General features: G+C 70.1%; 49 protein-coding genes and 1 tRNA gene (1 of these 50 running past the window's edge). 34 read left to right on the top strand and 16 right to left on the bottom strand.

From position 1 onward, the window contains the following. Window positions 1–55, bottom strand: the 5' portion of a protein-coding gene (locus ACIRVF_RS37800) for a hypothetical protein (protein ID WP_402828681.1). The gene continues 854 nt to the left of window position 1, outside the view; the window shows 55 of its 909 coding nt (coding positions 1–55); it begins with the start codon at window positions 53–55; its stop codon lies beyond the left edge, outside the window. A gap of 594 nt (window positions 56–649) precedes the next feature. Between ACIRVF_RS37800 and ACIRVF_RS37795 the strand changes: the two genes are divergently transcribed. Both ACIRVF_RS37795 and ACIRVF_RS37790 read left to right on the top strand, forming a co-directional pair. Then, window positions 650–1432, top strand: coding sequence for a transglycosylase family protein (locus ACIRVF_RS37795; RefSeq protein WP_402828678.1), 783 nt, complete (start codon window positions 650–652; stop codon window positions 1430–1432). 160 nt (window positions 1433–1592) lie between these two features. After that, window positions 1593–2012, top strand: a complete 420-nt coding sequence (locus ACIRVF_RS37790; protein WP_402828675.1) for a transglycosylase family protein — start codon at window positions 1593–1595, stop codon at window positions 2010–2012. A 124-nt stretch (window positions 2013–2136) separates the two neighbouring features. Here ACIRVF_RS37790 and ACIRVF_RS37785 read toward each other — a convergent pair whose 3' ends face one another. Then, a complete protein-coding gene (locus ACIRVF_RS37785) occupies window positions 2137–2748 on the bottom strand; it encodes an alpha-ketoglutarate-dependent dioxygenase AlkB (RefSeq protein WP_402828717.1) in 612 nt (203 codons plus the stop codon). A gap of 346 nt (window positions 2749–3094) precedes the next feature. Between ACIRVF_RS37785 and ACIRVF_RS37780 the strand changes: the two genes are divergently transcribed. The 5 genes from ACIRVF_RS37780 (at window position 3095) to ACIRVF_RS37760 (ending at window position 8325) form a co-directional block, all read left to right on the top strand. Next, window positions 3095–3979, top strand: coding sequence for an acyl-CoA thioesterase (locus tag ACIRVF_RS37780; protein ID WP_402828672.1), 885 nt, complete (start codon window positions 3095–3097; stop codon window positions 3977–3979). 271 nt (window positions 3980–4250) lie between these two features. Then, a complete protein-coding gene (locus ACIRVF_RS37775) occupies window positions 4251–5039 on the top strand; it encodes a DUF1684 domain-containing protein (RefSeq protein WP_402828669.1) in 789 nt (262 codons plus the stop codon). Window positions 5040–5148: 109 nt separating this feature from the next. Beyond that, on the top strand, window positions 5149–6492 hold the full coding sequence (locus ACIRVF_RS37770) for an MFS transporter (RefSeq protein WP_402828666.1): 1344 nt from the start codon (window positions 5149–5151) through the stop codon (window positions 6490–6492). A gap of 138 nt (window positions 6493–6630) precedes the next feature. Continuing rightward, window positions 6631–6704 (top strand) — tRNA-Pro (locus ACIRVF_RS37765). Between the two features lie 529 nt (window positions 6705–7233). Then, a complete protein-coding gene (locus tag ACIRVF_RS37760) occupies window positions 7234–8325 on the top strand; it encodes a hypothetical protein (protein ID WP_402828663.1) in 1092 nt (363 codons plus the stop codon). A 91-nt stretch (window positions 8326–8416) separates the two neighbouring features. Here the strand turns inward: ACIRVF_RS37760 and ACIRVF_RS37755 are convergent, their stop codons facing one another. Both ACIRVF_RS37755 and ACIRVF_RS37750 read right to left on the bottom strand, forming a co-directional pair. Beyond that, on the bottom strand, window positions 8417–9661 hold the full coding sequence (locus ACIRVF_RS37755) for a tyrosine-type recombinase/integrase (protein ID WP_402828660.1): 1245 nt from the start codon (window positions 9659–9661) through the stop codon (window positions 8417–8419). Window positions 9662–10665: 1004 nt separating this feature from the next. Next, on the bottom strand, window positions 10666–11742 hold the full coding sequence (locus tag ACIRVF_RS37750; RefSeq protein ID WP_402828657.1) for a pyridoxal phosphate-dependent decarboxylase family protein: 1077 nt from the start codon (window positions 11740–11742) through the stop codon (window positions 10666–10668). Window positions 11743–12340: 598 nt separating this feature from the next. On the opposite strand from ACIRVF_RS37750, the gene ACIRVF_RS37745 reads away from it, so the two are divergent. After that, window positions 12341–13081, top strand: coding sequence for an aspartate/glutamate racemase family protein (locus tag ACIRVF_RS37745; protein ID WP_402828654.1), 741 nt, complete (start codon window positions 12341–12343; stop codon window positions 13079–13081). Window positions 13082–13145: 64 nt separating this feature from the next. Beyond that, window positions 13146–14825, top strand: coding sequence for a PucR family transcriptional regulator (locus tag ACIRVF_RS37740; RefSeq protein ID WP_402828651.1), 1680 nt, complete (start codon window positions 13146–13148; stop codon window positions 14823–14825). A 22-nt stretch (window positions 14826–14847) separates the two neighbouring features. Here the strand turns inward: ACIRVF_RS37740 and ACIRVF_RS37735 are convergent, their stop codons facing one another. Then, the gene (locus ACIRVF_RS37735; protein WP_402828649.1) at window positions 14848–15435 is read right to left on the bottom strand and encodes an isochorismatase family protein; all 588 of its coding nucleotides are present in this window, start codon (window positions 15433–15435) and stop codon (window positions 14848–14850) included. 172 nt (window positions 15436–15607) lie between these two features. Between ACIRVF_RS37735 and ACIRVF_RS37730 the strand changes: the two genes are divergently transcribed. From ACIRVF_RS37730 to menC, 11 genes are all read left to right on the top strand, one after another. Beyond that, entirely contained in the window at window positions 15608–16930 is a 1323-nt protein-coding gene (locus ACIRVF_RS37730) for a serine hydrolase domain-containing protein (protein WP_402828647.1), read from the top strand. A gap of 25 nt (window positions 16931–16955) precedes the next feature. Continuing rightward, window positions 16956–17882, top strand: coding sequence for a serine hydrolase (locus tag ACIRVF_RS37725; RefSeq protein WP_402828644.1), 927 nt, complete (start codon window positions 16956–16958; stop codon window positions 17880–17882). Continuing rightward, window positions 17879–18784, top strand: coding sequence for a serine hydrolase (locus ACIRVF_RS37720; RefSeq protein ID WP_402828641.1), 906 nt, complete (start codon window positions 17879–17881; stop codon window positions 18782–18784). The genes ACIRVF_RS37725 and ACIRVF_RS37720 overlap by 4 nt, the downstream gene beginning before the upstream one ends. 283 nt (window positions 18785–19067) lie before the next feature. Then, window positions 19068–20645, top strand: a complete 1578-nt coding sequence (locus ACIRVF_RS37715) for an ABC transporter substrate-binding protein (protein ID WP_402828639.1) — start codon at window positions 19068–19070, stop codon at window positions 20643–20645. Next, window positions 20642–21640, top strand: a complete 999-nt coding sequence (locus ACIRVF_RS37710) for an ABC transporter permease (protein ID WP_402828637.1) — start codon at window positions 20642–20644, stop codon at window positions 21638–21640. Before ACIRVF_RS37715 ends, ACIRVF_RS37710 begins: the two co-directional genes overlap by 4 nt. Next, window positions 21640–23454: a dipeptide/oligopeptide/nickel ABC transporter permease/ATP-binding protein gene (locus ACIRVF_RS37705; protein ID WP_402828634.1), complete on the top strand. Its 1815-nt coding sequence runs from the start codon at window positions 21640–21642 to the stop codon at window positions 23452–23454. Before ACIRVF_RS37710 ends, ACIRVF_RS37705 begins: the two co-directional genes overlap by 1 nt. Continuing rightward, the gene (locus ACIRVF_RS37700; protein ID WP_402828632.1) at window positions 23454–24146 is read left to right on the top strand and encodes an ABC transporter ATP-binding protein; all 693 of its coding nucleotides are present in this window, start codon (window positions 23454–23456) and stop codon (window positions 24144–24146) included. The genes ACIRVF_RS37705 and ACIRVF_RS37700 overlap by 1 nt, the downstream gene beginning before the upstream one ends. 57 nt (window positions 24147–24203) lie before the next feature. After that, on the top strand, window positions 24204–25229 hold the full coding sequence (locus ACIRVF_RS37695; RefSeq protein ID WP_402828629.1) for a dipeptidase: 1026 nt from the start codon (window positions 24204–24206) through the stop codon (window positions 25227–25229). A 246-nt stretch (window positions 25230–25475) separates the two neighbouring features. After that, a complete protein-coding gene (locus ACIRVF_RS37690) occupies window positions 25476–26546 on the top strand; it encodes a M20 family metallopeptidase (RefSeq protein WP_402828715.1) in 1071 nt (356 codons plus the stop codon). Then, on the top strand, window positions 26543–27361 hold the full coding sequence (locus tag ACIRVF_RS37685; protein WP_402828626.1) for a GNAT family N-acetyltransferase: 819 nt from the start codon (window positions 26543–26545) through the stop codon (window positions 27359–27361). Before ACIRVF_RS37690 ends, ACIRVF_RS37685 begins: the two co-directional genes overlap by 4 nt. Continuing rightward, window positions 27358–28461, top strand: a complete 1104-nt coding sequence (gene menC, locus ACIRVF_RS37680) for an o-succinylbenzoate synthase (protein WP_402828623.1) — start codon at window positions 27358–27360, stop codon at window positions 28459–28461. Before ACIRVF_RS37685 ends, menC begins: the two co-directional genes overlap by 4 nt. Window positions 28462–29113: 652 nt before the next feature. On the opposite strand, the gene ACIRVF_RS37675 is transcribed toward menC, so the two are convergent. The 3 genes from ACIRVF_RS37675 to ACIRVF_RS37665 form a co-directional block, all read right to left on the bottom strand. Next, window positions 29114–30247, bottom strand: a complete 1134-nt coding sequence (locus ACIRVF_RS37675; RefSeq protein ID WP_402828620.1) for a hypothetical protein — start codon at window positions 30245–30247, stop codon at window positions 29114–29116. 143 nt (window positions 30248–30390) lie between these two features. After that, the gene (locus ACIRVF_RS37670; RefSeq protein WP_402828618.1) at window positions 30391–31584 is read right to left on the bottom strand and encodes a restriction endonuclease; all 1194 of its coding nucleotides are present in this window, start codon (window positions 31582–31584) and stop codon (window positions 30391–30393) included. 137 nt (window positions 31585–31721) lie between these two features. Continuing rightward, complete coding sequence (locus tag ACIRVF_RS37665; RefSeq protein ID WP_402828615.1) at window positions 31722–32024, bottom strand: tyrosine-type recombinase/integrase; 303 nt, start codon at window positions 32022–32024, stop codon at window positions 31722–31724. A gap of 142 nt (window positions 32025–32166) precedes the next feature. Here ACIRVF_RS37665 and ACIRVF_RS37660 point away from each other — a divergent pair, with 142 nt between their 5' ends. Beyond that, window positions 32167–32922, top strand: coding sequence for a DUF5131 family protein (locus tag ACIRVF_RS37660; protein WP_402828612.1), 756 nt, complete (start codon window positions 32167–32169; stop codon window positions 32920–32922). A gap of 90 nt (window positions 32923–33012) precedes the next feature. Then, a complete protein-coding gene (locus ACIRVF_RS37655) occupies window positions 33013–34107 on the top strand; it encodes a three-Cys-motif partner protein TcmP (RefSeq protein WP_402828609.1) in 1095 nt (364 codons plus the stop codon). Between the two features lie 326 nt (window positions 34108–34433). On the opposite strand, the gene ACIRVF_RS37650 is transcribed toward ACIRVF_RS37655, so the two are convergent. Continuing rightward, window positions 34434–35687 (bottom strand): tyrosine-type recombinase/integrase, encoded by a 1254-nt coding sequence (locus tag ACIRVF_RS37650; RefSeq protein ID WP_402828606.1) that lies wholly within the window; start codon window positions 35685–35687, stop codon window positions 34434–34436. 1042 nt (window positions 35688–36729) lie between these two features. On the opposite strand from ACIRVF_RS37650, the gene ACIRVF_RS37645 reads away from it, so the two are divergent. Continuing rightward, window positions 36730–37119 carry a hypothetical protein gene (locus ACIRVF_RS37645; RefSeq protein WP_402828603.1) on the top strand — a complete coding sequence of 130 codons (390 nt, stop codon included), beginning with the start codon at window positions 36730–36732 and terminating at the stop codon, window positions 37117–37119. A gap of 98 nt (window positions 37120–37217) precedes the next feature. Here the strand turns inward: ACIRVF_RS37645 and ACIRVF_RS37640 are convergent, their stop codons facing one another. Together ACIRVF_RS37640 and ACIRVF_RS37635 are read right to left on the bottom strand one after the other, a co-directional pair. Further along, the gene (locus ACIRVF_RS37640) at window positions 37218–38315 is read right to left on the bottom strand and encodes an integrase core domain-containing protein (RefSeq protein ID WP_402828600.1); all 1098 of its coding nucleotides are present in this window, start codon (window positions 38313–38315) and stop codon (window positions 37218–37220) included. A 261-nt stretch (window positions 38316–38576) separates the two neighbouring features. Beyond that, window positions 38577–39206, bottom strand: a complete 630-nt coding sequence (locus tag ACIRVF_RS37635; RefSeq protein WP_402828597.1) for a winged helix-turn-helix transcriptional regulator — start codon at window positions 39204–39206, stop codon at window positions 38577–38579. An 81-nt stretch (window positions 39207–39287) separates the two neighbouring features. Between ACIRVF_RS37635 and ACIRVF_RS37630 the strand changes: the two genes are divergently transcribed. The 7 genes from ACIRVF_RS37630 (at window position 39288) to ACIRVF_RS37600 (ending at window position 44875) form a co-directional block, all read left to right on the top strand. Then, window positions 39288–40040 (top strand): MBL fold metallo-hydrolase, encoded by a 753-nt coding sequence (locus ACIRVF_RS37630; RefSeq protein ID WP_402828594.1) that lies wholly within the window; start codon window positions 39288–39290, stop codon window positions 40038–40040. Window positions 40041–40062: 22 nt separating this feature from the next. Continuing rightward, window positions 40063–40707, top strand: coding sequence for an NAD(P)-dependent oxidoreductase (locus tag ACIRVF_RS37625; protein WP_402828592.1), 645 nt, complete (start codon window positions 40063–40065; stop codon window positions 40705–40707). 3 nt (window positions 40708–40710) lie between these two features. Next, window positions 40711–41976, top strand: coding sequence for a multidrug effflux MFS transporter (locus ACIRVF_RS37620; protein WP_402828589.1), 1266 nt, complete (start codon window positions 40711–40713; stop codon window positions 41974–41976). A 318-nt stretch (window positions 41977–42294) separates the two neighbouring features. Then, on the top strand, window positions 42295–42603 hold the full coding sequence (locus ACIRVF_RS37615; RefSeq protein WP_402828586.1) for a hypothetical protein: 309 nt from the start codon (window positions 42295–42297) through the stop codon (window positions 42601–42603). A gap of 171 nt (window positions 42604–42774) precedes the next feature. After that, on the top strand, window positions 42775–44133 hold the full coding sequence (locus ACIRVF_RS37610; RefSeq protein ID WP_402828583.1) for an AAA family ATPase: 1359 nt from the start codon (window positions 42775–42777) through the stop codon (window positions 44131–44133). A gap of 44 nt (window positions 44134–44177) precedes the next feature. After that, entirely contained in the window at window positions 44178–44621 is a 444-nt protein-coding gene (locus ACIRVF_RS37605; protein ID WP_402828580.1) for an HNH endonuclease, read from the top strand. Continuing rightward, entirely contained in the window at window positions 44594–44875 is a 282-nt protein-coding gene (locus ACIRVF_RS37600) for a hypothetical protein (RefSeq protein ID WP_402828577.1), read from the top strand. Before ACIRVF_RS37605 ends, ACIRVF_RS37600 begins: the two co-directional genes overlap by 28 nt. Before the next feature lie 59 nt (window positions 44876–44934). Here the strand turns inward: ACIRVF_RS37600 and ACIRVF_RS37595 are convergent, their stop codons facing one another. Continuing rightward, window positions 44935–46434, bottom strand: coding sequence for a restriction endonuclease (locus ACIRVF_RS37595; protein WP_402828574.1), 1500 nt, complete (start codon window positions 46432–46434; stop codon window positions 44935–44937). 238 nt (window positions 46435–46672) lie between these two features. Between ACIRVF_RS37595 and ACIRVF_RS37590 the strand changes: the two genes are divergently transcribed. After that, window positions 46673–48793, top strand: coding sequence for a P-loop NTPase fold protein (locus ACIRVF_RS37590; RefSeq protein WP_402828571.1), 2121 nt, complete (start codon window positions 46673–46675; stop codon window positions 48791–48793). Between the two features lie 109 nt (window positions 48794–48902). On the opposite strand, the gene xerC (ACIRVF_RS37585) is transcribed toward ACIRVF_RS37590, so the two are convergent. Then, the gene (xerC, locus tag ACIRVF_RS37585) at window positions 48903–50030 is read right to left on the bottom strand and encodes a tyrosine recombinase XerC (protein ID WP_402828568.1); all 1128 of its coding nucleotides are present in this window, start codon (window positions 50028–50030) and stop codon (window positions 48903–48905) included. Window positions 50031–51397: 1367 nt separating this feature from the next. Here xerC (ACIRVF_RS37585) and ACIRVF_RS37580 point away from each other — a divergent pair. Next, the gene (locus ACIRVF_RS37580) at window positions 51398–52285 is read left to right on the top strand and encodes a hypothetical protein (protein ID WP_402828565.1); all 888 of its coding nucleotides are present in this window, start codon (window positions 51398–51400) and stop codon (window positions 52283–52285) included. 118 nt (window positions 52286–52403) lie between these two features. On the opposite strand, the gene xerC (ACIRVF_RS37575) is transcribed toward ACIRVF_RS37580, so the two are convergent. From xerC (ACIRVF_RS37575) to ACIRVF_RS37565, 3 genes are all read right to left on the bottom strand, one after another. Beyond that, window positions 52404–53519, bottom strand: a complete 1116-nt coding sequence (xerC, locus tag ACIRVF_RS37575) for a tyrosine recombinase XerC (protein ID WP_402828562.1) — start codon at window positions 53517–53519, stop codon at window positions 52404–52406. A gap of 604 nt (window positions 53520–54123) precedes the next feature. Further along, entirely contained in the window at window positions 54124–54945 is an 822-nt protein-coding gene (locus tag ACIRVF_RS37570) for an ABC transporter permease subunit (RefSeq protein WP_402828559.1), read from the bottom strand. Further along, complete coding sequence (locus ACIRVF_RS37565; protein ID WP_402828556.1) at window positions 54942–55871, bottom strand: ABC transporter ATP-binding protein; 930 nt, start codon at window positions 55869–55871, stop codon at window positions 54942–54944. Before ACIRVF_RS37565 ends, ACIRVF_RS37570 begins: the two co-directional genes overlap by 4 nt. A gap of 246 nt (window positions 55872–56117) precedes the next feature. Here ACIRVF_RS37565 and ACIRVF_RS37560 point away from each other — a divergent pair, with 246 nt between their 5' ends. Then, a complete protein-coding gene (locus ACIRVF_RS37560) occupies window positions 56118–56381 on the top strand; it encodes a hypothetical protein (RefSeq protein WP_402828553.1) in 264 nt (87 codons plus the stop codon). A 141-nt stretch (window positions 56382–56522) separates the two neighbouring features. Beyond that, window positions 56523–57539 (top strand): alcohol dehydrogenase AdhP, encoded by a 1017-nt coding sequence (gene adhP, locus ACIRVF_RS37555; protein ID WP_402828550.1) that lies wholly within the window; start codon window positions 56523–56525, stop codon window positions 57537–57539. The last annotated feature ends 132 nt before the right edge of the window (window positions 57540–57671 follow it).

Here is a 57671-nt window from a genome sequence, read left to right as displayed (position 1 = left end):
CGTCGTCGCCGATCTCGGACCGGACCTCGTCGCTGACGTCGAGCATGCGCGGCACAGGGTCTCCTCGGATGGGTGCGGTTGGGGTCACGGGGGGCGGACTCGGGGAGGTCGCCATGCCCAACGGGCCCTTGTGTCAGGCGTCACGGGTGCCCGTCGAGGCTGACGGGAATTGCCCCTGATCCGATCGCGCCACGTGTTCTCGTTGTCGCAATCTGTCGATGTCGAGGGCGGGACTGCCGGAATGGAACTGTGAGGTGGGCCACGGCTCATCGGTGTTTGATCTAGGAATCAATGGCCAAACCGGACATTTCGGTCATGAATCGATGGTCGTTACCGCCGGTAACCCGCTCCTGAGCTGGGCAGACCGGTGGAGTTTTGGTTTCCCCGGTGACCGGCTCGTAGCTTCTTTGGCGGCGCAACGAGCGCCACCCGGGCTCACCCCCGACGCACCGCCCCCCGGTCCCGCCGGGCGCGGCAGGTGCCCGCCGACGCGATCGCTCGAACAGGTCGCCGGCGAGCGGCTGGGTGGCCGGGGCGGCAGCGGCACGTCCGACACGTGCACGGCCGTCCGACGGACGCGGCAAGCGAAACGCGGCCCTCTCCAGGGTCTGGTTCCGCATGCCCGCCCGGGGCTGTCGAGAGGAACCCCATGACCTTCCGTCACGAGAACGCCGCTGCCACCACCACCGCCGCCACCAAGCGCAACCGCGTTCGGATGGCCGTCGTGGCGGGCGCCGCTGTCGCGGCCCTGCCGGTGGCCGGCCTCGTCACGGCCACCTCGGCCTCCGCCGCGCCCGTCTCCACCTGGGACGCCGTCGCCCAGTGCGAGAGCGGCGGCAACTGGGCCATCAACACCGGCAACGGTTTCTACGGCGGTCTGCAGTTCACCTCCAGCACCTGGGCCGCGTACGGTGGCACCGCCTACGCCGCGCAGGCCAACCTCGCCACCAAGGCGCAGCAGATCGCGGTCGCCGAGAAGGTCCTCGCCTCGCAGGGCCCCGGCGCCTGGCCGGTCTGCTCCGTCAAGGCGGGCCTGACCAAGGGCGGCGCCCCGGCCGCCGTCGACACCACGGCCGGCTCCTCCGCCGCCAAGCCGGCGCAGGCCCCCGCGCCGAAGGCCGCCACCCCCAAGGCCGCGGCCGCCCCGAAGGCCGCTGCCGCGCCGAAGGCTGACGCGCCGAAGGCCGCTGCGCCGAAGGCCGACGCCGCGCCGAAGGCGGACGCCGCCAAGTCCTGGAACGGCGCCCAGTCCTGGAAGGGCTCCAACGATGCCAAGCCGGCCAAGGGCGACTACACCGTCAAGTCCGGTGACACGCTGAGCTCCATCGCCGCCGCGAAGGGCCTGGACTGGCACGACCTGTACAAGAACAACGCCAAGGTCATCGGTGGCAACCCCGACCTGATCTTTCCGGGCCAGACCCTGAGCATCTGAGACCCGATGAGCTGACCGTCGCTCGGCTCGGCTCGGCTCGGCTCGCTCGGCTCGTGCCACGGCCGCTCCTCCGCCACGCGGGGGAGCGGCCGGCGGCGTTCCCGGCGTGTCGGGGCGGATGGGGGCCCGGTCGGAGGCGAGCTGCCTAGGGTCGGCTGCCGTGCCGAATGCGAGTGAGGAACGGACGACCCGGGCCGTGATCCGGGAGGGTGCTTCCACGGTGGCGGTGGCGACGGCTGCCGTGGTGGTGATCGCCGTGGCGATGACCGTGGTGGTGGCGGCAGTCGTGGTCTCGGGCGGTGTCCGGGCCGGCGCGGCGCCGCGGGTCGCGGACCTGGTCTGGGACGAGCTCGCCGACTGCGAGAGCGGCGGCGACTGGCGGGCGGACACCGGCAACGGCTTCTACGGCGGCCTGCAGATCCAGCCGCCCACCTGGGCGGAGTCCGGTGGCCTCCACTTCGCCGACCGGCCCGACCACGCGAACCGGCGGGAGCAGACGACGGTCGGGGAGGAGATCGTACGGCAGCAGGGGTGGGAGGCCTGGCCGTCCTGCGCGCGGCAGCTGGGGCTGCTGGGGTAGGCGTTCCTCTCCTCAGGTCCTGTGCTCCTCGGGTCCTGGGCCCCGCGGGCCCCTTGTCTCCTGCGCTGCTCGGCTCCTGGCCGCCTTATCTCTTGGGTCGCTCGGTTACTGCGCTCCTCGCCTCCTATGCGCTCAGGCCGGACTGCCGGACCGTGACATTGAGCCGTCCCACCAGCCCGAGTGACGGATCCGCCGTCCCCGGCAGCGTCCGGACCACCCCGTGGTACGCGAACCGGGCCGGTCCGCCGAAGACCAGCAGGTCCCCGCTGCGCAGCTCCAGGTCGGTCCACGGCCGGGTCCTGGTCGCGGTGTTCCCGAGCCGGAAGACGCAGTCGTCGCCCAGCGAGAGCGAGACCACCGGGGCGTTCGCGCGCTCGTCGCGGTCCTGGTGCAGGCCCATCTTCGCGCCGTGCGGGTAGTGGTTGACGATCGCGGTGTCCGGTTCGTACGCCGTCGCGCCCGCGATCTCCCCGACCCGGTCACCGTAGGACTCCGCCACCGCCCGTCGGGCCAGCTCCCCGAGCAGCGCCGGGAACGGCTTGACCGGGGCACCGTCCTCGGCGACGCGGGCGTAGCCGTACGGGTACCAGTGCCAGCCGAGGCTGACCATCCGTACCGACATGACCCCGCCGGTGGGCATCCGCACGCTGTGCAGCCCGGCGGGCGGCCGGGCCCACTCCCGGCAGGCGGCGACCAGCCGGAGCTGCGCGGCGGGGTCCAGCCAGCCGGGGAGCAGGACGGCTCCGGGGGCGGGTTCGGACCGTACCCGCTCGGCCCGGCCGCCCGCGCCCGGGAGACCGCCGGGCCGGTTGTCGGGCTGGCCGTCGGGCCGGTCGTCGGGTTGATCGTCGAACAAGTCACCCTGGATCACCTCCCCATCCTCCTGCTTCCTGCTTCTCGCTTCCTGCTCTGCCCTGCCCCAGGGGCGATTCGAGGGTGCTCGGCCGTTCGTCGACCTGTCCACTCGTTTTCACGTTCGAGTGAATCGGTCGCTCGGGGCCGGTGAGCGGGAATGACCCGGGTCGCCGGAGAATTCGAATGAGCTGGAGAACTCGATCGGAATCACGAGAGGGAGCGCGCGCATGGGTACCCCCGTCGACGACCTCGTCGATCTGCTGGACCTGGAGCAGATCGAACTCAACATCTTCCGGGGGCGCAGCCCCGAGGAGGCGCTGCAGCGCACCTTCGGCGGGCAGGTCGCCGGGCAGGCGCTGGTCGCGGCGGGGCGCACGGTCGAGGGCGAGCGCCCCGTCCACTCGCTGCACGCGTACTTCCTGCGGCCCGGGGTGCCCGGCGTGCCGATCGTCTACCAGGTCGACCGGATCCGCGACGGCCGCACCTTCACCACCCGCCGGGTGCTCGCCATCCAGGGCGGCCGGTCGATCTTCTCGCTGACCGCCGACTTCCACAGACCGGAAGAGGGCAGCATCGAGCACCAGTACCCGATGCCGTCGGTCCCGGCGCCCGAGGGCCTGCCCAGCGCGCTGGACGAGGTCGGGTCCCGGCTCGGCGAGCTGCCGCCCTTCATCAGCCGCCGCCAGCCCTTCGACATCCGCTACGTCGAGCGGCTGCGCTGGAACAAGGAGGAACTGGTGGACGTGGAGGCGCGCAGCGGTGTCTGGCTGCGCACCAACGGTCCGCTGCCCGACGACCCGCTGATCCACGTCTGCGCCCTGACGTACGCCAGCGACATGACGCTGCTGGACGCCGTCCGCGCCCCCGTCGAGCCGCTCTGGGGCACCCGCCACTTCGACATGGCCTCGCTGGACCACGCGATGTGGTTCCACCGTCCGTTCCGGACCGACGACTGGCTGCTCTACCAGCAGGAGTCCCCGATCGCCCACGGCGCTCGCGGCCTGGCGCGCGGGCAGATCTTCGACCGTAACGGGCAGCTGGTGGTGTCGGTGGTGCAGGAGGGCCTGTTCCGGCCACTGAAGGGCTCAGGGGCTGAGGGGCCGACGAACTGAGGGGCCGAGGAACTGAGGGCCGATGTCCCGGCCGCCGTGTTGCTTGCCGCCGCACTGCCGCCGTGTTGCGGTCTGCTTGCGGCTCCTTGCCGTGTGCTGCGGTGTCTTACGGGCTCCTTGCAGTCTCCTTGCGGAATCGGCGGCTTGCCGAGGCCGGGGAATGATCCGTACCGGCGCACGGCGTTGTGCAGGATGACCGAGTGTGCAGGATGACCGAGACGGACGGCTCGAACGGCGGGCCGTCCGCGGACCGGACCGGGAGGGTTGACCGATGACGGCGACGGCCGCGGAGGACTGGAAGCACTGGAGTGACCGGCGGGCGGCGTCGGTGAGCGCGCCGCACGGCCAGCTCGCCCTCACCGGCACGCACTGGCTGGAGCCCGAACCGGTCGAGGTCCCGGGACTGCCCGGCCGGTGGTGGGCCGACGCCGAGGGCGTCCGGGTGCGGGCCGCGGCGGCCGACGGCATCACCGTCGACGGCACCGACGGCCTGGTGGACGGCGAGGTGCTGCTGCGCCCGGACACCGACCCGGCCGCCGACACCGCCACCCTGGGCGAGCTGCTGCTCGTCCCGATCGAGCGGGAGGGCGAGCTCGCCCTGCGGGTCTTCGACCCCTCCTCGCCCGGCCGGGCGCGCTTCGCGGGCATCGCCGCCTATCCGTACGCGCCCGAGTGGGCCGTACCCGCCGTCTACACCCCCTTCGAGGAGGAAGGGCAGTCGGTGCTGGTCGCGAACGCGGACGGCAAGGACCGCCCGCTGGCGGTCACCGGGACGATCGAGTTCACCGTGGCCGGGGAGCACCGCACGCTGACCGTCAGCCGTGCCGGGCAGCGCCTCACCGGCGTCATCGCGGACGCCACCAGCGGGATCGACACCTACCGGTTCCGCTTCATCACCCTGCCGGCACCCGACGGGGACGGCCGGACCGTCCTCGACTTCAACCGGGCGTACCTGCCGCCCTGCGCCTTCGCGGACCACTTCATCTGCCCGTTCCCGCCGCCGGGCAACCGGCTGGACTTCGCGGTGGAGGCAGGGGAGAAGCAGGTGCTGAGCAGGTAGGGCGCGGGAGCGGCGTCGTCGGCCGATCGGGCGCGGAGCCCGGTCGGCGGGCGGGCAGAGCCGGACCCGGTGTCGGTACCGGCGGAGGCCGGAGCAACCATGGACCGTTGTGACGACCAACCAACCCCCTGAAGCCCCGGCCCCCGCCCTCGCCCCTTCCTCTGCCACCTCTCCGGCCCCTTCCCCCTCCCCGGCCGCTTCCCCCGGCCCGGCGGACCTTCCCTGGTACCGGAGGGCCTTCGCCGACCTCAGCCCGCTGCGCGAGCACCCCGACTACCGCCGGGTCTGGTCCGGCCAGGCGGTGTCCTCCATAGGCCAGCAGATGACCGCGGTGGCCGTCTCCGTCCAGGTCTACGACCTGACCGGCTCCGCCTTCGCGACCGGCCTGGTGGGCCTGTTCTCGCTCTTCCCGCTGGTCGCCTTCGGCCTGTACGGCGGCGCCATCGCCGACACCGTCGACCGCCGCAAGCTCGGTCTGATCGGCTCGGCCGGCCTGGCCGCGGTCTCCGCCCTGCTCGCCGCCCAGGCCCTGGCCGGGCTCGGCCTGGTGGCCGTCCTCTATGCGGCGGTCGCCCTCCAGGCCGGGTTCTTCGCACTCAGCTCGCCCGCCCGCTCGGCGATGATCCCCCGGCTGGTCCCCGCCCACCAGCTCCCGGCGGCGAACGCCCTGAACACCGTCAGCATGAACCTCGGCCTCACCGTCGGCCCGATGCTCGGCGGAGTCCTGATCGGCGCCTTCGGCGCCCAGGCCGCCTACCTCGTCGACACCGTCGCCTTCGCCGGCACCCTCTACGCCATGTGGCGCCTGCCCGCCATGCGGCCCCAGGGCGAACGCAAGGGCCGCGCCTCCGTCCTCGACGGCCTGCGTTTCCTGCGCGAGCAGCCCAACCTGCGCACCAGCTTCCTCGCCGACCTGGCCGCGATGATCTTCGGCATGCCGCGCGCCCTCTTCCCGGCCATCGCCGTCACGTTCTACGCGGGCGACGCCCGCACCGTCGGCCTGCTCGTCTCCGCCCCGGCCGTCGGCGCCCTGATCGGCGCCCTCTTCTCCGGCTGGGTCGGCCGGGTCCACCGCCAGGGCGTCGCGATCCTCGCCGCCGTCTCCGCCTGGGGCCTCGCCATCGCCGCCTTCGGCGCGCTCCACAACCTCTGGCTCGGCCTGCTGCTGCTCGCGGTGGCCGGCTGCGCCGACACCGTCAGCATGATCTTCCGCAACACGATGATGCAGGTCGCGGCCCCCGACGAGATGCGCGGCCGACTCCAGGGCATCTTCATCGTCGTCGTGGCCGGCGGCCCCCGCCTCGGCGACTTCGAGTCCGGCGCCGTCGCCGCCCTCAGCAACCCCGCCACCTCCGTGATCACCGGCGGCCTCGCCTGCGTCGCCTGCGTCCTCCTCCTCGCCGCCCGCCGCCCCGCCTTCCTCACCTACGACGCCCGCCACCCCACCCCCTGACCACCCCCACCCCGATACCTGGCAGCGAGCACCCCCCGACGTGCTGTATTGTTTTCCACGTCGCCGGGACAACCGGAGACAAGGTCGAGAAGCCACCCGGCAGAGCCCCCCAGGCCCCGCCGCACGGCGCCGAGACCACGGGACGTGGCGCAGCTTGGTAGCGCACTTGACTGGGGGTCAAGGGGTCGCAGGTTCAAATCCTGTCGTCCCGACCGCGAGTTTTCGCAGGTCGGAGGGCGCTTCCATCGAAATGATGGGAGCGCCTTTTTGTGCGTGTCGCGGGGTGGTGGTCGCATGGTGGTCGCGCCCTGACCGGCCTGGGAACGCAGCCTGGTGGCAGGTGGCGGTGGACAACTCGCCGTAGCCAGGCTGGAGTTGTGGCCGGATGGTCAAGCGTGGTGCTTCGGAGCCGGAGGAGCTCGGCCCTCCTGGACGGGTGACCTGCTGTCGTCGGCTTGACGCGCTCCATAGGCGATCTTACTCAGTGGCGACTGATTCGCGCAGGTTTGTCCCTATTGCTGGACAGGGATCCTCGCCTGAAGCCTGCCGAGTGATCGTTCCGGTGCGACCACCACGCGATCCCCAGGGGTCGGGCGTGGTTGCTGAGCTGCTGCTACCCCTTGAGAATGCGACAAGGGCCCCGCTGCGCCCGTCCGTGCGCCGCGGGCTGCTGATAAGCGCTCAGGCCGCGGCGGATGAGGACCGATACGCGCTTCGGCTTCGTGGCCTTCGGTTGGCGTCGTGATGCTGAGCTCGGAGTTGCGCGGGCTTCGACTGGGTCAGATTTTCGCGGCTGGTATTCCGTTGGGTCCGTTTCAGGCCCTGCCGCTGTCCTGTTTCCGGTCGTCGTCCGGTCTGGGAAGGTTTCATGGCGGGGCGGATTGCGGGCAGCTGCGATCCGCGCCAGCGGTTGAGCGTGCAGAAGTACCGCTGACGCTCGCAGTCGAGGAGTTGTGCCCGCATTGCGCGTGGCCGATTCCGGGTGACCATCCGCTCGTTGCCTTCGCGGAAGCGGTGTCGTCTCTGACGTCGTTGACGGCCTGGGTGGATGCCGCAGGCGATGAGGCGGAGTTCCCGGCGGGCTCCGTCATGCTGCCGGTAGGGCGGGCGGAGTCGGATGTTGCGCGTGATGGGCAGCGTCGAAGGTGGCTGCGCTTGCAGGCGCAGCTGCTGGAGAGCCACACGGTCGCTGCGGCCTACCCGTGGCTGGCGTCGTGGGCCGAGCCGATGCGGGCAGCTCTCGAGGAGGCCGTCGACTGCGCGCGCCGGAGCCTGGCCTCACTGCTGGACGAGGCCGCTCTGCTGGAGGCGGCCTGCGCCGCGACCTTGTCGTCTCCAGGGGTCCATGAAGGGCCGGCCGTGGTCGGGCCGGGGCCCAGCGGTTCGTTGCTGGTGCAGGATGCGTGGGCTCGCTGGCGGCACGAGTGCGCGGCCGGCTGGGACGGGCTCGAGGTGGGCAGGGCTGCGGCGATGGCGGTGGTCTACGGAGCGTTCGGGTCCCGTCGGCGGGGTCGCACAGGGGCTCTCGACGCGCTCGACCACCTTGTTGACGACTGGAATGCCCGGGCGCGTGCTCTGGCCGCGCAGCACGCGGAGGTTCCTTGCCGTTCGGTCGCGGTGGATCTCCCGCCGCTCGACCGCGTCCATGGCGACGAGGGGTCGGAGGACGGGCTGACCCGGTGGGAGGCCGGTGTCCTCGCCGTGTATCAGGTGGTTGTGCACTGGTCCGCCGGGACCGTCGACCTGCTGGTGCCTGGCCCTGTTGCTGATCAACTTCTCCGCAGCGCTTCCCTCGCTGTGGAGGACGAAGACGGTGACCGCTCGGGCGTGTGACCACCGGATCGCGAGCCCGAGCGAATGGCCCATGGTGCGGCTCAAGCGGTATGTGAGGTGCGATGGCGCCTGGAGACCGGCACTCCGATTATTAGGCAGCGCGTCCGAGACGGTGAGGGCGGCCGGAATCGAGGTCGGCCTCGGCGTGTGCGAGGGCGTCGGCCAGAGCGTTGACCGCCTCGTCCGCGGCGTGCTTGAGCAGGTGTCCATAGATGTTGATGGTCGTGGCCAGGGTGGAGTGCCGCAGGGTCTTGGAGACCACCGCCATGGGCACACCGGAAGTGATCATGATGGTGGCGGCGGTGTGCCTCAGGTCGTGCACCCCGATCCGCGGCAGCCCGATCTCGGCAGTGCGCCGCCGCAGCTCATTGAGGACGTGCTGGGGCCGCAGCGGCGCGCCGTCCACCCCGGCGAAGACGAGTCCCTCCAGTGGCGCGCCCGGCGGGAGCAGCGACTGCTGGTGGTCGGCTTGTCGGCGCAGGGCATCCATGGCCCGGGTGTTGAGGCTGACCCAGTTCAGGCTCGCCTTGGTCTTCGGTGGCCCCAGGTGCAGTTCGTTGTTGTTGACCGCGGACAGGGTCCAGCGGACGTACACCTTGCGCTCCATGAAGTGCACGTCCGTCCAGTGCAGGCCCAGTGCCTCGCCTCGCCGCAGACCGGTTGCCAGGATCACCTCGAACAGGTCCCCGAGCTGGTCCGCGTACGTCTGGGCGTTGTGGCGAAGGAACGCGGCGGCCTGCAGCGGGGTCCAGCACAGGCGCTCGGGAGAGGCCGGCCGTTGCCTGATGGCGCGCCGGGCCGGGTTGTAGGTCAGGCGTTTGCCGCGCACGGCCTGGCCGAGCGCGCTGCGCAGGACGGCGCCGGCGCGGTAGACGGCGACCGGTCCGCGTCCGGCGGCGCGCTGGTCGGTGCTCCACTTCTCGATGTGTTGGGCTTTCAGGTCGACCAACCGGATCCGCCCGAAGGTGGGCAGCAGGTCCTTGTGGACGTACGCGTGGTAGTTCGCGTAGGTGGAGGCCTTGAGGGTCTTCTCCTTCAACGCGAGCCACTCGAGCAGGTAGCTGCCCACGGTGATCTTCGGGTCCTCGAAGACCCCGATCCGCTCCGCGGCCAGCACGAGCTCCAGCGCGTACCTCGCGTCCTGTTCCGAGCGGTAGCCGCTGCGGCGGCGGGTCTTGCGTCCCACCTCCGGGGACGGCAGGTCCACCGCGTACGCCCAACTCCCGTGCGCTGCCTCGGCGCGCAGCGTCGGACACGAGGCTCCCAACTGCCGGTGGCTCTTGTCGCGGCAGCCGCAGCGGCGGTAGACGCGGCCACGGGTGGGACAGGTGCTCATCAAGTTCTCCCTGTGTCAGGTGATCGTGGTGAGACAGGTGCCCACCAGCCACCTGCTCATGAGCAGAGGAGCACCGGCGTGCGAAGCACTGGGCGCCTCGCGGCGCGCAGCCGGCGATCGTGTCGGGGGAGCGACCCGGCTGCCTGCTCCAGAGCGCCGGTTTGATCCCTCGGGACGTCTGAGTCCGCCCCGTTGTGGTCCACCGGGCGGCGACCCCGGACCCGGTCGGACTGCCCTTCCCACGCCCCGGATGGTCGGTCGTCTCGGCCTTGGACAGGTTTCATGTCCGGGTGATCGGATGCAACCACCGTGCGATCACCAATGCAGAGTTGGGGCTCTGACCTGCGGCTTACGGTGAGGAGCCGCAGGGTTGCCGCTGTGTCCGGGCAGAGGGGGGAAGGGGGGCCGATCGTGGTGGGCGGCGGCGGTTTCGCGGACGAGCTGGGCGTGCACGGCCGCGCTGCTATTGCTGCTCAGTCTGCTTGTCGTCCCAGTCCTCGGCATCGGCGTCTGGGTCGTCCTCGTCGTCGAGGTCGTCGTGACTCGATGTGGAGGAGCCAGCAGCTGTGGATTCCGGTCGGGGGTCTTCTGGAGGTCGCGGTCGGGGCCGTGGGGTCGAGCGGGGTCAGGCGCACCTCGATGTCGGCGAGGTCGGGTGCGTCGTCGCCGAGCTTGGCGAGGGTCTGGTGCGCGTCGTCGATCTGGTCGCGCAGGGTGTCGGGGCGGACAGCAGGCTGTCCGTGATGTGCAGGGCGTGGCGCACGAGGCCGGTAACGGCGTCATGCGGGGTGGCGCCTTCGCCGGGAGGGTGGGGCTTTGTAGGAAAAGGCTTTGACACCGTTGGCCTCCTGGATGACCTGGACTGCGAGGCGGCCGCGGCGGGGTCGATGGCGGAGTGGAGAAGGGCGCCGCCAACCCCTCGACGATCGATTGACAGGCGGTTCAGCGGGCTATGGCGGTTCCGCTGTTGTGGTCTCCGGATCTCGACGGGTGTCGACTTGACGTCACGTCGTGGCGATGATGTCCCGGACATCGTCGAGTGTGGTGTGGGGGTGCAGGAAGGCGAAGCGGGCGACGGTTTCGCCCTGCCAGCCGGTGGGGGCGACGTAGCCGATCTGGCTGGCCAGGAGCCGTTGTGACCAGGTGTGGTAGTCCCGTGCGGACCAGCCCCGGCGGCGGAAGAGGACGGCGGTCAGTTCCGGTTCGCGGATCAGCTCCAACTGCGAGGTGCACCGGATGAGCTCTGCTGTTTGGCGGGCGAGGGTGAGGGCGTGTTCGATGGCGTCGATGTAGGCCTGGGTGCCGTGGATGGCTAGGGAGAACCACAGGGGAAGGCCGCGGGTTCGGCGGCTGAGGTGGTGGGCGTAGTCGGCGGGGTTCCAGGCGGTTTGGCTGTCGGTTTCCAGGACGTCGAGGTAGGAGGCGTGTTGGGCGTGGGCGGCTTTGGCTTTGGCGGGGTCGCGGTAGAGCAGGGCGGCGCAGTCGAGAGGGGCGAAGAGCCACTTGTGGGGGTCGATGACAAGGGAGTCGGCGTGCTCGATGCCGCGGTAACGGTCGCGGACGCTGGGGGCGAGCAGACCGGCGCCGCCGTAGGCGCCGTCGACGTGCAGCCAAAGGCCGAACTCCTGGGCCACGCCGGCGATCCCATCGAGGTCGTCGATGATGCCGGCGTTGGTTGTTCCGGCGATGGCGACGACGGCGATCACGTCGTCGGAGTCCGGGTCGGCGGTCAGGGTGGCGCGCAGGCGCTGGCCGGTCAGTCGGTCTCCGCTGGTGGGGACGAGGAGCGGCTCGACGCCGATGATGCGTAGGGTGTTGGCGATGGAGGAGTGTGCCTGGTCGGACAGGGCGATCCTGGTCCGCTGATGGGCGCCGCGCCCGCGCTGGACCCGGGCGGTTTCGCGGGCGGTGACCAGGGCGGACAGGTTGGCGGCCGAACCGCCGGAGACGAAGCAGCCGCCCGCGTCCTCGGGCATCGCGGCGAGATCGGCGATCCAGCGCAGGACCTGGTTCTCGGCGGCGATCGGGCCCGAGGCCAGCAGCCAGGACACGCCCTGCGCCGAGGTGGAGGAGACCACCATGTCGAACAGCTGGGCGGCCTGGGTGGGCGCGGTGGGGATGAAGGACAGGAACCGCGGTTTCGCACGGTACGACCGTCGAGGCCAGGTGGTCGGTGTAGAGGCGCATGACCTCGGCGGGGTCGTTGCCGTCGGCGGTGATCAGTCCGGCGAGGGCCGCGTCGAGCTTGTCCTTCTGTCCGGGCTGGTTCAGCGGCGCCGGTCCACCGCGGAGCACGGCGCGGACGTGGGTGAGGACGAGGTCGGTCAGGGCAGGGTCGTGCGTGTGCATGGCGTGCCTTCGCGTCGGTGGTGCGGTGCGGCGCGGCATTCGGCCGTATGCGGTACGCCGCTGTCGGGCCGCTGGGCCCGGGGCTCAGTGAATCCGGCCGGGCCTGGGCTTGTGTTGGGTGCTGGGTACCGGTGTGCGGTGGTGAGTTCGTTGCGGCGGCCAAACAGCCGATCCACGGGGGCGCGGGTGAGCGGGGTCGCCTATGTCGAGGTACCGGATTGGAGTGCGGTCCGAACCGGTCGCGTGAGATTGGGGGCTGACGACAAGCCACTGTGCGGTACGGGCGGTCAGGATCGGGGAAGCCCGATTCAGTCCGAAAGGCGGCATCCCGTGAGCAAGAGCCAGGTCCCGGTGCTGGGCATTCTCGGCGGCATGGGGCCGCTGGCGACGGCCGACTTCTACCGTCGGCTCGTTGAGCGCACCCCGGCCGGCGCCGATCAGGAGCACCTTCCGGTGCTGATGTGGGCCGACCCGCGGGTGCCGGACCGGACGGCGGCGCTGCTGGGCGAGGGCCCCTCCCCGGTGCCAGCGCTGGTGGAGGGGGCACGGTGGCTGCGGCGGGCGGGGGCGAGCTGCATCGCGGTGCCGTGCAACACGGCGCACGCCTACCTGGGCCAGGTCTCGCGAGCCGTCGGGGTCGAGGTCCTGGACATGGTCGAGGCCGCGGTGGGCAGCGCGGTGCTACGAGTGAAGCGGGTGGGTGTGCTCGCCACCTGCGGCACGCGCACGGCCGGCCTGTACGAGCGGGCCGGCGAGCGGCTCGGCGTGGCGGTGGTGCAGGTGCCGCTGGAGGTCCAGCAGGAGTGTGTGGATCCGGCGATCGGGATCGTGAAGTCGGGTGGCCGACTGGCCGAGGCCGAAGAGTTGATCGCTGAGGCGGCCACCGTGCTGAAGAAGCAGGGGGCGCAGGCAGCGATCGCCGCCTGCACGGAGATCCCGCTGGTCAGCGGCCCGGCTTCACAGTTGCTTCCGCTGGTCGATTCCACGGACGCGCTCGTGGACGCCATTCTGGCCCGGCTGTGGCGATCCCCACGCCCGACTTCGTGTGGGGCGACGAACGCGGCCGGTTAGCCTTGTCGGCACGTACCGACCTGCGGGGCTCCGACGGTCCTAGCCTGCGGAGATGATCAGCCACATGCCGACGCACCCCCCAAGAAGCCTGAGCCGTGTCGTGGACGACCTCGGCTCCACCCTCCTGGACCTGGTCCATGGGGACGCGGACCAGGTGCCGGAGATCGGTGGGGTGGCGATCCACGATCCCCACGACGAGCAGCAGTACCCGCCGCACGCGATCGTGCTCGCCCCCGGCGTGCGGGGGATCGACCAGATCGAGCAGGCTCTGCGCGCCCTGGCCGCGCAGCAGGCTGCGGCGCTGGTCGTGCGCGGCCCGGTCGAGGACGAGCCCGGGCTCGTCCAGGCGGCCGAGCAGAGCGGGATCGCGCTGCTCGCCCTCACCCCGGGTGCTTCCTGGGCCCAGCTGGCGGCGATGCTGCGCACCCTCCTCGCCGAGGGCGACATCGGGGAGGAGAGCGGGAACACCCTCGGCGGGGTACCGTCCGGAGACCTGTTCGCGCTCGCAAACGCGGTGGCGACGCTGCTCGACGCGCCCATCACCATTGAGGACCGGCGCCAGCGGATCCTCGCCTTCTCCGGCCGGCAGGACGAGGCCGACTCCTCGCGGGTGGCCACCATCCTCGCCCGGCAGGTGCCTGACGGATACGTGCGGATCCTGGAGAGCCGTGGCGTCTTCAAGGAGATCTACCGCAGCGAGGACCCCGTCAAGATCGATCCGGCCACGATCAGCGAGGGTGAGACGGCCATCCCCCGCGTAGCGATCGCGGTACGCGCGGGCGACGAGATCCTCGGTTCGATGTGGGCGGCGGTTCGGGAACCGCTCACCACGGCCCGCGAGAACGCGTTCAAGGAGGCAGCCAAGCTCGTGGCCCTGCACATGCTGCGGGTGCGGGCGGGAGCGGACGCGGAGAACCGGTTGCGCGCCGACCTGGTGGCCACCGCTCTGGAGGGCGGTGCGGGTGCGGCCGAGGCCCTGGGACGCCTGGGGCTGGCCGGGGAACCGGTGCTGGTCATGGCCCTCGGGCTGGCCCACCGCCCGGACGAGGACCACGCCCAGCTCACCGCCGACCGCCAGCGCCTGGCCAGCGCGCTCGCCGTCCACCTCACCGCCGTTCAGCCGCGCTCGGCCGTCGCGCTGCTCGGCGAGACCGCGTACGCGCTGCTGCCGGTGCCGGGCGATCCGACGCGCGGACGCGACCGTGCGGTCCAGGTCGGCGCCGACTTCCTGCAGCGCACCGGGGAGCGCGCGGGCGCAGTCATCGCGGTCGGATCGGTGGCTGGCGAGCCGGCGGCACTGGCCCGGTCCCGGACGAACGCCGACCGTGCGCTGCGCGTGCTGTTCAACAGCCGCACGGACCTGCAGGTCGCCTCGATCGCGGACCTCTACACCGACGCGCTGTTGCTGGAAATGAAGGACCTGGCTGCGGCCAACCGGGACGAGTTGACCGGCCCGCTGGCCCTACTGGCCGCCTACGACGCCAAGCACAACGCCCACCTGGTGGAGACACTGCGAGCCTGGCTGGAGGCGTTCGGGGACATCATCACCGCCTCGGCCAGCGTGTTCGTCCACCCCAATACCTTCCGCTACCGCATCCGCCGCGTCGCCGAGGTCGGCCAGATCGACCTGCAGGACCCGGCCGCCCGCTTCGCCGCCATGCTCCAGCTGCGGCTGCTGGGCCCGCACAACGGCATCGGGGCCCGTGCCGACGGCGCGGACCCTGACGCGGTGCCTGCTGGCTGAGCAGGCCGGGCCGGGCGTCAGCTCAGAGCCGCACGCCCGGCGGCACGACCAGGCCGGGGTTCGCGTCGTGGAAGGCGTCGGCGGCCTCGATGGTGCGCACCCAGTCGTAGAAGAGCTCCTTCGTGGACAGCCGCTCGATGCCCAGCGAGTCCAGGCGGCGCAGCCCGCGCTCGTGCGCGGCGTTCGGCGAGTAGGTGGCGTCGTCGACGACCACGACGCGCTTGCCGGCCTCGTGCAACTGGATCGCCGAGTGGGCCACGCAGATGTCCGTCTCGATGCCGACGAGCACCATGGTGGTGCGGCCAGTGGCCTCGATCGCGGCGGCGATGTCCGGGTTGTCCCACACGGCGAAGGCATTCTTCGGCAGGGTCACGGCCTTGGCGGGCAACACGCCGCGGATCTGCGGCACGGTGTGACCGCTGTGGGCGGGGTCCTCCTCCGTGACGACCACCGGGACCTCCAACCGGTCGGCGATCGCGGTGATCCATGCGATCCGCTGCACCATCTCGTCGAAGCGCAGCCGGTCCACGTCCAGGCGCCGCGGCGGGTAGAAGTTGTCCTGTACGTCGATGACCACCAGGGCCGAGTCGTCACGCTCGATCAGCGGCACGTCCGTCTCCTCATCATTCGGGCTCGGCGCCACCCTAGAGAGCGCATTCGGCCGCCGAGTCGTCCCGGCGCCCAAGCCCGTGACCGCCACTTCGTACCCGACCACCAACGACGCCGACCCGCCGCCGCATAGGCTCCCGCCCAGTTCCATCGACTCACCCCCGGAGGGCCACGTGCAGACCGAGACCCAGCACTGGCAGACGCGCCTGGCCGCGCTGGCAGCCGACTGCGAGGTGCCCGGTGCGAGCCTCGCCGTCTGGCACGACGGCCAGCTGCGCGAGTACGCCACTGGCGTACTCAACACCGACACTGGCGCGCCGGTGCGGACCGACTCGCTGTTCCAGATCGGGTCCGTGACGAAGGTGTGGACCGCGACCCAGCTGATGCTGCTGGCCGAGCAGGGCCGCGTCACGCTGGACACCCCGGTGGTAGAGGTACTGCCGGAGTTCCGCGTGCGGGATGAGGAAGCGACGAAGGCGATCACGGTGCGCCACCTGCTCACCCATACCTCGGGCATCGACGGGGACCTGTTCCTGGACACCGGCCGCGGTGACGACTGCCTCGCACGCTACGTCCAGGCGTGTGCCGAGCTGGAGCAGGCCTTCCCGGTCGGCGACTCCCACTCGTACTGCAACTCCGGGTTCGTCATCGCAGGCCACCTGATCGAGCGGCTCACTGGGCAGGGTTGGGACCAGGCGCTGCGGGAGCAGATCTGCGAACCCCTCGGGCTGACCCACACCTGGACCCTGCCGGAGGACGTGCTGCGGTTCGGCGCGGCCATGGGCCACCGCGACGGCCGCCCGGCTCCCGCGTGGGGACTGCCGCGGTCGGTCGGCCCGGCCGGGCTGATCTGCGCCCGGGCCGCCGACGTGGTCGCCTTCGGCCGCGCCCACCTCACCCCGGGCGCGCTGCTCGCCGACCCGGCCGCGATGCGCAGGCCGCAGGCCGACCTGCCCAACCCCCATGACGGCGGGCGGTGGTGGGGCATCGGCTGGAGCCTGGACGAGTGGGACGGCCACCAGGTGGCCTCGCACGGCGGCGACACCATCGGCCAGCACGCCATGCTCTGGATGCTGCCCGACCTCGGCACCGTCATCGCCCTGCTGACCAACGGCGGAAACAGCATCGACTTCCAGCACCGCCTGGTGACCGAGCTCCTCGCCGCGCTGCAGGACGTACAGGTGCCTGCGCCGCTCGCCCCGCCGGCGCAGCCGGTCGCGGTGGACGTCGACCCGTTCACCGGCGTCTACGAGCGTGCTGGCAGCCGCATCGGCGTCACCCAGCATGCACAGGGCCTGCGGATGACCACCGAGCCGACCGGCATGCTCGCCGGTCTCGCCCAGCCGCGCACCCTGGAGCTGACCGCCGTCGACGCGTCCACCTTCGTGGGCTGCAGCGATGACGACCCCACCTGGATCCCCGTCGTCTTCGAGGACCGCCCGGACGGCACCTCCTACCTGCACTACAGCGGTCGCGCCACCCCGAAGCGCCGCTGACGGACACGATCGGACCGAGAACCCCATGACCTTCCCACCCCCGGCCGGCGACCCGGCGGCCGAACTGCAGGCGATCTTCGACCATGCCGGCGTGGAAGGCTTTGTCCACGCCCGCGACGTCGATACCGACGCCGAGACCGGCTGGCGCCCCGATGCCCCGGTCATCGTCGCCTCCGTCCGCAAGATCCTGGTCGCCCTCGCCTACGCCCGCCAGGCAGCCGCCGGCACCCTGGACCGCGCCGCGCGCCACACCATCACGGCCGTCAACCGCGAGGGCGGCGGCATCGGCACCGACAGCTGCCTGCACGACGTGGCGATGAGCACCCGCGATCTGGCGTTCTTCATGATGTCGATGAGCGACAACGCCGCCACCGACAAGCTGATGGAACTCCTCGGCACAGACCAGGTCCGTGCCCTGGCCGCCGAGATCGGTTGCCCGCGCATGCCGGTGGGCCGCTACCGGGACCTGTGGGATCCGGTATGGGCGGAGCTCGGCCTGGACGCGGACGGCGATCTCGACGCCCAGCTCACCAAGGTGAGCGAGGAACGGATCCGCGGGCTGGCGATGCTCGACCCCACCCGGTCGGCCTCCAGCACGCCGCGCGAGATCACCTCCCTGCTGACCGCGATCTGGCGCGACGAGGCGGGACCGGCCGAGGCCTGTGCGGAGGTGCGCGAGTTGATGTCCCACCAGTTGTCCCAGCACCGATTGCTGGCCGGCTTCGACAACGGCGTGAAGGTCGCAGCCAAGAACGGCTCGCTGTGGGGCGTCCTCAACGAGGCCGCCGTCGTCGAGTACCCCGACGGCGGTCGATACGCCGTCGCCGTGTTCCTGCGCACCCCTGCCCTCAGCGGGCGCAACCCGGCCGCTGACGCCGCGATCGGCCGGGCCGCCCGCACCGCCGTCGACCAGCTGCGCCGCGACCGCACACCACTTGAGGAGAAGGCATGACCGCAGCCGCTCAGCCCGGCACCGCCGAGCAGCTGAAATCGGTGCTCGCCGACCTGTTCGCCGAGGCCGACGTCGACGGGTTCGTCCACGCCCGCGACCTCGACAGCGGCGCCGAGTTCGGCTTCGGCGCCGACGACCGCGTGTTGCTGGCCTCCGTCTTCAAGATCCCGATCGCCTTGGAGTACGCCCGCCAGGCCGCCACCGGGCAGCTGGACCGGGCCGGGCGGCACACCGTCACCGCCGCCCACCGGGCCGGCGGTAGCGGCACCGACGGCGGCCGCTACGACGTCGAGATGAGCGCGCGCGACCTGGCGTTCCTGATGATGACGATCAGTGACAACGCCGCCACCGACGTGCTGCTGAACCTCGTGGGCCTGGACCGGGTGAAGGCCACGCTGGCTGCACTGGGGTTCCCCGACTTCGGAGTGGCGTCCTGCGCCTCTCTCGACGACGACATCCGTCGCGACCTCGGTCTGGCACCCGGCAGCCCGATCGACGAGCAGCTTGTCGGTGTCCCCGAGAATCGCCTGCTGGCGCTCAGTGCGAACGACCCCGAGCGCAGTCCGTCGAGCACCCCGCGCGAGGTCACCGCCCTGCTTGCCGCGATCTGGCGCGACCAGGCCGGCCCGGCCGACGCGTGCGCCGAAGTGAGGGCGATCATGGCCCAGCAGGTCTGGCAGCACCGCCTGGTCTCCGGTTTCGGCGACGGGATCAGGATCTCGGGCAAGACGGGCACTGACTTCACCGTTCGCAACGAGGCAGGCCTCGTCGAGTACCCGGACGGGCGCCGCTACGCCGTCGGCGTGTTCCTGCGCACCCACACCACGGCGCCGCGCCAGCCGCGGGCGGACCGGGCCATCGGCCTGGCCGCCCGCGCCGTCATCGACCACCTACGCGCCTGAGCTGCCGCACGGGGGTCGGCAGCGGTGTGCGCGAAGGAGACGGGGGTGCCCCGGCCGGGGCACCCCCAGCGCGGCATCGGTTACCTTCGTCTGTGTCCGATCCGTGCCCCGGTGCTCGCGCGCGTGAGCCCGGGGCACACCGCTACCCGGACCCGGTGCGGTGCGCGGCGTTCCGCTTGGGGTGGAACGACTAAGTCGCGCCGTGCCTTTTGTTCTCCCGTCCGAACCACGACCGGCAGGTAGCCGCGACTCTGGGGCAACTCTCCGCCCCCAAGGAGCCCCCATGAGAAGAGCGCAAGCGGCTGCCGCGTGTCTCGCCGCGTCGCTGCTCGCCGCCGGCTGCGGCGCCGCCCCGGCCGGCTCGGTCGGTGGTGACCCCTTCACCTTCGCGATCAAGAGCGACCCCGGTCTGCTGGACCCCGCCCAGGTACAGGACACCACCACCTACACCGCCCTGTCGCTGGCCTACGACACGCTGGTGAACACCGGCGCGGACGGCAGCATCGTCTCCGGCCTGGCCGACCACTGGTCGGTGACCCCGGACTCGGTCACCTTCACCCTGCGCCGCGGCGTCACCTGCGCGGACGGCAGCCCGGTCACCCCGTCCACCGTCGCCGAGAACGTCTCGTACATCACCGACCCTGCCACCAAGTCCCCGGCCCTGGGCGTCGTCATCCCCGAGGGACTGACCGCCAAGGCCGACGACAGCGCCGGCACGGTCACCCTGGCCACGCCGACGCCGTTCTCCTTCATCCTGGAGAGCACCCGCTACCTGTTCGTCGTCTGCGGCCAGGGCCTGAAGGACCGTTCGCTGCTGAAGAGCGGCACCTCCGGATCGGGCGCCTTCCAGCTCACCTCCGCCAAGCCGAACCAGAGCTACACCTTCGCCCGGCGCCGCGACTACACCTGGGGCCCCGGCGGGGCAACCACCTCGGATCCGGCCATGCCGGGCAGCGTGGTGCTGAAGGTCATCGGGAACGAATCCACGACGGCGAACCTGCTGCTGTCCCACCAGCTCAACGGCGCCCAGCTGTCCGGGCCGGACCGGGCCCGGGTCACCAACGTGCCGGGCCTGACCACGAGCGCGCAGAACAACGGCACCCAGGAGTTCTTCTTCCACCAGGGCCCCGGCCACCCCGGCAGCGACCCGGCGGTGCGAAGAGCCTTGCTCCAGGCCGTGAACCTGAAGGACCTGGGCGCGATCGCCACCGGCGGCACCGGCACGGCGCCCACCGGACTGATCATGGACCCCAGACCCTGTCCCGGAGACACCGTCACCGGGCACCTGCCGGCCTTCGACGCCCACGCGGCCGAGGCCGCCCTGGAAGCGGCCGGCTGGCACCGCAGCGGCTCCGGCGCCCGGACCAAGGACGGTCGGCGCCTGACCATCCGGATGATCTACTCGGCCTCCTCCGGCGAGACGATGGCCGCCGCCGCCGAATACCTCGCGGACGCCTGGCACCAGGTCGGCGTGGACGTCCAGCTGCGGGCCGTCTCGGACGCCGCCTACAACGAGGTCGAATCCGTCACCCAGGACTGGGACGTCGACTGGGCACCGCTCGGGGTCACCCTGCCGACCCAGCTCACCGGGCTGCTGTCCGGCCCCTTCACCCCCGACGGCGGCAACTTCGCCCACCTGACCAACAAGGCTTACGAGGACCTCACCGCCAAGGCCGTCACCCTGCCCGGCGCAAGCGGCTGCGCCCTGTGGAACCAGTCCGAGAGCGCGCTGTTCGACAGCGCGGACCTGATCCCGGTGGTCGACAAGACCCTCACCACCGCCTCCCACGACGCCACCTTCCGCATCACCGGCGGTCTGTTCGACCCGACCTCGATCCGCATGACCGGAGGCACCAAGTGACCGCCCCCGGCTCCGTTCAGCGCCGGCGCACCCGGCGACTGACCCCGCTGTTCTTCGCCCGGCACCTGCTGCGCCTGGCCCTGTCGCTGGCGGTGCTGGTCGTCGCCTCGTTCGCGATGATCCACCTCATCCCCGGCGACCCGCTGCGCCGGATGCTCGGCCCGACCGCTCCCAAGGAGCTGATCGAGGCCCGCCGCCACGAACTCGGCCTCGACGACCCGCTGATCGTGCAGTTCGTCCATTACGTGCAGCACCTGGTCCACGGCGATCTGGGCACCTCGTTCTTCTCCGCCCAATCCGTCGCCGACATCATCCGCGAGGGCCTGCCCAACACCCTGGCGCTTGCCGTCCTCGCGACCGCCCTCGCCCTCGCCACGGCCGTGCCGGCCGGCATGTGGGCGGCCGTGCGCACCCACAACGGCCGCGGGCGCGGCACCGAGACCGCGTTCACCACCGTCACCGGAGCCGCGGTCGCCATCCCCGAGTACCTGTACGGCTTGGCGCTGCTGCTCGTCTTCGCCCTGGGCCTCGGTGTACTGCCGCCGGCCGGGCTCACCGGCCCGAGCTCCTACCTGCTGCCGGTCACGTCGCTGGCCATCGCGCCCGCGGCGATGATCGCCCGCCTGGCACGGGTCGAGACGCTGCGGGAACTCGACACCGACTACATGCGCCTGGCCCGCGCCAAACGCCTGCCGGCCTGGCGGCTGTACGCGGTGCACCTGTTGCCGAACACCCTGACCGCCACCCTCACCATGGGCGGCCTGCTGCTCAGCGGACTGATCACCGGCAGCGTCCTGGTGGAGAGCGTCTTCGCCTGGCCGGGGCTGGGGCTTCGCACCGTCGAGGCGATCACGCAGAAGGACTACCCGGTGGCGCAGGCCATGATCCTCGTCTACGGCGCGCTGGTGCTCCTGGTCAACTTCCTCGTCGACGTCCTGCTCGCGGTCATCGACCCCAAGTCCGCCCACTCGGCCACCACCCGCAAGGAGGGCTGATGCGCCGCCTGATGAAGAACCCCGTGGGACTGCTGGGCGCCATCCTCGTCACCGCCATGGTCGGCCTCGCCCTCGTCGGGCCGCTCATCTGGAGCGGTGCGGCGAACGCGATTCACCCGCAGCAGATCAGTCAAGGCTCCTCCTCCGCGCACCTGCTGGGCACGGACGCGCTCGGCCGCGACATGCTGGCCCGCACCCTGGCCGCCACCCGGCTGACCATGGGCCTGGCGTTCGTGGCCACGTTGATCGGCACCGGTGCCGGCATCCTGCTCGGAGCCGCTCCCGCCGTCTTGCCCCGCCCGGTCGCACGCGCCGTGACCGCTGCGGTCGACTTGCTGGTGGCTTTCCCCGCACTGCTGCTGGCGATGTTCACCGCCGTCGTGGTGGGCCTGGGTGGGCGTGGCGCCGTGCTCGGCATCGGCGTGGCGCTCGCCCCGACCTTCGCCCGGCTCACCCACACCCTGACCGCGTCCGTCACCGGCTCCGACTACGTCGCCGCCGCCCGCATGCTCCGCGTGCCGCGCCACCGCATCCTGACCCGGCACGTGCTGCCCAACATTGCCGAGCCGCTCATCCTCAACGCCGCCCAGGCGATGGGCTCCGCGCTGCTCGGCCTGTCCGCGATGTCCTTCCTCGGCATGGGCGTCCAGGCCCCCTCCTACGACTGGGGCCGGCTGCTGAACGACGCCTTCGGGCACGTCTACGTCACCCCGTCGGTGGTGATCGCCCCCGCCGTCGCGGTCACCCTTGCTGGCCTCGGCTTCATGCTGCTCGGCGACACCTTCGCCAAGGCCGCCGGCCGCACCACCGCGACCGCCGCCAAGCCCGTCCCGCCCGTCGTGGCCCGCGCCGAGGAACTGCCGCTGCCCGACGCCATCCTGGAGGTGCGCGACCTCACCGTCGCGTTCCCCGGCGGTGTCACCCCCGTGCGCGAGCTGTCCCTGACCGTCCACCCCGGTCAGATCGTGGGCCTGGTCGGCGAATCGGGCAGCGGCAAGAGCATGACCGCCGCTGCGATCGGACAGATCGTCCCCCACCCCGGCCTCACGGGCAGCGCCCGGATGCGGCTGTGCGGAACCGACCTGGACACCCTCGGCGCGGCCGAGCGCCGCAAGCTTCTCGGGTCCTCCCTGGCGATGGTGTTCCAGGACCCGACCTCCTCGCTCAACCCGGCGCTGCGGGTCGGTGGCCAGCTGGCCGAGGTCGCCACCCTGCACGACGGCGCGAGCCGCGCCGAGGCCCGCGACCGGGCGATCGAGCGGCTGCGGCGCGTGCACATCAAGGAGCCGGAGCAGGTCATCAGGCAGCACCCGCACGAGCTGTCCGGCGGCATGCGCCAGCGCGCCGTGATCGCCATGGGCCTGATGGGCACCCCCCGCCTGATCATCGCGGACGAACCGACCACCGCCCTGGACGTCACCGTCCAGCGCGAGGTACTGCGGGTACTGCGCGAAGTCGTCGACGACACGCGAGCCGGCGCGCTGTTCATCTCCCACGACATCGCCGTCGTGAGCGAGCTGTGCGACCGCGTCCAGGTCATGTACGCCGGACGCGTCGTCGAGGAACTGCCCGCCGACGCCCTGCACCGCGCCCGCCACCCCTACACCCGAGCCCTGATCGGCTCCATGCCCGACATGGACACCGACCGCTCCCGCCCGCTCACCACCATCCCCGGCCGCCAGCCCTCACCCGCCGACATCGGCACCGGCTGCGCCTTCGCCGACCGCTGCGCACTGGCGACCGACCGCTGCACCGAGCGGCCCGCCCTCACTGAACGCGACGCCGACCACCTGGTCGCCTGCTGGGAGGCCTGATGCTCATCAACGAACTCACCGTCCGATTCGGCCACTTCACAGCGGTGGACGATGTCACCCTCGGCGTGGCCGAGGGGTCCGTCACCGGCCTGGTCGGCGAGTCCGGCTCCGGCAAGTCCACCCTCGCGCGAGCCGTCGCCGGTCTCGTGCCCTACCGCGGCAGCGTCTCCGGCGTCGAGGCCGGACGCATCCAGATGGTCTTCCAGGACCCGTACTCCTCGCTCAACCCGAGGATGAGCATCGGCGACGCCATCGCCGAAGGGGTCCGCGGACCGCGCCGCCACCGGGACGACGAGGTCGCGCGCCTGCTCGAACTCGTCTCCCTGCCAGCCGCCTACGCCACCCGCTACCCGAAGGAGCTGTCCGGCGGGCAGCGCCAGCGGGTCGCCATCGCCCGGGCACTGGCGGCACAGCCGGACGTGCTGATCGCCGACGAGATCACCTCCGCCCTCGACGTGTCCGTCCAGGGCGCGGTGCTCAACCTGATCCGCGACCTGCGCGCCGAACTCGGCCTGACCATGCTGTTCATCTCCCACAACCTGGCCGTGGTGCGCTACGTCTGCGACGCCGTCGCCGTCATGCGCGCCGGCCGGCTCGTGGAGGCCGGGCCCGTCGACGACGTGATCGGCCGCCCCGAGGACGCCTACACCCGCTCGCTGCTGGATGCCGTCCCCACCCTTGCCCGCACCTGACCGTCTACCGGCCCGGCGGACCGCCCGCCGGGCCCACTCCCTTCGGAGGAACCACCGTTGAACTCGCCGGCCCTGCATCGCCGCGCCGTCGTCGCCGACGCCCACAACGACCTGCTGATTGCCGTCGCCGCCCGCCCACCCCAGCGCTGGGGGGCCTTCTTCCGGGAACGCTGGCTGCCGCAGCTGCGCGAAGGCGGCATCGACCTCCAGGTCCTGCCGGTCTTCATCGACGACCAGTACCGGCCCGAGGGCGCCCTGCGCCAGACCCTGCGCATGATCGAATGCGCCCACGTCCTGGCCGAGGAGAACGGCGACGAGGTGGCGCTGTGCCTCGACGGCAGCGACATCGACGCCGCCCTCGCCCAGGACAAGATCGCACTCGTGCTGGCCCTGGAGAGCGCCCCCGGTATCGACGCCTCCGTCCACTTGTTCTCGACGCTCCACCGGCTCGGCGTGCGGATCGCCTCCATCGCACACTGGGGCCGCACCCCGCTCGCCGACGGCAGCCGCGAGGACGCCACCGGCAGCCGGCTGACCGTTCCGGGCGTCGAGGCGCTGCGCGAGATGGAACGCCTGCGCATGCTCTTCGACATCTCTCACCTCGGCGCCAGCGGCGTCGCCCACGTCCTCGAACTCGCCACCCGCCCGCTGATCGCCACCCACTCCTGCGCCCGGGCGCTGCGCGACCATCACCGCAACCTCACCGACGATCAGATCCGCGGTGTGGCCGCCACCGGTGGCGTGGTCTGCGTGAACTTCGTCCCTGATTTCCTGACGGACCGTCAGGAAGAAGTGAGCCCGGACCGGATCGTCGACCATATCGAGCACGTCGCCGCCATCGCCGGCATCGACCACGTCGGCCTCGGGGCTGACTTCGTCCGCGAGGTCATGACCGACGTCACCCCGCCCTGCTGCGAGTCCCTCGACGACGAGGACCCGATGTTCGACTTCCCCGGACTGGAAGGCCCGGCCGGCATGCCCTTGGTCACCGAGGCACTCGTGGCGCGCGGCATGCCGGAGCAGGACATCCTCAAGGTTCTCGGCGGCAACCTGCGCCGTCTCATGAGCGACCACATGGGCTGAGGTCCCGACTGCCCGCACAGTGCCCGGCCGGCCTCCGCCTCCGGGCAGCGCCCGTTGCGGATCGAACCGCCGGCCGGCGGTTGGGGCGGGGGAACGAATCTGCTCCCCAGGTTGTGATCCGACCACGAACTCCGCGCCCCTGACGGTGCCTAACGTGATGGTCAACCCACCCTGGAGGACTGTCCCTTGCCGGTTGACCTCGGATCACCTGCCCCCTCGACAGAGCACCCGCCCGACCTCGACGCCATGCTGGCCGACCTGGAAGAGCTCGTCACCTGCGAGTCCTACTCCGCCGACCACGAGGCCGTCGCCCGCAGCGCCCGCACCGTCGCGGCCCAAGGCGCCCGCCTGCTCGGCGCCCAACCGCACACCCTGGTCACCGGCGGCATCACCCACGTCCAGTGGACGTTCGGCGCCCCGCGCATCCTGCTGCTCGGCCACCACGACACGGTCTGGCCGACCGGCTCGCTGGCCACCCACCCCTGGTCCGTCGACCAAGGCATCGCTCGCGGCCCCGGCGTCTTCGACATGAAGGCCGGACTGGTGCAGATGTTCCATGCGCTGACCCTGCTGCCCTCGCTGGAGGGCGTGTGCATCCTGGTCACCGGCGACGAGGAGACCGGGTCCGACACCTCGCGCACGCTCATCGAGGACCTCGCACAGCAGTGCGCCGCCACTTTCGTTCTAGAGCCATCCGGCCCCGGCGGCGCGCTCAAGACCAGTCGCAAGGGCGTGTCCATCTACGACCTGACCGTCCACGGCCGCGCCGCTCACTCCGGCCTCGAACCCGAGAAGGGCGTCAACGCGGCGATCGAACTGGCCCACCAAATCCTCGCGCTGGACGTCATCGCCGCGCACACCGGAGACGGCACGACGCTGACGCCGACCCTCATGTCGGCCGGCAGCGCCAACAACACCGTTCCCGCCCGCGCCGAACTGAACATCGACGTCCGCGTGCCCACCCTCGCCGCACAGGACACCGTCGACCGCCTCGTCCGCTCCCTGGCATCGCACCTGCCCGGCGCGAGCCTGGAGATCAGCGGTGGCCCCAACCGCCCACCTCTGGAAGCCGCCGCCTCCGCACAGTTGTTCACCCTCGCCGACGAACTCGCCACCCGGCTCGACTACGGACCGCTCCGTCGGCTCGCCGTCGGCGGTGCCTCCGACGGCAACTACACCGCCGGCGTCGGCTGCCCCACCCTGGACGGCCTCGGCGCGGTGGGAGACGGCGCCCACGCCGACCACGAGCACGTCCTCACCGCCCACCTGCCACGACGCGCCCAGCTTCTGGCCCACCTCATTGGAGCCATGCGATGACCCCACTCACCGTGCGGGAACTCCACGAGATCGACGACCTCGAAGCCATTGACCGGCTCTACGCCGGCATCTGGGGCACCGAGGACGGTGGCAGCCCCGTCTCGATCGAGGTCATGCGCGCCCTCGCGCACGCCGGCAACTACGTGGCCGCCGCCTACGAGGACACCCGCATGGTCGGCGCATCCATTGCCTTCTTCGCCGCCCCCGCCGGTACCACCCTCCACTCCCACATCACCGGCGCCGCAGCCGGCCGCGGCATCGGACTTGCCCTCAAGCTCCACCAGCGCCGCTGGGCCCAGGACCGCGGCCTGCAGCAGATCACCTGGACCTACGACCCGCTGATCCGCCGCAACGCCTACTTCAACCTCGTCAAGCTCGGCGCCCGCCCTGAGGAGTATCTGCCGTCCTTCTACGGCGCGATGGGCGACGCCATCAACGCCGGGGACGAATCGGACCGCGTGCTGGCCTGCTGGCACCTCGACGCACCCGCCGTCGAGGCCGCGGCCCGCGGCGAGCACACCCCGACCTCCCTTCCCGCCGGCACCGCCCACGCACTGCGCGACCATGACGGCCACCCGGAGGTCCTCACCACCGACGCCACCACCCTGCTGATCGACCTCCCCGACGACATCGAGACCCTGCGCCGCAAGGACCCGGGCGCAGCCCGCGCCTGGCGCCAAGCCGTCCGGCACACCCTCGGCACCCTGCTCGCCGACGGCGCCCGCGTGACCGGCTTCCACGACCGCCGCTCCTACATCGTCCAACGACCCACCACCACCTCCGCCCCTTCGCACACCGGGAGCCACCGCCGATGAAGATCTCCGGCATCGAACTGCGCCGCATCCACCTCCCGCTCCTCGCCCCCTTCCGCACCTCCTTCGGCATCGAGACCAGCCGCGATGTGCTCCTGGTGCGCGTCGTGACCTCTGAGGGCGAGGGCTGGGCCGAATGCGCCGCCATGTCCGAACCCCGCTACTGCTCCGAGTACGTGGACGCGGCCCAGGACGTCCTGCGCAAGTTCCTGATCCCCGCCCTGCCCAAGGACGGTGTCAACGCCCACACGGTCGGCCGCGTCCTGGAACCCTTCACCGGCCACCGCATGGCCAAGTCCGCGCTGGAGACCGCCGTCCTCGACGCCCACCTGCGCATGACCGGGGAGTCGTTCGGCTCCTACCTCGGCGCGGACCGTAACCGCGTCCCCTGCGGCGTCTCGGTCGGCATCATGGACTCCATCCCCCAACTCCTCGACGCTGTCGAGGGATTCATCGCCGAGGGCTACGCCCGCATCAAGCTCAAGATCGAGCCCGGCTGGGACCTGGAGCCGGTGCGCGCCGTCCGCGAACGCTTCGGTGACGAGCTGCTGCTCCAGGTCGACGCCAACGCCGCCTACACCCTCGTCAACGCCCAACACCTCGCCAAACTCGACGACTTCGGCCTGCTCCTGATCGAGCAGCCCCTCGCCAACGACGACCTGGTCCAGCACGCCCAGCTCGCCAAGCTGCTGCGCACCCCGATCTGCCTGGACGAGTCCATCGAGTCCGCCGCCGACGCGGCGGCCGCGATCTCCCTCGGAGCCTGCTCCGTCATCAACATCAAGCCGGCCCGCGTTGGCGGCTACCTCGAAGCCCGACGCATCCACGACATCGCCCACGCCCACGGCATCCCCGTCTGGTGCGGCGGCATGCTGGAGACTGGCATCGGCCGCGCCGCCAACGTCGCCCTCGCCGCCCTGCCCGGCTTCACCCTCCCCGGCGACACCTCCGGCTCCAGCCGCTACTTCGCCACCGACATCACCGAGCCGTTCGTGCTCACCGACGGCCACCTCACTGTCCCCACCGGCCCCGGCCTCGGCGTCGAGCCGCTGCCTGACTTCCTGGAGGAAGTGACCACCTCCACCGAGTGGATCACTGTCTGACGCGACGCCGGGCCGATCGTCGCCTGGAAACAGACTTGGCCGCACAGGCCCTGTAGCAGGATCGTACGCAGCTACCAAACTCCAGGCCGAACTTCAGTCTCCGGCACGGGAGAAGCACCCTGCTCAACCGCGACAGTAGAGGGGCAGGCACACCCCTAAGCCGCACATCCGGTGGCACTCACACACGCACCCGTGAACTCCATAGCCAGCCCTTCGCAGCGTGATCGCCCACAAGGCACGCGGGGCTCAGCGATCCATCCGGCCAAGACGCAAGCGAGGCCGGCTCCCGGCCACCCACGCTGGGAGCTGGCCTCGTCCTCTTCACAGCAGTCCCGGCCGCGTGGAAGCTGGGCCGAGGGAGTTTCGGGTCGGGTGACGATGCCGGTACGAGCCGACTCGCGAACGCGATGTCGACATCCCCCAGCACGCCTCCAATCCGCGAGATAGGAGGCCGTAGGGAGAGGGGGCGATCAATGAAGCCAAGCGACGGGAGGTGCTCATTCTCTTGAGCGTGGACCGAGTTTGACGGAGTGCAGGCCGAAGCGCGGGAGAAGCCCAGGATCTGGCGGAACCGACCAGAAAAGCAGCCGCTGGACACCGAGAGCCTTCTGGGCGCCCGGCGGTTGCCGAGGATGGCGGACGCACAGACGTGTCAACCGACGATCTGCTGCCGCTGGACGAGGGTGGTGGTGAGTTCGACTGTGGCGAGGTACCACCAGAAGATCCAGTCGAGGAAGGCTGGGTCGTAGTCCTCCTGCTGGCTGGCGTCTCGGTGGCGGATCTCGAAGCGGTTGGCGATCTGGAACAGGACCCCGTCGTCGGGCTTGCCGAGCTCGGCACGGATCAGGTCGCGCCGCTCCTCGAGGATCCCGGCAAGGGCAATGATCGCGGAGCGCTTCTCCTCGACGGCCGCGCCGCGACCGCGGTAGAGGGCAATCGCGTGCGCGGTGCGCTGCTGGATGTCGGGGTCGGCGGCGGTCAGGGCGCGGTGGACGAGGTCGGCTCGTGCGTCGTCGGTGACGGCGACGAGCCGGCCCTGGTCCTCACCTTCGTCCGCGAGTCGGTAGTGGACCCCGGCACCGGCAAGAAGCCGGTTCACCCGCCACCGGTACAGCACCCGCGCAGGACCGGTGTGGAATTCCTGGTGGTGCCAGCCGCACTGGTTCCAGTTGTGGTAGCTGCGGTCGCGTGGGCGGGAGACGAGGTCGTGGAATACCTCGACCAGGCCGAAGAAGGTGTCCTCGTCCCAATCCACCGGCTTGAGCGGCCACAGCTGCCCGATACCCAGACGACGCTCCAGGACCTCGGCCGGATTGGGTAGTTCCTCGTCGACGTCGACGCACTCCTCGCCGAAGTGCTCGACGAGGTAGCCCTTGCCCTGGAGTTCGATGATCAGCCGGGCGAAGTCGAGCCTCACCGCATCTGGACGTGCGGGAGCGACGGGGCCGGTGACGGCCTTGCGCTGCGGCCAGTAGGGGCGGGGCTCGGTGAACTGCCGGATCTCCGTGGCCCGGTCGATCAGCTCACGGAACCACGTGCGCTGCGTCAACACTGCGGTCTTCCCCCAAGCGGTGGCGCTTGGTTGGCCCCATGGGTCGTCGCTCTTCGGCGCCTCGGCGGGCAGGTTGTCGAAGTCCGAGCAGGCACTCGATCCCTGGAAGGCCTCGGTGAGCAGCCACTGTGCCCTGGACGTCCAGTCCCGCCGCCCGGACGCCGCGATGTGGTTGCCCTCGGCGATGAAGAGGTCGGCGGGCCAGACCAGTTCGTAACTGCTGAGATCTATCACGAGGGTCCCTCCGCGCCAGAGTCCGCCGGTCAAGCGCTACGCGCCGACCGTACTGGGAGGATACCGGCGGGCCCGGACAGGGAAGTGTGAAGTCCCAGGCCCCGTTCGTCTGTCGGTGCCGGTGGGCGTGGTCGGTGCTCGGTTCAGCGAAGGTCGAATTGCGCGGCCAACGAGGGGCGCCGGGAGAGCAGGGTTTCCAGGTGGCTTTCGGGCCACAACTCTACGGCCGGAAGTACTCGTTCGTTCTCCTGTCGCTCGGCGATAGCCACCGCGTCCTGGGAGAAGCGCCCGGTGGAAGCGACGATCAGCACGTCGATCTTCGGCGGCTCCCACAGCTTGATCGTCTGGATGCAGGCGCTCAGGTCGGCGCTGCCGACCGAGCGCTCCTGCCAATGCTTGCACTGGATGATGACGCGATAGCGGCGCACGCCGGCCAGCGGGTCGCGCACCACGCGGTAGGCCTCGATGTCGCGTCCGCGGTCGGCAGCATTCGTCTTCATCAGCCAGTTGACGTTCTCGTAGCCCGCCGTACGGCGGACGAGTTCGAAGACCAGGCGCTCGAAACCCTCCGCGTCGAGCCGTGACCACGCCAGCCGGGTGCTCACCGCACCGACTGGACGGGCGTTGACCAGGTCAGCGAGGTCTTCGACAGCCACTGGCAGGGGCTCGTGCTGGTCGTAGAGGATCGACTGCACCTCGGCGCGCACCGATGGCCAGTCCATGGTCGCGATGTCGCTCAGGTCGGTTGAGTCCTGGAAGGAGAGGTGTCTGCGCAGTGCCGCCCAGCGGGCCTTGCCCGGAACCTGCCCACCCACCAGCCGGTCGAGCTGGGAGACCAAGGAGGACAGCTCTTCCCAGCGGTCCTCGCCTCGCCACTCACCCAGCCCGTTGACGGCGTCGATGTCGCGGACGACGTCGTCGATCATCGCGGTCACATCGGTCACATGGCTGCGCACCAGTGCACTGCGAGCTCTGTCGAACCGATACCGGTACTCGCCGATCTGATAACCCGGCTCCTCGACGCTGCGGTCGAACGCCGCGCGGCCGGCCGGTTCGCCGATCTCCCAGTAGTCCAGACGGGTCTGGGCGATCGCGTCGGCCGACTCCGGTACGGCGTCCACCCGGAACCCGTCGATCGCGGGCAGGTGCTCGGCCAGATGCGAGAAGGTGCGGACGAGGTTCCCCCGTTCGGGAGTGTCCAGTCCGAACTCGATGTCCGCCGGACTCAGCTCGCCCAGCTGATGCCAGACGGACTCGAGCTTCTCAAGGTTGGCGGCCACACGGTCGAACTGGTCGATCGCCGCCGCCAGATCAGCGTCCTCGGGTCCGAAGCGCATCCGAGACTCCCCACCTTCGTCCGGCTTCCCCATCCAGCGCGGACGCTACCCCACCCAGTCCGTGGCCGTCTCAGGATCGACAGGAGCACCAGAGCCGGGTGCTCGCCCGAGGCTGGCCAACTGGATCGCTGCCGCCGTCAGGCCGCGGCCGCAAGCAGACATGTCGACGCAGCGTGCCCGGCATCGGCCCGGTCGAGGGCGGCAGTCCGGGCGACGACGGCCTCGTCGGCGGAGTCCTTGAGGAGGTGCCCGTACAGGTCGACAGTGATGGCGAGGTTGGAGAGCCGCAGGGTCTTGGAGACGACGGCGAGCGGGATGCCGGCGGCGATCATGATGCTGACCGCGGTGTGGCGCAGATCGTGAGGGCCGATCTTCGATAGTTCGACCTCGGCGATGCGCTTGCGGAGACGCGAGGGTCGTCGGGTCGGCGTGACGGCCATGGGGCAACGCCGGGCCGTTGTCGTGCGCCAGCTCTGGCCAGCGGGTTCGACACCAGCAGTGTCCACGGAGGAAGGTAGGGGCTTGGCGGCGTCCGCCAGGTGGCGGCCGGCGCGAGGCCCGGCCCGGTGGCGAGGAGCGGCAGTGAGCGATCGAAGCGCTATCGAGTGGACGGAATCGACCTGGAATCCGACCACCGGCTGCGACCGCGTGTCCGCCGGCTGCGACAACTGCTACGCCCTGACCCTGGCCAAGCGGCTGAAGGCGATGGGCGCCGCCAAGTACCAGACGGACGGCGACTCGCGAACGTCAGGCCCCGGCTTCGGACTTGCGCTGCACCCGGACGCCCTCGGCATCCCGAGGCGCTGGCACAGCCCCCGGGTCGTGTTCGTGAACTCCATGAGCGACCTCTTCCACGCCCGGGTGCCGCTGCCGTTCGTCCGGGACGTGTTCCAGGTCATCGCCGACACCCCCCAGCACACCTACCAGGTGCTGACGAAGCGATCCGTGCGGCTGCGCCGGGTCGCCGACCGGCTGGAGTGGCCGGACAACCTCTGGATGGGGGTGTCGGTCGAGGACGAGAGTCAGCTCGGTCGCGTCGACGACTTGCGAGTCGTCCCGGCCGCGGTCCGGTTCCTCTCGCTGGAGCCGCTGCTCGGACCGCTGCCGGGCCTGGATCTCGACGGCATTGGATGGGTGATCGCCGGCGGTGAGTCCGGCCCCCACCACCGTCCGATGGACCCCACGTGGGTCACCGGAATCCGCGACGCCTGCCAGACGGCCGGCGTGCCGTTCTTCTTCAAACAGTGGGGCGGCCGCAACCCCAAGGCCCGCGGCCGCGACCTCAACGGCCGGACCTGGGACGAGATGCCCGCACGAGACCCGATCACCGCCTCCTGACCCAGTGCGCCGTGCACACCCCCTGGTCGCGCCGTGACGATTGTGTGATCCTGCCACCGGCAGCGACGGCTCACCGTACCGGGGAGACACATGGCGGCACCGAAGGACGTCATCTGGCCACGCGATCCGCACACCGCCGCCAAGCACGCCCTGCTGCGGCGCTACCTCCAAGCCTGGGCACCGATCATGCTCAGCCACAACGAAGTCGTCACCTACGCCGAAGGGTTCGCAGGCCCCGGCATCTACCGGGACGGCGAGCCAGGTTCCCCCGTCGTCGCCCACCAGGTCTTCTCCGGAGCGCTTCGGCGCAGCCCCCGGAGGGTGAAGATGGTGCTGGTCGAGGAGGACAGCCGGCGCAAGACCGAGCTGGAACGCCGCATCGCGGCGGCCGTCGACTCGTCCGGCGTCCGAGGCGACCGGCTCGACGTACACATCGCCCAGGGCCAGTGCCACCCCGACCTGCTGCAACAACTGGACCGGACCGGCAGCCTCCACCACCCCATGTTTGTCCTTCTCGACGGCTTCGGCGGCCCGGACGTCCCCTTCCCCCTGCTGCAACGGATCGCCACCCAGCGCCGCAGCGAGGTGATGGTCACCTTCCAACCCGCCTTCCTCGTACGGTTCTCCGAGAAGGCCGAGCGCCACCGCTCAGCCGGGGACGCCTTCTTCGGCGGCACCCAATGGCACGGCGTATTCCAACAGCCGTCATCCCGGAAAGCCGCCTACCTGCGCGACCGCTACCGCGAGTCCCTCGGACGCGCCGGCTTCCAGCACACCCTGGTCTTCGAGATGATCGACGAAGCCGGCCACCTCCTCTACCTGATCTTCGGCACCCGCCACGAACGAGGCGTGGAGAAGATGAAAGAGGCCATGTGGGTCGTCGACACCACCTCCGGCGTCCGCTACCGCGACCCCAAGGACCCCAACCAGCAGGCCCTCGACCTCGAACTCGAACCGGACACCGGACCGCTGCGCCGCATCCTGCTTGACCACCTGAGCACCGTGGCGACAGCCCGCAGCGTCGACCAGCTCAAGAAGTTCGCCCTCCTGGAGACCGTCTACCGCCCGACCCAGGTCATACCGCTCCTCAAACGGATGCGCGACCAAGAAGAGATCAACGTCTCCCCAGGCCGGATTACCGGCACCAGTACCGTAGCCGCCTTGCGCCAGGACGCGTTGTTCTGACGCTTCGAGGGAAGCGGCAAGCCTTGCCCCCAAGCGGGCGCCGACGCCGAGAAGCCCCCAGGGCGATCCCAGTGCATGGCGGCGCTTCGCAACACTGCCGCACGGGACGGCCCTCGTGCTGGGGCGACCGGGTCGCGCGTCGACGTAGCGGCCCGTGGAGTTGGCGCATCACACTGGCCGGTCGCTGCTGAGGGGGAGCGAGGCGGTGGTACTCGAACTCACGCCCACCAAGATCAATAGAGCAACGACCACGGAGACCACACAGAGACCAGAGGCTTGTACCCGGCCGATCAGCGGCCGGGTACAAGAACCTGACACCCGACCGCTCACGCCGCCTTGCCGAAGTGATGGCCGCCCGACGAAGTGGGCTGGCCGGTCATCTCGGCATCCGCCCGGTCGAGTGCGGAGGCGAGCGCTGTGACGGCTTCGTCGGCGGAGTCCTTGAGGAGGTGGCCGTAGAGGTTGATGGTGATGGCGAGGGTGGAGTGGCGCATCGTCTTGGAGACGACGGCGATGGGGATGCCTTCGGCGATCATGATGCTGGCGGCGGTGTGGCGCAGGTCGTGCAGCCCGATCCTGGGTAGATCGAGTTCGGCGGTGCGCTTGCGGAGCTGGTCGAGGACCCACTGGGGCCGCAGCGGCGTCCGGCCGGGGCGGGCGAAGACCAGGCCCTCCAGCCGGCCGTCGGGGTGGGCGTTCATCTGGATCGCGGCCTGGCGGTGGAGGGCGGTCATGACCCTGCGGGAGAGGCTGATCCAGGCGCGGCCGGCCTCGGTCTTGGGTTCGCGGAGGTGGATCTTGCCGTTGTCGATGGCGGCGAGGGTCCAACGGACGTAGAGCTTGCGGTCCATGAGGTGGATGTCCGACCAGTGCAGGGCGAGGACTTCGCCGCGGCGCATGCCGGTTCCGAGCATGACCTCGAACAGGTCATTCAGCTGGTCCGCGTAGAACTCGGCGCCGTGGCACAGGAAGGCGGCGGCCTCGTCGGGGGTCCAACACGTGCGCTCGGCGGCGCGAGGCCGGGCGGGGACGGAGTGCTTGGCGGGGTTGTAACGCAGCCCCCAGGCGCGCACCGCGGCGTTGAGGGCATTGCGCAGGGTGGAGACGATCCGGTAGACGGTGACCTTGCCGCGCTTGGCCTTGCGCTGGGCAGCGATCCAGCGCTCGATGTGCTTGGGCCGCAGGTCCGGGAGTCGGAAGTGGCCGAACGCGGGGATCAGGTCCCGCTCCACGCAGTCCTCGTACCCGGCGTAGGTGTTCGGCGCGAGCTCCTCCTTCTTCACGGTCAGCCACTGGCGCAGGAAGCTCGCCACCGTGGTGCGCCGGTCCTCGTACACCCCGCGCAGCTCACCGTTCAGCACCGCCTTCATCTCCCGGGCCGCCTCGGCCCGGGTGGCGAACCCGCCACGCCGACGGGTCTTCCGATTCCCGTCCTCCGGGGCAAGGTCGACGCAGTACGTCCACTTCCCGTGCTTCAGATCCCCCGCCAGCCGCGGACACCACGGCCCCAACTGCTTCCCCGAACCGTCCGAACAACCACACCGCCGGTACACCCGACCACGCTGCGCGCGCTGTCCCATGAGCTTCCCCTTCTCTCGGACTGGGTGGTGCTTCTGGGGCAAGAGTGGCTTCTGTGTCGGGTGTGGCGGCAGAGCGCATTGGGCGGTGCGCGGAGCACTCAGAACCAGACGGCGAAGACACGCTCAAGACGACACACCGCCCGGAAGGTCACCATCCGTGACCAGCGGGTAAGCGACCAGATCCGACCGGAGCCGCTGGCCCCGTGGACCGGCCTGCGGCTTCGCCGCAAGGGCAGTCGGGCTGGCGTGACGCCGCCTCCTGAAAGCCCGACAGATCCCGGTTACAGGCAGTACCTGCGGCGGGGTGGTCGGCCTGGGGACCATTTTGGGACCACGCCTGATGAGCGCCCATGGACGCTGATGATCCGAAACGGACACTTGTGCGCAAAGTAAACACTGAGCCACGGTCAGCGCTTCGCAACACCACATCCGCTGAGAAGTCCCAACTCACGTTCACCTCATGGTGGTTGACTGGGGGTCAAGGGGTCGCAGGTTCAAATCCTGTCGTCCCGACCGCGAGTTTTCGCAGGTCGGAGGGCGCTTCCATCGAAATGATGGGAGCGCCTTTTTGTGCGTGTCGCGGGGTGGTGGTCGCATGGTGGTCGCGCCCTGACCGGCCTGGGAACGCAGCCTGGTGGCAGGTGGCGGTGGACAACTCGCCGTAGCCAGGCTGGAGTTGTGGCCGGATGGTCAAGCGTGGTGCTTCGGAGCCGGAGGAGCTCGGCCCTCCTGGACGGGTGACCTGCTGTCGTCGGCTTGACGGGCGCCGTAGGCGATCTTCCTCAGTGGCGACTGATTCGCGCAGGTTTGTCCCTATTGCTGGACAGGGATCCTCGCCTGAAGCCTGCCGAGTGATCGTTCCGGTGCGACCACCACGCGATCACTAGGGGTCGGGCGTGGTTGCTGAGCTGCTGCTACCCCTTGAGAATGCGACAAGGGCCCCGCTGCGCCCGTCCGTGCGCCGCGGGCTGCTGATAAGCGCTCAGGCCGCGGCGGATGAGGACCGATTCGCGCTTCGGCTTCGTGGCTTTCGGTTGGCGTCGTGATGCTGAGCTCGGAGTTGCGCGGGCTTCGACTGGGTCAGATTTTCGTGGCTGGTATTCCGTTGGGTCCGTTTCAGGCCCTGCCGCTGTCCTGTTTCCGGTCGTCGTCCGGTCTGGGAAGGTTTCATGGCGGGGCGGATTGCGGGCAGCTGCGATCCGCGCCAGCGGTTGAGCGTGCAGAAGTACCGCTGACGCTCGCAGTCGAGGAGTTGTGCCCGCATTGCGCGTGGCCGATTCCGGGTGACCATCCGCTCGTTGCCTTCGCGGAAGCGGTGTCGTCTCTGACGTCGTTGACGGCCTGGGTGGATGCCGCAGGCGATGAGGCGGAGTTCCCGGCGGGCTCCGTCATGCTGCCGGTAGGGCGGGCGGAGCCGGAATGTTGCGCGTGATGGGCAGCGTCGAAGGTGGCTGCGCTTGCAGGCGCAGCTGCTGGAGAGCCACGCGGTCGCTGCGGCCTTGCCCTTGCCGAATACCTCATCCGCCCTGCTCAGGCTGCATGTTGGTACTCGTGGAGGAGGCCGCCGAGTCGGTTACGTCGTCGTATGTCGAGGCGGGCGATCTGGCCTGGATCGGTGATCGGATGGGGGAGTGGGTGGAGTGGGCGGGCGTTGGCGATGCCCTGGTGAGGCCTGTGCTGGTTGTAGAACGTCTCGAACTCGCGTAGGGCGTGGTGGAGATGGCGCTGGTCCCAGATCAGTGTCCGGTCCAGCAGCTCACGGCGGCAGGTTTGCACCCAGCGCTCCATGATGGAGTTCATTCTCGGTATCCGGACGCCGCTGAGTACCACTTCGATGTCCGCGTCTTTGAGCACCTCGTCGAACAGTTGCGGGAACCTTCCGTCGCGGTCCCTGATCAGGTAGCGGGCCCGGCAGCCGGCGTCCTCGAGGTCCATGACGAGATTCTTCGCGGCCTGGGTCACCCAGGCCGCGGTCGGGTGCGCGGTTGCGCCCAGGATCCGGATCCGGCGGTTCGCGTGCTCGATGACCGCGAAGACGTACATGCGGGCCCCGGACAGGGTGACCGTCTCGAAGAAGTCGCACGCCAGGAGCGCGTCCGCCTGGGAGCGCAGGAAATCGGCCCACGTGGTGGAGGCCCGCTCGGGCGCCGGTGGGATCCCGGCCTCCTGCAGGATCTCCCACACTGTGGACGCGGTCACCTTCACGCCGAGGACCAGCAGCTCGCCGTGAAGGCGCCGGTACCCCCACCCCGGATTTTCGGCGGCCAGGCGCAGGACCAGGGTGCGGATGGAGCGTACGGTGCGCGGCCGGCCTCCGCGCTTGGGACGGGACCGGGCAGCGTGACGACGGGCGACCAGGTCGCGGTGCCAGCGAAGCACGGTGTCCGGCTGCACCAGCAGCCGCATCCGGCGGAGCACCTGCATCGGCAGCTGGTGGAGCAGCGCCGCAAGAAACGCCCGGTCACCAGCCTCGAACCGGACCCGCTGCCCACCCAGCTGCCGTTCCAGCACCGCGATCTGATGGCGCAGGGCCAGGATCTCCACGTCCTTCTCGCGGTCGCTCATCGGCAGCAGACGCAGCACCGCTAACGCGTTGGTCACACCCAGGTACGCCAGTCTCAGCAGCACGATCCATCAGCTTGACATGCTCATGCGGGCACCCGTGGCCATTCATGAGAACGCACAGGTCACAGGCCCTGGATGAGGTTTTCGGCAGGAGCAGGGCCAACTGCATGGCCCTCGCCTCCGGCGGCACCGAGCCACACTGCGTCGCGAACAGCTGTTCCACGTCGATGCTCGTGTCACAGCGGCTGACCGGCCCGTGGTTGGTGGCGCTCCCGGTCGGGGAGGCGGGATGTATGCGCTGGCAAATGAGACGGGACAGGTCGATCAGCGGGGCAGGATGCGCATTACTGCCTCGCGTTCGCCGCTGAGTAGCAGGCCTTGCTGTACTGCGGCGCTCAGATCGAGGTCGCCGAGCAGAGTCGCAGCCAGCAGGTGCGGCGGTCCGGTCAGTGACGCGGTGGGGTGGTCGACCCGGCCGGCGTGTGTGTGCACCGAGCCGTCCTTGACTTCGATGACCAGGTCCTCGCTGCCGTCGGCGTGCAGTTGCAGGGCGATTGCGGGCTGGTCAGGGCGGTGGTCGGTCAGTGCCCGGGCGGGCATGTCCAGCCAGTGGGTGCGGAAGGTGTCGTTGCCGCCCGGCTCACGCAGCAGCGGCACGCCCCACCGGCTCAGCTCCTGCAGCACCGGCTCCAGCGCGCGGCCACGCTCGGTGAGGGAGAACAAGGTGGTGGCCACCGGCGGCGGGGCGGCCTTGCGGTGGATCAGGCCGGCTTCCTCGAGTTCGCGGAGCCGGTCGACCAGCAGGTTGCTGGCGATCCCGGGTAGCCCGTTGCGCAGGTCGGTGTGCCGGCAAGGACCCAGGGCGAGCAGTTCACGGACGATCAGCAGGGTCCATCGGTCGCCGATGGTGTCCAGTGCTTTCGCGATGCCGCAGTACTGCCCGTAGGTGCGCATGCCACCACCCTACATCGTGGTGTTGAGATTCAAAACTCTCTTGTTGACTTTCTCAACAACATCGGTCTAGCGTCGCTGCCCATGACTCCCACCCTTTCCGTGCGGCGGTTGGCCTGGGCCGGCGTCGAGATCCGTCTCGGCGACACCCGCCTGCTGATCGACCCGCTCGAGAACGTCGCTCCGCTGGCGCCGGTGATGGGGCCGCCGCACCGGCCGGTCGACCCGGTCGATTCCCCGCCCGGCACCCACGCCCTCATCACCCACCTGCACCCCGACCACTACGACCACGACCTGATCGCCCGGATCGCGGCCACCGGCACGATCGGCTGCCACACCCCGAGCGCGGCGGCGCTGGTCGAGGTGGGCATCACCCCCGTCGCCCAGGACCTGGGCCAGTCACGCCGCATCGGAGAGCTGACCGTCACCCCGGTGACCTCGCTGGACTGGCGCGGCAACGACTGTGACCAGGTCGCCTGGGTCGTCGAAGGCGCCGGCCGGCGGGTCATCCACTGCGGCGACACCCAGTGGCACGGCAGCTGGTGGCAGATCGCCCGCGACCACGGCCCGTTCGACGTCGCGTTCGTCCCGGTCAACGGCGTCATCGCCCACTTCGAGGGCTACGCGGCCAACGTCCCGGCGACCATGACCCCCGAGCAGGGCGTCGAGGCCGCCGTCGCACTCGGCGCCGGCACCGTCTGCGCCATGCACTACGGCCTGTTCCACAACCCGCCGTTCTACACCGAACAACCCGACATCGAGCAGCGCTTCCAGCACGCCGCCGCCGCGCGCGGCATCACCGCGGCCATCATCGCCGACGGCCAGCCCGTCCTCTGACCATCAGAAACAAGGAGCACACATGAAGATCGTCCTGTTCGGTGCCAGCGGCAACATCGGCCGGCCCACCACCGAGGAACTACTGCGTCGCGGCCACACCGTCACCGCGGTCACCCGAGCCGGTCACATCGACGGACTCAAGCACAAGGCCCTGACCGTGACCGCCGGTGACGTCACAGACGCCGCCGTGGTCGCCGGCCTCGCCGCCTCCCACGACGCCGTACTCTCGGCCGTCGGCCCCCGGATCGGCCAGGAGAACGACCGCGCCACGATCCTCGGTGCCGCCCGTGCGCTGATCGACGGACTCCGCCGAGCCGGTGTCACCCGCCTGGTCACCATCGGCGGTGCCGGTAGCCTGCGCACGCCGACCGGCGCCCGGGTCATGGACGACCCGGACTTCCCCGCGCTGTGGAAGGCCAACGCCGAGGCCCAGTCCGAAGCGCTCGATCTCTACCGCGGCGTGCACGACCTCGACTGGACGTACGTGTCGCCCGCCGCAGTCATCGGAGCGGGCGAGCGGACCGGGGCCTACCGCAGCGCCGGGGATACCCTGCTCACCGACGATGACGGCAACAGCCGCATCTCGTACGCCGACTACGCGATCGCCTTGGCCGACACGATCGAGAGCGGCACCGCGATCCGCCGCCGCATCACCGTGGCCTACTGAGTCATGAGCAACGACGCCGCCGGCCGGCAAACCCGATTCATCGTCCTGCTCGCAGCGCTCGTGGCCCTGGGACCACTGTCCATCGACGGCTACCTGCCCGGACTGCCGGACCTCGCCGGCGACCTGCGCGCCAGCGCCGCGGCCACCCAGCTCACCGTCACCGCCTGCCTGGCCGGGCTGGCCATCGGGCAGCTGATCGCCGGGCCGCTGAGCGACACCTACGGCCGGCGGCGTCCGTTGCTGGCGGGCCTCGCCCTTTACACGATCGCCAGCGCGCTCTGCGCGGTGGCGCCCGACGTCCGGACCTTCGTCGGCCTACGCCTGGTCCAGGGCATCGGCGGGGCGTTCGGCATCGTCATCGCCAACGCCATGGTCCGCGACCGCACCTCCGGAACCCGCACCGCACGTCTCTTCTCCGCACTGACCTTGATCACCGGCCTGGCGCCGGTGTTCGCGCCGGTCCTCGGCGGCCAGCTGCTGCGCGTCACGGCCTGGCCGGGAATCTTCGTGGCCCTGGCCGTACTCGGCGCCGTGATGCTGACGGCCTCCGCCGCAGGACTGCCGGAGACCCGGTCCTCCGCGTCACGCCAGCCGCTGCCGGCTGTCGTCGGGCAGCTGCTCAGCGACCGGGTCTTCACCGGGTACGTCCTGACCAACGGTCTGGTCTTCGCGGCGATGTTCACCTACATCTCCGGCTCGCCGTTCGTCCTGCAGGAAATCCACGGCCTGTCACCGCAGCAGTACAGTGCCGTGTTCGCCGTCAACGCCGCCGGACTCATTGCGGCCGCCCAGATCAGCGGCCGGCTGGTGGCCCGGGCCGGCGCCCGCGTGCTGCTGCTCGCCGGTCTGCTGGGCGCGACAGCCGGTGGCACCACGGTCCTGGGCGCGGTGCTGACACGGGCACCCCTGCCTGCGCTCCTGATCGGCCTGTTCGTCCTGGTCTCCAGCGTGGGCCTCGTCATGCCGAACGCCGCGGCCCAGGCCCTGGCCGACCACGGCGGACACGCCGGGTCGGCCGCCGCTCTGCTCGGCTTCAGCCAGTTCATGTTCGGCGGGGCACTTGCTCCGCTGGCCGGCGCGGGTGGCGCCACCGACGCCTTGCCGATGGGAATCATCGTCGCCGTGCTGCCGGCGCTCGCTCTGCTCACACTCGGCGTCCTCACCCGGTCGATGCCCGGTGAGCGCACTCGCAGGCCGGCTCGCCAAGGACCTGCCGGGCACCGGCGACCGCGCCGGCACATCGATCGCAGGCGCGGCAAGGTCCATTAGCAGCTGAAGGGTCGGTGGCCCAACCGTCGCGAACCGCGCCTGCCTGGCACACCCTCCGCCAAGGCCGAAGTTAGACGCGCGGTGGATTGAACACCAACCGGCATTCGGACTGACACTACTGAAGAACGGTGTTGTCTGCGCTGAAGAGCAGATGTCGTCCAACAGAAACGAGCCCCAGGACCCCCAACAACTCCTACCGCTACTACGACATCCTTGCCGAGGTCGGTGGCGCCGTCTGGACCCCCGACCGGGACACGCTGCCGTGGGTGCGTTTGTCTGCGTGCCCACCGCCAGCAGGCCCAGACTGTCGAGCGTCAGGTGAACACCACCCGCGAGGTCTGGAGCGCCCTGGATGAGGCCGTCGACCAGCGCGGCTGGCCCGACCGGATGCTGTACGTCCTCTACCCGGCCGCCATGGGCAACCGGGTCCGCCGCGCCACCTACCAGGCCGACGCGGAGCTCAGCGGGCAGCAGGCGCAGCGCGACATCCGCGAACTCGTCCGCGCCGGCTGGCTCGCCGCGAAGGGTGAGGCCCAGGGCCGGTACTACACGGCTGGCCCGTACCTCCCGGAGGAGATCACCCGCGGGGTCCGCGAGCCGAGGCCGCTGCGCGACCCGTACACGTAGGGCGGGCGGTTGCCGGCCACGCGTCACCCGCCGTCGCTGCTGCGGCAAGCGCCGACGAGGACCGAGTCCTGCTTGAGGAGGTACCCGGGGGCCGGGCGGGGCACGGATAGAGTCGGGGCAGTGGCCCGCGGACCCGGGCCCGCTGTGGTGGACAGGGCTGGAGGGCCGGGCGTGTACCTCAAGAACGTGCGGGTGCGGAACGTGCGCGGCTTCCACGGCGCCCGTCAAGTCGACCTCGACCTCACCCGCCCCGACGGGTCCTATGCCGGCTGGACGGTCCTGGCCGGCCGCAACGGTTCCGGCAAGTCCACCCTGCTGCGCGCCGTCACCCTGGCCGTCAGTGGTCCGAGTGCGGCCCGTGGGTTAATGTCGGGCTTCGAGGAGTGGATCAGCGACGAAAAGTCGCAGGCGGTCACCGAGGTCTGCCTGCACCCGGACCCGGCCGAGGACAGGTTCGCCTCCGGCCGGCCGCCGGCCGGAACGTTCTGGGCGGGGCTGCAGTGGAGCGCGCCCGACCCGAGGAGCGCGGTCGGCCGACACGCCCAACCCTCCCTGGGCCCGGTGGAGTACAAGAGGGCGAAGACCGGCGCGCAGCGCGGGCCGTGGGCGGACAACCCGGTGGGCTGGTTCTGCGCGGGATACGGACCCTTCCGCCGGCTGGCCGGCGGCTCGGGGGAGGTCCAGCGGCGCATGGCCGGCTCCGGAGCGGTGGCCAGGCTGACCAGCCTCTTCCACGAGGACGCCTCGCTGGCCGAGGGTGTCAGCTGGCTGATCGAGCAGCACCTGCGGTCCCTGGAGAACCGGCCGGGAGCCGCCGAGTTGAAGCGCGCCGCCCTGGCGGTCCTCGGCGACGAGCTCCTGCCCGACGACTACACCATCGGCGACGTCGACTCCGATGGCCTGTGGGTCACGCACGACGGCCGCTCCTTCGCCCTACGCGAGATGAGCGACGGCTACCGCACGGTGGCCGCGCTCGTCGTGGACATCCTCAAGCAGCTCCACGACACCTATGGCGCGCTGCGCGTCGACCACCTCGACGGCCACCCGGTCGTGACCGTTCCCGGTGTCGTGATCATCGACGAGATCGACGCCCACCTGCATGTGTCCTGGCAGAAGCGCATCGGCGGATGGCTCAAGGGGCACTTCCCGCTGGTCCAGTTCCTCGTCACCACGCACAGTCCCTACATCTGCCAGGCAGCCGACCCCGGTGGGCTGATCCGGCTGCCCGGCCCCGACGTCGAGCAGTCTCCGGAGGTCGTCGGCGAAGACCTCTACGAGCGGGTGGTCTTCGGCAGCGGCGACGACGCGGTGTTGTCCGAGCTCTTCGGCCTCGATTCCCCCTACTCCCAGCGGGCCGAGGAGGCCCGGACGCTTCTGGTCGCCCTGGAGATGAAGATCGTGACCGGCGAGGCTAGCGAGGACGAGCAGCAGCGCTACCGGCAACTGAAGCGGACACTGACGAGCTCGCCGGCGGCCCGCGTCGACGAGGTCGCCGCCCGACTGCACGGCCTGACCGGACACGTCGCGTGATCCGGATCCGCCGGCTCCCTCTGACGGAGCCGCCGCGCTCCCGCATGGCCGACTGCACCTGCGAGATCGCCCTCGCCGAGGACCCCGCGGTACGGGCGCGGCAGCTCTGGAAGCACACGACGGTCCGGCGCCACGTCCACGCCCCGTTGCGCGACCTCCTGAGCGACATGGCGGCAGGGCGGGAGCGGTGCATGTACTGCGGGGACAACCAGGGCACCGACATCGACCACTTCGAACCGATCGACCGCCACCCGATGCGCGCCTTCGACTGGACCAACCACGTCCTCGCCTGCTCGCTGTGCAACAGCCACCTGAAGGGCACCACCTACCCACTTGACGGCGACGGGCGGCCGCTGCTGATCGACCCCACCGCCGAGGACCCCACGCCGCACCTGCGCCTGGTCCTGGCAGCTGGCCGGGGTGCCACCCCCTCACACTCAGAGGCGAGGTCACCATCGAGGTGTTCGACCTCAACCGCGGCCTGCTGACCAAGGGCCGAGTGAACGCCTTCCACGTCACGAAAGCCTGCGTCACCCAGTGGGCCGACGCCACCTCCCGCGGCGAGCACGAAGCCGCAACCCAGTGGGCGCAGGTCGTCAACGAGCAACCGATAGCCGACGTCGTGCAGGCCATGCTCCACCAGGCCCTCGAACCCGCAGCCGAGATCGTCTTCGACGACGACCCCCAACTCCTGGCCCACCTGCGCGAGCCCCGGCTCCGCTCCGCCCTGCTCCTCCGGTAGGCCCGCAGCCGGACCCCCGCAGAGGCAAGCCGAGTGCTTCTCAAGCAGGCGCGAGCTGGTCAACTGGCCCCGCTGGCCCGCCAGCTGCGCGGTAGCTTCGGCAGGCCAATCAGAGCGTCGATACCGAGGTACTCCAACAGGAGAGATTTCAGCTGGCGGCCCTCGATCAGGAAGAGGCGGTCACCGTTGCGTGCGGCCAGGTCGTAGCTAGCCTTGCCGAACCAGGAGGTGGTCACCAGGACGCCCCGCGCGGCGTCAGTGTCGGCGACCGTACCGAGCAGGGCACGAACGGTCTCCAGCGGCACGGCGTTCTTGGTGCGCTTGGCCTGCACGGCAACGACTGTGACCCCCACACTGTCACGCTTGACCGCAACGGCGTCCAGACCGTCGTCACGGGAGTTCTGCGTGCGCCACGTCTCGTACCCCATCGCCTCGAACAACTCGCGCACGAGCCGCTCGAAGGCGTACGGATCCATCTCCAGCAGGTCCTTCCGGCTGTCCAAGCCGGTCACCGCGGCCACGTCCCTGGCGAGTTTGAAGCGCTGTGGGTCGAACTCCACGACCGGCGGGACGGGTTCCAGGTCGTGTGGGTGTTGGGACACCACCGCTCCGAGCGTATGGAGGCACAGTTGAGGATCCAACGTCGGCGCATCCAAGACCAATTGGGAAAACTCCTCGCGCAGCGCCACCACGCTGACCACGCACGGCCGAACAGCCCGCCCGGTGGCCGGATCCGTCGTCGCGACGAAGCCGTTCAGTGCCACCTCCTCCACCAGACCGGGCGGAGTCACGGAAAACGCTTCATCCAACGCCCGCAGAGCCAGCCGTCCCACCAGAATGCGGTAGGCGAGCTGCAGCTCGACCTCCTTCACCGGCTGCGCGACGATCTCCAAACGCTGGACTACAAGCCGATAGGACGCGACCGTCGGCACAACCGCCAGGGAGGGCAGACCGACGTTGATACGCAGCTGCGCGGCCTCCGGGAAATAGCCGACCTCGACCGCATCACGGCACCCCTCCGGAACCGGCGATCGGCGCAGCAGGTCCCCCACCACCTCCGCCACACCCTTCGCGCCGTCGCGTGCCAGCGCCCGCTCCACCAGCGGATGCCAGTCCTCCAGCCCCGCAGGACGCTCCCGTAGGACCGCCGCCAATTCCGCGCACACCGCCATGACCCGCTCGGTACGCCGCTCGGCCTCGTCTTTCAGGTGCTGCTTGTGCGCCTCACGATCGAGTCGCTGCTGCTCCCGCTCCGCCTGATCCCGGGCACGTACATTGGCCTGCGCCTCACGGGTACGGGCGGCCTGGCGCTTGGCCAGGTCCGCCTCCACTTTCATGGCCTGCCTGGCACGAGCCTCGTCCTCCCGAGCGAGGATCTTCTCACCCGCGGCCAGCAGCCGTGCCTGCTCCGCCTCGGGATCGGACTTTCGGGGCTTGCGAGGGCGCTTCACCGGAGTCGGCATTGTGGGCTGGCCGGCAGCAGCGCGCGCCACCTTCGCCTGCTGCTTCGCGAGGTAGGCCTCAGCCAGCAGTTCCGCCACCGTCTTGCGCCGCGCCACTGACTTCCCCTTCCGAGGGCTGCAGTCCCTTACTGGGGCCTCCGCGGGTCGGCCCAGCGCCAGAACTACCCACGGCTGGTCGCACCGAATCGCTGCCACCGAGTCGCCTGGCACGTGAGATCTGGCTCGCGGGCCGTGTCCTCCAGGAGCTAGGCCCGCAGGCAGGGCGTCGTACCTGCAGCTAGGCTCACGACCACAGGCTGGTACGGGAGTTATGCACTGGAATAGGCAGGTATGGGTGAACGCGGGCGAAGGCACCCCGATTGATGTCCGGAACCTCCTCAATGGAGACGATCCTATTGATAGTGCGGCCGACGACCTGCTGCAGCGTGCAGATCTCGCAAGGACGTTCGCTGCGGAAATCCGCAGGATCTCGGCGAGGCAGGGTGCGGTTGTCGCGCTCACTGGTCGGTGGGGGTCGGGCAAGACCTCGCTGCTGAACCTGGCCGCAGAGACGCTGGAAGCCTTCGACGACGTGCAGGTCATCACATTCAATCCGTGGTTCTTCTCCGGCACGGACCAGCTCATGCGGTTCTTCTTTGATGAGCTTGCCAGCCAACTGTGGGACGAGCGCAGCCTGAAGGCCAAACTCAGGGGTGCCGGGCGCACGGTAGCCGAGCAGATGGGAAAGTACTCCTCCGCCCTGTCGCCACTGAAGTTCATCCCCGGCCTCGCTCCCATCCTTGACGGAATCGGCGCGGGATCCGAAAGCGCCGCCAGGCTTCTTGGAGACGGACAGCACAGCGTTCACCAGCAACGGGCAGAGATCACCAAACTCCTCGCCGACTTGCCCGGTCGCATCGTGGTCTTCATCGACGATATCGATCGCTTGTCGCTGCAGGAGATCCGGGACCTGTTCCGGCTCGTGCGCCTGACGGGCTCGTTCCCGAACATCGTCTACGTCCTCTGCTTCGACCGCAGTGTCGTCGAGGCAGCGCTGACAGACGGGATGATCAAAGGCTCTGACTACCTCGAGAAGATCGTCCGGATGTCGCTCGAGGTACCGCCCTTGCCGACGCGCATGCTCCCAACAATCATCCCCGAGGGACTGGCCATAGCGCTCGCCGACCTTGACACCGGGCCACTCAACCGGACGCGATGGCTGGACATCCTCATGCAGTTCCTCGTCCCCACGTTCTCCACCATCCGGGACGTGAAGCGGTACCTGGCGTCGGTGCCCCTGACGGTCCGCAGGCTGCACACAGAAGTGGACCTGGCCGACATCCTGGCACTCGAAGCGCTTCGCTTGAACTACCCCGCAGCACACGAGATGCTACCGACCATCGGGGACCTCCTCACGGGAACCGGCTCGAACTACCGGCACCACGACACCCGGCCCCACGAGAGACGAGCCTCGTGGAGGACTTCAACCGCTATACGGATGGTCACGCCCGCACCATCGTCCAGCTGCTGTTCCCTGCCGCCAACCCGCTCTTCGGCGGCGCAGGTTACGACTCGGAGTGGATCTCGATCTGGGAACGAGAGCGACGCGTTGCCTGCAGTGGAGCGCTGGACTTCTACCTGCATCAGCAACTGCCCGACGGTCGAGCCCCAGGCAGGCTCGTCGACCAGGTCGCGGCAGCGATCGGCGACGCAGCCGCGTTCGCCCACGCGCTCCAAGCGGTGCCGGGCCCCCCAACTGGAGGACGTCCTCAAGCGAATCGTCCCATACCTTCGCGAGTCCTCTGATGATCAGGTCCTGCCCATAGCCGTTGCACTGATGCAACAACTTCCTCGGGTCCGACCGGAGTCGCCCGGCATGCACGAACCGCCGGGCGAATGGGTGCTCCTGAGCCTTGTCAATCTCGTACTCCGAACGCTCAGCCCAGGAACGACAACCGACGACACCGTCATTCGCCTCTCCGTCGACATCCCGAGCCTTCACGGGAAGCACCTCCTACTAGACATCACCGCCGGCACCCCGGACAGGCCCGCGCTGATCTCGCCTGAGACGGCCCGGCTCCTCAGAGAGGAACTGCGCCGTCAACTCCACGCGGCCACAGCCGAAACTCTCACCGAAGAACGGATGCTCCTACAGACAGTCGAGGTGGCCATGGCGGCGACAGAAAGCCCTGAACCTCTGGGCACGCTCTCGGACCCGCGCGTGATCGCACGCATCCTGGAAGACGCTGTGGGCGTCGTGCGTAGCCGCCCGCTGAACAGTGTGGTCGTCACCAGCGCGACCCAACTGAAATGGGATTCCCTGACCAGGATCTTCGGCGGGGACGAGAGCCTGACCGAAGCCGTCGCCACGCTGCGCGGGGCGATTCAGACCGGATCGGTCGTATCGGGCGAGGGCCTCGATGCTGCATTGTCGCTCTTTGACCGCTACGCCTCTGGCTGGCGTCCCTCGCGGTGAAGGGTGCGCCATTTGCGTTGCGAAGGCCCTTGGCTCCTTCGGTCGCCAGCGTTGGCGACCGAAGGAGCCAGGCAAGCACAGCGGCCCGGTGCCGGGCATGGCGACAGATTCAGGCTGTTTGGGGTAGGCCGCCATTGGATTCCGGCACAGCCCAGCTCAACGACTCAGCGTCGGCTCGATCGAGGGCAGCGCTCAGAGCCTTGACGGCTTCGTCGGCGGAGTCCTTGAAGAGGTGGCCGTAGAGGTTGATGGTGATGGCGAGGGTGGAGTGGCGCAGGGTTTTGGAGACGACGGCGATGGGGACGCCGGCGGCGATCATGATGCCGGCGGCGGTGTGGCGTAGGTCGTGCAGGCCGATGGTGGGGAGGTCGAGTTCGGTGGTGCGCTTGCGGAGTTGGTTGAGGACCCGCTGGGGGGTGCAGGGGCAGGTTGTCGGGGCGGGCGAAGACCAGGCCGTCGAGGCGGCCGTCGGGGTGGGCGGCCCCTCCTGGAGGGCGGCTTGGCGGTGGAGGGCGGCCATGACTCTGGGGGAGAGGCTGATCCAGGCGCGGCTGGCCTCGGTCTTGGGTTCGCGCAGGTGGAGTTTGCCGTTGTCGATGGCGGCGAGGCTCCAGCGGACGTAGAGCTTGCGGTCCATGAGGTGGACATTGGACCAGTGCAGGGCGAGGACTTCGCCGCGGCGCATGCCGGTGCCGAGCATGACTTCGAACAGGTCGGTGAGACGGTCGGCGTAGTGGTCGGCGTTGTGCCGCAGGAAGGCGGCGGCTTGCTCGGGGGTCCAGCAGGTGCGTTCGGCGGCGCGGGGCTTGGGCGGGACCGAGTGCTTGGCCGGGTTGTAGTGCAGGCGCCAGCCGCGCACGGCGGCGTTGAGCGCGTTGCGCAGGGTGGAGATGGCACGGTAGACGGTGACCGGGCCCCGCCTGGCCTTCTTCTGCGCGAGGATCCAGTCGTCGATGTGCCTGGGCCGCAGATCCAGCAGACGGTGGCAGCCGAAGGCGGGGAGCAGGTCGCGCTCCACGCAGGACCTGTAGCCGGCGTAGGTGTTGGGCGCCAGGCGTTCCTTCTGCACGGCCAGCCACTCCCGCAGAAAGCTCGCTACGGTGGTACGCCGGTTCTCGTACACACCGCGCAGCTCACCGTCCAGCACCGCCTTCATCTCCCGGGCCGCCTCGGCCCGGGTGGCGAAGCCACCGCGGCGCCGGACCCGGCGCCGGCCCTCCTCGCGGGCGAGATCCACGCAGTACGTCCACCTCCCGTGCTTCGCGTCCGCGATCAACCGCGGACACCACGGACCCAACTGCTTCCGATTCCCGTCCGTACATCCGCACCGACGGTAGACCCGGCCCCTGCTCGTACGCTGCGCCATGGGTGCCTCCTGCTCCTTGGTTTTGTGGTGGCGGTTCCAAGGGTGGCCGGGTGGCGGGAGGTGTCGGCAGAGCGTGCGGTGCGGGGTGCGAGGCACGGCGTGGCAGGGCGGGCAGGACACGCTCAAGACGACACACCGCTTCGAAGATCACGATCCGTAGCCGATGGGTAGTCGACCTTGATCGGCCGTCTTCAGTGAGAGGGACACCGGGTGTCTTCGTCTCCGGGCTCCTCGAGTCCGTGAAAGTCGCGCACAGCTTCAGCTGACTGAGCATCAGATAGTCACTCCTGAGAGTAATCGAAGGCATGTTCCGCCCCTGGGGACCATTTGGGGACCAGAGTCGATGGGCACTGATGAGCGCCCATGGGCGGAAATGGGCGCACATGGACGAACTGGACACTTCTTGCATGCGCGGCCCGGGATCGGCGGGAATCCAGTGCGAGTTCCCCGTGGATCCAACAAGGCACCTGACAAAGCGAATTGAAGCTGGGGGTCAAGGGGTCGCAGGTTCAAATCCTGTCGTCCCGACCGCGAGTTTTCGCAGGTCGGAGGGCGCTTCCATCGGAATGATGGAAGCGCCTTTTTGTGCGTGTCGCGGGGTGGTGGTCGCATGGTGGTCGCGCCCTGACCGGCCTGGGAACGCCGCCTGATGGCGGGCGGTGCTGGACAACTCGCCGCAGTCAGGCTGGAGTTGAGGCCGGATGGTCAAGCGTGGTGCCTCGCGGTCGGAGGAGCTCAGCTCTCCTGAATGGGTGACCTGTCGCCGTCGAGTTGACGGGCACCATGCGTGATCTTCCCCGTCGGCGACTGATCCGTGCAGATTTGTCCGGATTTCTGGGCCTGAATCCTCGCTTGCAGTCCGGTCGAGTGATCGTTCTGATGCGACCACCACGCGATCACCAGGGGCTGGGCGTGCTCGCTGAGCTGCTGCCACCCCTTGAAAGTGCGACAAAGGAATCTCTTCGTCCGTCCGTGCTCCGAGAGGCGTTGCTAAGCGTTCGGGTCGCGTTGGCTGAGCAACTCGCTCTTCGTCTTTGTGTTGTTGGGTTGGGGCCGCGATGCTGAGCCCGAAATTGCGTCGGCTTCGGTTGGGTCAGATCTTTGCGGCCGATGTTCCGCTGGGGTTGTTCCAGGATCTGCCGCTGTCGTGTTTCCGGCCGTTGCCCGGTCTGGGAAGGCTTCATGGTGGAGCGGATTGCGGGCAACTGCGATCCGCGCCGGCGGTTCACCGTCTAGAAGTGCCGCTGCTGCTCGCGGTCGGGGAGTTGTGCACGCATTGCGTGTGGCCGGTTCCGGGTGGACATCCGCTCGTCGCCTTCGCTGAAGCGGTGTCATCTCTGACGCCGTTGAGGGCGTGGGCGGAGTTCCAGGCGGGCCTGGTCACGGAGGGGTCGGGACGGGCGGATTCGCGTGCTGCGTGTGAGGGACAGCGCCGAAGGTGGCGGCGCCTGCAGGCGCAGTTGCTGGAGAGCCACACGGTCGCGGCGGCGTACCCGTGGCTTGCGTCGTGGGTCGAGCCGATGCAGGCCCCTCTCGCCGAGGCCGCCGACCACGCACGTCGGAACATGGCCTCGCTGCTGAACGAGGCTGTTCTGCTCGATGCGGCCTGTGCCGCGGCCCTGCCGGCTCCAGCGCTCGGCGAGGGCGGGTCGGCTCTGGTCGGTCCGGGCCCCAGTGGTTCGTGGCTGGTGCAGGAGGCGTGGGCCTGCTGGCAGCAGGAGTGCGCTACAGGCTGGGACGGGCTGGAGGCGGGCAGGAGCGCGGCGATGGCGGTGGTCTATGAGGCGTTCGGGTCCCGCCGGCGAGGTCGCGCGGAGGCTCTCGACGCGCTGGATCGCCTTGTCGACGACTGGGACGCTCGGGCGCGCGCCTTGGCCGGCCAGCACGCGGTGGCTCCCCGCCGCCCGCTCACGGTTGAGTTCCCCTCGCTCGTCCGCACCCACGGCCAAGAGGGGGAGGACCGGCTTACCAGATGGGAGGCCGGTGTCCTCGCCGTGTATCAGGTGGCCGTGCACTGGTCGGCCGGGAGCATCGACCTGCTGGTGCCCGGGCCCGTCGCCGATCAACTCCTTCGCAGCAGTTCGCTTGCCGCGGTGGCGGAGGGCCGTGACCATCCGGGCTCGTGATCACCGGTTCGCGAATCCGCGAGCGGTACATGGCCGGGCTTGGAGCCGGCCGTGTCCGGTCCGGCTCCAAGCCCAGTACGAGTAAACCGATGGCGCCCGGAAGCCGGGATCTCCGTTGCTAGGCGGCGCGTCCGAAGCGGTCGGGGCGGCCCGATTCGAGGTCGGCCTCGGCGTGCGCGAGGGCGTCGGCCAGGGCGTGGACCGCTTCGTCCGCGGCGTACTTGAGCAGGTGCCCGTAGATGTTGATGGTCGTGGCCAGGGTGGAGTGCCGCAAGGTCTTGGAAACCACTGCCATGGGCACACCGGAGGTGATCATGATGGTGGCCGCAGTGTGCCGCAGGTCGTGCACCCCGATCCGCGGCAGCCCGATCTCGGCCGAGCGCCGACGAAGCTCCTTCAGGACGTGCTGGGGCCGCAACGGCGCGCCGTCCACCCCGGCGAAGACCAGTCCCTCCAGGGGTGCGCCCGGCGGGAGCAGCGACTGCTGGTGGTCGGCCTGCCTGCGCAGGGCGTCCATGGCCCGGGCGTTGAGGCTGACCCAGTTCAGGCTGGCCTTGGTCTTCGGCGGCCCCAGGTGCAGCTCGTTGTTGTTGACCGCGGTCAGGGTCCAGCGGACGTACACCTTGCGCTCCATGAAGTGCACGTCCGTCCAGTGCAGGCCGAGTGCCTCACCGCGCCGCAGACCGGTTCCCAGGATCACCTCGAACAGGTCCCCCAGCTGGTCCGCGTAAGTCCGGGCATTGTGGCGGAGGAACGCGGCGGCCTGCAGCGGGGTCCAGCACAGGCGCTCGGGGGCGGCCGGCCGTGCCACGATTGCGCGCCGGGCCGGGTTGTAGGTGAGGCGCTTGCCGCGCACGGCCTGGCCGAGCGCGCTGCGCAGGATGGCGCCGGCCCGGTAGACGGCGACGGGCCCGCGCCCGGCGGCGAGCTGGTCGGTGCTCCACTTCTCGATGTGCCGGGCTTTCAGGTCGACCAGCCGGATCCGCCCGAAGGCGGGCAGCAGGTCCTTGTGGACGTACGCGTGGTAGTTCGCGTAGGTGGAGGCTTTGAGGGTCTTCTCCTTCAACGCGAGCCACTCGAGCAGATAGGCGCCTACGGTGATCTTCGGGTCCTCGAACACCCCGATACGCTCTGCGGCCAGCACGAGCTCCAGCGCGTGCCGCGCGTCCTGTTCCGAGCGGTAGCCGCTGCGGCGGCGGGTCTTGCGTCCCTCTTCCGAAGACGGCAGGTCCACCGCGTACGCCCAACTCCCGTGCGCTGCTTCGGCTCGCAGCGCCGGACATGCGGCTCCCAACTGCCGTCGGCGCTCGTCACGGCAGCCACAGCGACGGTAGACACGGCCACGGGTGGGACATGTGCTCATCGAGTTCTCCCTGCGTCAGGTGATCCTGGTGAGACAAGTGCCCACCATTCACCGGCTCATGAGCAGAAGGGGGCCGGCGCGCGAAGCACGGAGCGGCCTCCAGCGCGTCAATGGCGATCGTGCTGGGGGAGCGACACCGCTGTCTGCTTCAGAGCGCCGGTTTGATCCGCCGAGACGTCTGATTCCGCCCCAACGAGCTGACACGATCGGGTCTACGTCGGAGAGCCGGCATCGCGATTGGTGGCCGACCGGACGGCGTCCCCTGCCCCGGTCGGATCGCCCTTCCCGTGCCCGGATGGGCGGCCGTCTCGGCCTTGGACAGGTTCCACGTCCGGGTGATCGGCTGCGACCACCATGCAATCACCAAGGTGGAACTGGGGTCTGACCTGCGGCCCGCGGTGGGAGCTCGCACCTGGGACACGCCCCACTCGCGTACCGGCGCCGGGTGCAGTGGCGTTGCCCGGGACCTCTCGGGTCAGGGCGCCAGGTCCCGGCGGAGCAGCAGCGGGACCGCTGCGCCGAGACCGGCGGCTCCCACGGTCAGCAGGACGGCGAACGACCCCCAGGTGAGGGTGCCGTGGGCGAGCGCGTCGCCGGGTGTGTAGTAGTGGAACGGGCTCAGGTACCTCAGTGGTGCGGCCGGGTGCCAGGCCATGGCGATGAAGTTGACGGCGAAGCCCACCGCGCCGACGGTGATGGTCGCGCCGATCACCTGAGCCTTGCGCCGTCCGGCGGCCGACACGGCCAGGGCCGGACCGGTCAGGCAGGCCGTGAATGCGAGGCCCATCAGTCCGGCGGCGAACACGCCGCGCAGCGCGACGGCGTGGTGGAGGTCGGGCGAGAGTGCGACGCCGCCCGCCACGGTCAGGACGGCGGCGGTGTTGAGGGCCAGGGATGCGACGAACACGGCCGCGGCCCGTTCGCCCAGCAGCCGAAGCCGGGACACCGGGCGGACCATCAGGAGTTCGACGGTGCCCGACTCGACGTCGGCCGCGACGGCGGCGGCCGTGAGCGATCCGATGGCCGTCAGCTGCATCGCGATCCAGAACGGGTGCACCAGGCCCGCGCCGAGAAGACCGGCGTAGCTCGCGATGGACACATCGCCCGTCGAACCGGAGAACGCCTTCAACGCGTCCGGTGCGGCATGCCCACCGCCGGCGAACATCTGGACGGGTGGCACCGCCCGGATGACCAGCACCATCAAGGCCTCGAACACCACCATGCCCGCAGCGAGCATGGCCAGCATCCGCCGGCGCCGGTGCAGGGCCAGCCAGAACAGGGGGAACCGGGCTCTCATGACCGCGCCTCCACTTCGCCGACCGGCCGGCGGTACAGGTCGAGGAACGCCTCGTCCAGTCCGGCCTCCTCCACCGAGAGATCCACCACCGGCAGCTGCGCCAGGAGTCGGCGCAGCTCCTCCACCAACTCCTCGGGCGGTATGAGCAGCTGGACCTCGGTGCCGTGCCAGCGCGGCGACCACCGCTCGGCGCGCCCCAGGGCACGGGCGCCCCGTCCGTCCGCGAACACCAGCCGGACCCGCCGGGCCCGCTCCTCCCGCAGGGCCGACACCGCCTGGACGGCCACCAGCTTCCCCGCCCGCACGATCGCCACCCGGCCGCAGGCGCGCTGGACTTCCGGCAGGACGTGGCTGGACAGCAGCACGGTGCGCCCGGCCGCGGCGGCCTCGCCCAGCAAGGCGAAGAACTCCTCCTGCACCAGTGGGTCCAGACCCTCGGTGGGCTCGTCCAGGACCACCAGCTCCGGATCGTGCTGGAGCGCCTGCACCAGTCCCAGCTTCTGCTTCATCCCGCGCGAGTACTCCCGTACCGGGCGGGCCAGATCGGGGGGCGTCAGCGCGAGGCGCTCGCACAGCCGCGCGCGGTGCGCGGTCGCAGCGCCCTGAAGGTCTCCGAGCAGTCGCAGCGTCTGCGCGCCGGTCAGTTCCGGATACAGCCGCAACTCGCCCGGCAGGTAGCCCAGGCGCGGGGCGAGTCGGAGATGATCGGCGACCGGGTCGAGCCCCAGCGCCCTGACCTGGCCGCCGCTGGGCCGTAGCAGCCCCACCAGGCAGCGGATGGTGGTGGTCTTCCCGGCGCCGTTGGGGCCGAGGAAGCCGAACACCTCGCCTCGTCGGACGGTCAGGTCCAGTCGGTCGACGCCGACCTTGTGTCCGTAGTTCTTGGTCAGTGCGGCCAGCTCGATCGCCGGCCCGTCGTGGTCCATCCGCTACCTCCCACGTCATGCGCGAACACCGCGCCCGCCGCACGGTCGTTCTGGACTGGTGCAGCCGTACGCGATGACGGTGACCTACTCGCACGGGTCGGCGGCAGGGCCTGTTGGACCCGGTTATGAGGCGATCGGTCCCCTCATGTCCCCAGGGCGTTGCGAGGAGCGGATCTGAGGGTCGTCCTGGCGGCGTGGACCTGACGATCCTTGGAAGGTGTGGTGATCTTGTCCAGCGCGGCGCCCATGACGGGCAGGGTCGCGCGGATCACGACAGCCGATTCGGCGAAGAGCATCGGCAACTCCAGGAGGGGAGACGAGTGGGCGGACGTCCTGGACCCGCAGACGCGCTCTGTCTGGTGCGTCATCGTCACCGGGATCGCCACGCTCGTCACCGACCCCAAGGAACAGCGGTGCTGCCGAGAGCTGCTGAATCCGTGGTTCGGCGGTGGGACGGAGCACGTCGTGCGGACCAGCGCCGACGTGGTGACCGGCTACCGCATCGGCTGACCATGGCGACCGGGGACCTTCGGCCTTGAGCGAGTGCACCTCCTGACCCCAGCGGACACCTGGCCGAGGCGGTGGGATGAAGACAGCGGTTCCGGTGGACACCGGAATCGCCTTCGTCACCGTCAGAAGGGCAGGATCATCATGAAGGCCGCCGTCGTCCGCGATTTCGCCGCACCGCTGGTCGTCGAGGACCGCCCCGTCCCGACGCCGGGGCCGCACCAGGTCCGGGTCCGGATCGAGGCCTCCGGCCTCTGCCACACCGACATCCACGCGGCCCACGGCGACTGGCCGGTCAAGCCCAGCCCGCCGTTCGTCCCCGGGCATGAGGGCGTCGGCATCGTCGAGGCGGCCGGTGACCAGGTTCGGCACGTCCGGGTGGGCGAGCGGGTCGCCATCGCCTGGCTCGCGGACGCCTGCGGGCACTGCGACCAGCGCGTCTCCGGCTGGGAGACGCTCTGCCTCCAGCAGCACAACAGCGGCTACTCGGTGGACGGCGCCTACGCCGAGTACGCGCTCGCGCACGGCGACTACGTCGTCCCCGTCCCCGACGGCATCGACCCGCTGGACGCGGCGCCGCTGTCCTGCGCGGGCGTCACCACCTACAAGGCGCTCAAGGTCTCCGGTGCCCGCCCCGGCACCCGGGTCCTGGTCTCGGGCATCGGCGGCCTCGGCCACCTGGCCCTCCAGTACGCCCGGATCTTCGGCGCCGAGACCATCGCCGTCGACGTCACCGACGACAAACTCGCGCTCGCCCGCGACCTCGGCGCCGACCATGTGATCGACGCCCGCACTCAGGACGTCGCCGCCGAGGTCCAGGCGCTCGGCGGAGCCCACGCGGCCATCGCGCTCGCCGTCAGCAACGCCTCCTTCCAGGCCGCCTACGGCGCCCTGCGGCGCGGCGGCACGCTCGTGCTGGTAGCACTGCCGGCCGGCGGGAAGCTCGAACTCCCGGTGTTCGACACGGTGTTGAACGGCACCAAGGTGATCGGATCGATCGTCGGCACCCGCGAGGACCTCACCGAAGTCTTCCGCCTCCACGCCCTCGGCCGCACCCGCGTCATCCGCGAGACCCGGCGGCTGGACGAGGTGAACGCCTGCTTCGACGAGGTGCTGGCCGGCAAGGTCTCCGCCCGCCTGGTCTTCGACCTGCGCGGCTGAGCTCCGGGCCGCTCCCACAACCCTGCTCGACAGAACACGAAAGACATCTCACGTGCCTAACAAGTCAAGCTGCGACGGCCAGATCAGCTGATGAGGAGGTGAAGGCGTGCTGCTCGTCGAAGAGTTGCCTGG

It is taken from the genome of Kitasatospora sp. NPDC101157 (assembly GCF_044768255.1).
GTDB lineage: Bacteria > Actinomycetota > Actinomycetes > Streptomycetales > Streptomycetaceae > Kitasatospora.
The sequence above is the reverse complement of the archived record's forward strand: the minus strand, read 5'-3'. Positions and strand labels throughout refer to the sequence as shown.

What these genes read in the sequence shown, in the direction of transcription:
- ACIRVF_RS37795 (WP_402828678.1), top strand. Translation starts at nt 650, where the DNA reads ATGACCTTCCGTCACGAGAACGCCGCTGCCACCACCACCGCCGCCACC.
- ACIRVF_RS37780 (WP_402828672.1), top strand. Translation starts at nt 3,095, where the DNA reads ATGGGTACCCCCGTCGACGACCTCGTCGATCTGCTGGACCTGGAGCAG.
- ACIRVF_RS37775 (WP_402828669.1), top strand. Translation starts at nt 4,251, where the DNA reads ATGACGGCGACGGCCGCGGAGGACTGGAAGCACTGGAGTGACCGGCGG.
- ACIRVF_RS37755 (WP_402828660.1), bottom strand. Translation starts at nt 9,661, where the DNA reads ATGAGCACCTGTCCCACCCGTGGCCGCGTCTACCGCCGCTGCGGCTGC.
- ACIRVF_RS37750 (WP_402828657.1), bottom strand. Translation starts at nt 11,742, where the DNA reads ATGGTGGTCTCCTCCACCTCGGCGCAGGGCGTGTCCTGGCTGCTGGCC.
- ACIRVF_RS37740 (WP_402828651.1), top strand. Translation starts at nt 13,146, where the DNA reads ATGCCGACGCACCCCCCAAGAAGCCTGAGCCGTGTCGTGGACGACCTC.
- ACIRVF_RS37725 (WP_402828644.1), top strand. Translation starts at nt 16,956, where the DNA reads ATGACCTTCCCACCCCCGGCCGGCGACCCGGCGGCCGAACTGCAGGCG.
- ACIRVF_RS37720 (WP_402828641.1), top strand. Translation starts at nt 17,879, where the DNA reads ATGACCGCAGCCGCTCAGCCCGGCACCGCCGAGCAGCTGAAATCGGTG.
- ACIRVF_RS37715 (WP_402828639.1), top strand. Translation starts at nt 19,068, where the DNA reads ATGAGAAGAGCGCAAGCGGCTGCCGCGTGTCTCGCCGCGTCGCTGCTC.
- ACIRVF_RS37705 (WP_402828634.1), top strand. Translation starts at nt 21,640, where the DNA reads ATGCGCCGCCTGATGAAGAACCCCGTGGGACTGCTGGGCGCCATCCTC.
- ACIRVF_RS37700 (WP_402828632.1), top strand. Translation starts at nt 23,454, where the DNA reads ATGCTCATCAACGAACTCACCGTCCGATTCGGCCACTTCACAGCGGTG.
- ACIRVF_RS37690 (WP_402828715.1), top strand. Translation starts at nt 25,476, where the DNA reads ATGCTGGCCGACCTGGAAGAGCTCGTCACCTGCGAGTCCTACTCCGCC.
- ACIRVF_RS37685 (WP_402828626.1), top strand. Translation starts at nt 26,543, where the DNA reads ATGACCCCACTCACCGTGCGGGAACTCCACGAGATCGACGACCTCGAA.
- menC (WP_402828623.1), top strand. Translation starts at nt 27,358, where the DNA reads ATGAAGATCTCCGGCATCGAACTGCGCCGCATCCACCTCCCGCTCCTC.
- ACIRVF_RS37670 (WP_402828618.1), bottom strand. Translation starts at nt 31,584, where the DNA reads ATGCGCTTCGGACCCGAGGACGCTGATCTGGCGGCGGCGATCGACCAG.
- ACIRVF_RS37665 (WP_402828615.1), bottom strand. Translation starts at nt 32,024, where the DNA reads ATGGCCGTCACGCCGACCCGACGACCCTCGCGTCTCCGCAAGCGCATC.
- ACIRVF_RS37655 (WP_402828609.1), top strand. Translation starts at nt 33,013, where the DNA reads ATGGCGGCACCGAAGGACGTCATCTGGCCACGCGATCCGCACACCGCC.
- ACIRVF_RS37650 (WP_402828606.1), bottom strand. Translation starts at nt 35,687, where the DNA reads ATGGGACAGCGCGCGCAGCGTGGTCGGGTGTACCGGCGGTGTGGTTGT.
- ACIRVF_RS37635 (WP_402828597.1), bottom strand. Translation starts at nt 39,206, where the DNA reads ATGCGCACCTACGGGCAGTACTGCGGCATCGCGAAAGCACTGGACACC.
- ACIRVF_RS37630 (WP_402828594.1), top strand. Translation starts at nt 39,288, where the DNA reads ATGACTCCCACCCTTTCCGTGCGGCGGTTGGCCTGGGCCGGCGTCGAG.
- ACIRVF_RS37625 (WP_402828592.1), top strand. Translation starts at nt 40,063, where the DNA reads ATGAAGATCGTCCTGTTCGGTGCCAGCGGCAACATCGGCCGGCCCACC.
- ACIRVF_RS37620 (WP_402828589.1), top strand. Translation starts at nt 40,711, where the DNA reads ATGAGCAACGACGCCGCCGGCCGGCAAACCCGATTCATCGTCCTGCTC.
- ACIRVF_RS37605 (WP_402828580.1), top strand. Translation starts at nt 44,178, where the DNA reads ATGGCCGACTGCACCTGCGAGATCGCCCTCGCCGAGGACCCCGCGGTA.
- ACIRVF_RS37570 (WP_402828559.1), bottom strand. Translation starts at nt 54,945, where the DNA reads ATGAGAGCCCGGTTCCCCCTGTTCTGGCTGGCCCTGCACCGGCGCCGG.
- ACIRVF_RS37565 (WP_402828556.1), bottom strand. Translation starts at nt 55,871, where the DNA reads ATGGACCACGACGGGCCGGCGATCGAGCTGGCCGCACTGACCAAGAAC.
- ACIRVF_RS37560 (WP_402828553.1), top strand. Translation starts at nt 56,118, where the DNA reads ATGACGGGCAGGGTCGCGCGGATCACGACAGCCGATTCGGCGAAGAGC.
- adhP (WP_402828550.1), top strand. Translation starts at nt 56,523, where the DNA reads ATGAAGGCCGCCGTCGTCCGCGATTTCGCCGCACCGCTGGTCGTCGAG.